Genomic DNA, 44129 nt, shown 5'->3' with positions numbered 1-44129 from the left:
TTTTCGCTTTCGCTCCGGGCCCTTCCGGCTTTTCCGACTCTATCAGACCCTTTCGGTGTCCGATTCCCCGTCAGAAGGGGGTGTCTTCCCGGCCGTTGGGCCGTTCCGACGAGTGAGACTTTAGCGGATTCCCCGCCCCCGATGCGAATCGGGGGTTCGTGTCCGAATGACTCGAACGCGGATTCCTCATTTCGCAAAAGCGCACGGAAAGCAGAACGGCACGACAACGCGGCCGTCAGGCTTCTGTGGTTCTTGCGGAATCGCTGTCCGGGGCCGACCGGAGTCGGTGCTCACGTCGGACAACTCGGAGAACACTATGGTCCGCCAAACCGCGTGTCAACCCCGGTCCGGAGGCGTACGCTGCATCCATGACTACGCATGCGCACACCACCCAGTGGTGGGCCGCCTGACGGCGGCCCGTACTCACGCATGCACACACGGCCGCCGCTCCGGCGGCCGTTCGCGTATCCCCCTCCGGGAGCCGGGCCGTCGGGCCGGCGCTGAACGGAGAAGGAGCGGAACGCGATGGCGAGGATCTTCAGTGGGGTCAAGCCGACCGGGCATCTGACGCTGGGCAACTACCTCGGGGCCGTACGGCGGTGGGTCGAGGTGGACCAGCACCGGGGCGAGGCGCTGTTCAGCGTGGTGGACCTGCACGCGCTGACCGTCGAGCACGACCCGGCGCGGGTGCGGCGGCTGAGCCGGCAGGCGGCGACGCTGCTGCTGGCCGCCGGACTGGACCCCGCGCTGTGCACGCTGTTCGTGCAGAGCCACGTGGACGAGCACGCCCGGCTGTCGTACCTCCTGGAGTGCACGGCGACCGACGGGGAGCTGCGGCGGATGATCCAGTACAAGGAGAAGAGCGTGCAGGCGCGGGAGGCCGGGCAGAGTGTGCGGCTGTCGCTGCTGACGTATCCGGTGCTGATGGCGGCGGACATCCTGGCCTACGGGGCGGACGAGGTGCCGGTGGGTGAGGACCAGACGCAGCACGTGGAGCTGACGCGGGACCTGGCGGTGCGGTTCAACCAGCGGTACGGGCACACGTTCACCGTGCCGAGGGCGACGGCGCCGGCGGTGGCCGCGCGGGTGATGGACCTCCAGGACCCCACGTCGAAAATGGGGAAGTCGCACGAGAACGGGGCCGGGATCGTCTATCTGCTCGACGACGCCGACACCGTACGGCGGAAGGTCATGCGGGCCGTGACCGACAGCGGGCGGGAGGTCGTCTACGACCGGGGGGAGCGGCCGGGGGTCGCGAACCTGCTCGATCTGCTGGCGGCCGCGACCGGCGGGGACCCGGAGGAGCTGGCCGGGGGCTTCGGCTCGTACGGGGCGCTGAAGAAGGAGACGGCGGACGCGGTGGTGGAGCTGCTACGGCCGGTGCGGGAGCGGCACGCCGCGCTGGCGGCGGATCCCGGCTACGTGGACGGGGTGCTGCGGGAGGGGGCCGGGCGGGCCCGGGGGATGGCGCGGCCGCTGGTGGACCGGGCCTACCGGGCGATCGGGCTGCTGCCCGCCGGGTGACGGAAGGCGGCGCGGTAGTCGCGCGGGCTGGTGGCGAGGTGCGCGGCGAAGTGCTGGCGCATGGTGACCTCGCTGCCGAAGCCCGCGCGGCGGGCCACCTCGGGGAGGGGGTGGTCGGTGCGTTCGAGGAGTTTCTGGGCGGCGGCGACGCGCTGGGCGGTGAGCCAGCGGGCGGGGGTGGTGCCGGTCGTGGCGCGGAAGTGGCGGGCGAAGGAGCGGGCCGACATCCCGGCGCGGGCGGCGAGGCTCGCCACGGTGTGGGGGGCGTCGAGGTGGGCGAGGGCGTGGGCGCGGACGGCGGCGAGGGCGTCGCCGTCGCGGTCGGCCCGGGGGGTGGGGCGCTCGATGAACTGGGCCTGGGTGCCGGTGCGGAAGGGGGCGGTGACCATCGAGCGGGCGATGGTGGCGGCGGTCTCGGCGCCGTGGGCCGTACGGACGAGGTGGAGGCAGAGGTCGATGCCCGCGGCGGTTCCGGCGGAGGTCCAGACGCCGGTGTCCTCGATGTGGAGGGCCTCCGGTTCGACGGTGGTCCGGGGGTGGCGGGCGGCCAGGGTAGCGGCGAGGCGCCAGTGGGTGACCGCGCGGCGGCCGTCGAGGAGGCCGGCGCGGGCGAGGACGAAGGCGCCCGCGCAGAGGGCGGCGACGGGGACGCCGTCGGCGTGGGCGCGGCGGAGGGCGTCGAGGACGGGGACGGGCACGTCGGTGTCCGGGTCCTCGATGCCGGGGACGACGACGAGGTCGGCGGGGGTCAGGTCGTGGAGCCACGCGAGCGGGCGGTCGGGGGTGAGGGTGAGGCCGCCGGTCAGGGGGACGGGGACGGCAGGGTCGGCGGCGGCGCGGCGGAGTTCGAAGGGCGGGACGCCCCGGTCGCGGCGGTCGGCGCCCCAGACCTCGGTGGCGACGGAGACGTCGAAGGCGCGGATGCCGGGGAAGACGAGGAGGGCGATGCGCTGCGGGGCCGGGGTGGTGGTCGTGCCCGCCTGGGCTGTCATGGGTGGCAGTAAACCATCGATCGGAGGCTTTTCCGCCTCTGGGGCGAGGGGCTCCGGGGCGGCAGCATCGTGGGCATGGAGATCTACGAGAACACCGCGCTGGTGGTCGTCGACGTGCAGAAGGGCTTCGACGACGAGGGGTTCTGGGGGCGCCGGGACAACCCCGGGGCCGAGGAGAACATCGCGTCCCTGATCGACGTGTGGCAGGAGACCGGGCGGCCGGTGGTCTTCGTGCGGCACGACTCGGTGCAGGAGGGGTCGCCGCTGGCGGCCGGGAGCGCGGGGAACGCGTTCAAGGACTTCGTGGCGGAGCGGCGGGGGAAGGGGTCCGGCCCCGAGCTGCTCGTGACGAAGTCCGTGAACTCCGCCTTCTACGGGGAGCCCGACCTGGACGCCTGGCTCAAGGGGGCCGGGGTCCGGCAGATCGTGGTGGTGGGGATCCAGACGAACATGTGCAACGAGACGACGGCCCGGATGGGCGGGAACCTCGGGTACGAGGTGCTGTTCCCGCTGGACGCCATGCACACCTTCGACCTGGCCGGGCCGTTCGGCTGGACGGCGACGGCGGAGGAGCTGACCCGGGCGACGGCGGTGTCGCTGCACGGCGGGCGCTTCGCCCGGGTCGTGACCGCGCGGGAGGTGGTGGCGGCGGCCCGGTAGGGGTCAGCCGTTGCCGGAGGCGAGTTCGCGGCTGCGGTCGCGGGCCGCTTCGAGGGCGGCGATCAGCGCGGCCCGTACGCCGTGGTTCTCCAGCTCGCGGATGGCGCTGATGGTGGTGCCGGCCGGGGAGGTGACGGCCTCGCGGAGCTTGACGGGGTGCTCGCCGCTGTCGCGGAGCATGACGGCGGCGCCGATCGCGGCCTGGACGATCAGGTCGTGGGCCTGGGCGCGGGGCAGGCCCAGGAGGATGCCGGCGTCGGTCATGGCCTCGACGAGGAAGTAGAAGTACGCCGGGCCGGAGCCGGAGAGGGCGGTGGCGGCGTCCTGCTGGGACTCGGGGACGCGGAGGGTCTTGCCGACGCCGCCGAAGATCTCCTCGGTGTGGGCGAGGTGGGCGGGGGTGGCGTGGCTTCCCCCGGAGATCACGGACATGCCCTCGTCGACGAGGACGGGCGTGTTGGGCATGACGCGGACGACGGGGGTGCCCGGGGTGAGGCGCTCCTCGATGAAGGCGGTGGTGATGCCGGCGGCGGCGCTGATGACGAGGCGGTCGGCGGCGACGTGCGGGCCGAGCTCGTCGAGGAGGCGGCCCATGTCCTGGGGCTTGACGGCCAGGATCAGGGTGTCGGCGCGCTTGGCGGCCTCGGCGTTGGTGACGGCCTCGACGCCGTAGCGGTCGCGGAGCTCCGCGGCGCGGTCGGCGCGGCGGGTGGTGACGAGGAGGTTCGCGGGGCGCCAGCCGGCGCGGATCATGCCGCTGAGGAGCGCTTCACCGATCTTGCCGGTGCCGAGGACTGCGACGGTCTTGGTCATGGCTCTGTTCACCTCGCCGGAGGGGGTACGTGTCGTCATCCTCGCACCGGGGCGGGGGTGGTGCGGCGGGTGTCCGAGGGGCGGTCAGGCGGTGCGGCGGCGGAGGGTGGCGGCGCCGAGGCCGAGGACGAGGAGCGCGCAGCCGGCGACGACGAGGACGTCGCGGACGAAGGCGGGGGTCAGGTCGGGGTGGCGGAGGACCTCGTTCATGCCGTCGACGGCGTACGACATGGGGAGCACGTTCGAGATCGCCTCCAGGGCGGGGGCCATCTGGTCGCGCGGGGTGAACAGGCCGCAGAGGAGCAGCTGGGGGAAGATCACCGCCGGCATGAACTGGACGGCCTGGAACTCGGAGGCGGCGAAGGCCGAGACGAAGAGGCCGAGGGCGGTGCCGAGGAGGGCGTCGAGGAGGGCGACCAGGAGGAGGAGCCAGGCGGAGCCGGTGACGTCGAGGCCGAGGAACCAGAGGGCGAGGCCGGTGGCGAGGAAGGACTGGACGACGGCGACGAGGCCGAAGGCGAGGGCGTAGCCGGCGATGAGGTCGGCCTTGCCGAGGGGGAGGGCGAGGAGCCGTTCGAGGGTGCCCGAGGTCCGTTCGCGGAGCGTGGCGATGGACGTGACCAGGAACATCGTGATGAGCGGGAAGATGCCGAGCAGCGAGGCGCCGATGGTGTCGAAGGTCTGCGGGCTGCCGTCGAAGACGTAGCGGAGCAGGAAGAGCATCGCGCAGGGGACCAGGAGCATCAGCGCGATGGAGCGGGGGTCGTGGCGGAGCTGGCGCAGGACGCGGGCGGCGGTGGCGAGGGTGCGGGCGGCGTTCATCGGCGGGGCTCCTCGGGTGCGGTGCGGGCGGCGGCCGTGTCGACGAGGTGGAGGAAGGCCGCTTCGACGGTGTCCGTGCCGCTGCGCTCGCGCAGGGCGGCGGGGCTGCCCTCGGCGAGGAGTTCGCCCTCGCGCATGAGGAGGAGGCGGTGGCAGCGCTCGGCCTCGTCCATGACGTGGGAGGAGACGAGGAGGGTGGTGCCCCGGTCGGCGGCGAGGCGGTGGAAGAGGTCCCACAGGTCGCGGCGCAGCACGGGGTCGAGGCCGACGGTCGGTTCGTCGAGGACGAGCAGGTCGGGGGTGCCGAGGAGGGCGACGGCGAGGGAGACGCGGCTGCGCTGGCCGCCGGAGAGGCGTCCGGCGAGGGAGTCGGCGTGGCCGGTGAGGTCGACGTCGGTGAGGGCCCGCTCGACGGCGGTGCGGCGGTCGGCGCGGTGGGCGCGGCCGGGGTGGAGGACGGCGGCGAAGTAGTCGAGGTTCTGCCGGACGGTGAGGTCGTCGTAGACGGAGGGGGCCTGGGTGACGTAGCCGACGCGGGGGCGGAGGTCCGGGTGGCCGGCGGGGCGGCCGAGGACGGTGAGGGTGCCGGTGACCTTGGCCTGGGTGCCGACGACGGCGCGCATGAGGGTGGTCTTGCCGCAGCCGGAGGGGCCGAGGAGGCCGGTGACGCGGCCGGCGGGGACGGTGAAGTCNCGTCAGGCTTCTGTGGTTCTTGCGGAATCGCTGTCCGGGGCCGACCGGAGTCGGTGCTCACGTCGGACAACTCGGAGAACACTACGCCTCGGGAAAACCCTGTGTCAAGGGCGGTCTGTGGATCAGGAGGCTTCGAGGAGGGTGCGGAGGCCGGCGGTGTCGATGACGTGGGCTCGGGAGGGGAGGATCCGGCGGATCAGGACGTCGTGGGCTTCGGCGTCCCGGTCGGCGACGCCGTCGGAGAGGACGTAGAGCCGGTAGTCGCGGTCGGCTGCGTCGAGGGTCGTCGACAGGACGACACCGCTGGTGCTGACGCCGGAGAGGACCAGCGTGGTGATGCCGCGTGCGCGCAGCTGCTCGTCGAGGTCGGTGGTGGACATGGCCCCGTAGCGGGTCTTGCGGACGACGATGTCGCCGTCCTGCGGGGCCAGGCGGGGGTGGACGGCCGTGGCCGGGTCCTCGTGGTGGAGGGCGTGGTGGTCGGCCAGGGGTGCGAAGGATTTGTTGGCCGGCGGAATCGCGTCCCAGTCGGTCTCGGTGAAGCCGACGCGTACATGGGCGATGGTGCCGCCTTTCGCGCGTACGTCGGCGATGGCGGATTCCACGTGGGCGAGCAGTTTCTCGCGGGTCTCGTCGTCGGGCAGGCCGGCCAGGATGCCGGGCTGGCAGTCCATGACCAGAAGGGCGGTGTGGGACGGAGTGAGGGGAGAGGAAGAGAAAGGAAAAAGGGTGGGCACGGGAGCCCTCCGGGTCTCTGAGTCTCAGGATCTCTGGGTTCGCGGTGGGTGGGTCAGGGCGTGGTGGGGGCCGGGTGCCGGTGGTCGGGCGGGGTGCGGGTGGGGCGGGGAAGCAGGAGCGGGGTGGCAAGGACGAGGAGTCCCGCGACAGTGAGGGCGGTGCGCGGGGTGGTGACGGTGGCGAGGAGGCCGCCGAGGGCGGTGAGGGTGGCGATGGCCGCCTGCTGGGCGACGGACCACGCCGCCAGGGTGCGGGTGACGAGGTGGTCGGGGGTGTGTTCGAGCCGGTAGGTGGCGAGGACGGGGGTGTAGAGGCTCATGTTGATGATGATCGCCAGCTCTACGGCGATCACCGTGACGAGGCCGATCGCTCCGGGACGCACGAAGGCCAGGCCGATCAGCCAGACGGCGCGGAGGGTGCCGACGGTCCGCAGGACGCGGTGCCGGCCGTGGCGGGCCACGACGCGGGGGGCCAGGCGGGAACCGATGAGGCCGCCGAGGCAAGGGACGGCGAAGGCGAGACCGTACTGCCAGGGCGGGAAATGGAGCTCGTCGAGGAGGAGGACGGCCAGGAGGGGTTCGGTGGCCATGATCAGGCCGGAGACCAGCATGTTGTTGAGGCAGAGCGCGCGCAGGACGGGGTCGCCCGCGATGTGGCGCCGGCCGTCGAGCATCGCCCGGATCCGGGGCCGCTTCCCGTCGGTGGGGCGCGGGGCCTCCTCGCCGCCGCCGATCGCGGTGAGGCCGAGGGCGGAGAGCAGGTGGCTGAGGGCGTCGGCGGTCACCGTGACGACCGGGCCGAGGAGGCCGATCGCCGCCCCGCCGAGCGGGGGGCCGATCGCGATGGAGCTCCAGTTCGTGAACTCGAAGCGGGCCTGGGCCACGAGCAGGTCGTCCGGGCGCACCAGTGCCTTGAGGTAGGCGCCGGAGGCGGCGCCGAAGGTGATCCTGGCGGCGGCGGTCGCGGTGGAGAGGACGAGCAGGTGGGCGAAGCCAAGGTGGCCGAGGGCGTAGGCGGCCGGGACCGTCGCGAGGGCGGCGCACCGGGCCAGGTCCATGGCGATCATGACCGGGCGCTTGCGGCGGAACTCCACCCAGGGGGCGACCGGCACCGCGATCAGCGCGCCCACCGCCGGTCCGACCGCGGAGAGGGCGGCCACCTCGGCGGGGCCCGCGTGCAGCACGAGGACGGCGATCATCGGCAGCGCCCCGAAGCCGAGGCCGGAGCCGTACGCGCTGACGGCGTAGGCCGCCCACAGCCAGCCGAAGCGCCGGCCCAGTCGTCGCCCGTCCGCCATGCCGTTCGCTCCCTCGTGGACAAGTCCTTGTTGGCCAGGGAGAGCTAAACGAGCGGTCCCTTCGCAGGTCAAACAACCGTTTGGGCCGTTCTTCACAACTGTGGGTTGTTCTCTAAGGTGGGCCGGTATGGACCTCGAAGCGGTACGCACCTTCGTCGCCGTGGCGGAGACGGGACAGTTCCGGAGGGCTTCCGTCGATCTGGCGCTCACCCAGCAGGCGGTCTCCAAACGGGTCGCCGTGCTGGAGCGGGAGCTGGGGGTGCGGTTGTTCGTCCGGACGCCGCACGGGGCGGAGCTGACCATCGACGGGCAGGCGTTCCTGCCGCACGCGCGGGAGCTGCTGCGCGCCGCCGAGCGGGCGGTGGCGTCCGTACGGGCCGGGCGGCGCCCGCTGCGGGTCGACGTGCTCAATTCGCGGGGTGCGGCGTCGGGGCTGATGCGCGGTTTCCACCGGGCGCATCCCGAGGTCGAGCTGGACGTGCTGATGATGTTCGACATCGAGGCGGCCGTCGCCGCGATCCGGTCCGGGGCGATCGACGCGTCGTTCCGGGCGGTCGTCGCGCCCGGGCGGCCGCTGCCGGAGGACATCGTGTCCGTACGGGTGCTCGACGAGCCGCTTCAGCTCCTCACCGGGCCCCGGCACGCGCTGGCGCGGGCCCGGTCGGTGTCCGTGGCGGAGCTCGCCGGGCACCGGATCTGGATGCCCGGCATCGTGCCGGGCACGGAGTGGGCCGCCTACTACGACGACCTGGTCGCCGAGTTCGGGCTCGGCATCGAGGCGACGGGGCCCAATTTCGGGTCCGACGCGCTCCTCGACACCATCGCCGACACCCCCGCGCTGGCGACCTTCATGAGTGAGCAGACCCGGCTGGTGTGGCCCGCGGGGCACGGTCTGCGCCGTATTCCGGTGACCGGTCCGACGCCCGTCTATCCGCACTCGCTGCTGTGGCACCGGGACAATCCCCACCCGGCGCTGGTCGCGCTCCGGGCCCATCTCGCCGCGACGGGCACCGGGCACGACGCGGCCGGGACCTGGCGGCCGGGATGGGTGCTCCCCCGCTGAGTCGGAGCGGCGGGGTCAGGCGGCGGGGGCGGCCGGAGGGCGTACGCCGAACCACTGCTCGGCGCCGTACTCCTCGTACCGCTCCCGCTCGGTGAAGCCGAGCTTGCCGGCGAGGCGCAGCGCGCGGGCGTTTGCGGTCTGGGTGGAGAGGACCACCGGTTCGCCGGGGAGCGCGGCGGTGAACCAGTCGAGGACCGCCGCGCACGCCTCGGCGGCGTATCCGCGGCCCCACGCGGTGGGCAGGAACAGGTAGCCGAGTTCGGTCTCCCCCGCCTCCGGGCGGATGTGGCCCGGGCGCTCCGGGGCGCGGGGGTCGAGCGTGACCATGCCGATCATCGTGCCGTCGTGTTCGACGACGAAGCAGCCGGGGCGGCGGCCGGGGACCTCGGGCACGGCACCTTCGAGGTCGGCGCGCGGCCGGTGGCCGCCGATGTGGGTGCCGACCTCCGGCGAGGCGAAGAGGTCGATGAAGGCGGCGCGGTCGCGGGCCTCGGAGACGCGGAGCACGAGCCTCTCGGTGCGTATCGGGGCGGGGGGCCAGGTGTCGGGTCCGAGCGTGGTCATGGCGGCAACCTATCGCACGGTCTCGGGGCCGGTGGACGGGAAATCCCTTGGCCCGGTGGCGGGTTGCAAGTGGATTTCGCGGCCTTGCCAGCGGCGGCGGAGCCATCGGTCGTGGCCGGCGACGACGACCGCGCCGGGGCCGGTGGCCATGGCTTCCTCCAGTTCGTCGCAGAGGGCGGGCGAGAGGTGGTTGGTGGGTTCGTCGAGGAGCAGGAGGTGCGGCGGGTCGGCCAGGAGCAGGGCCAGGGCGAGGCGGCGGCGCTGGCCCACGGAGAGGTGTCCGACCTCCTTGTCCAGGTCGGCGGGGTGCAGGAGGCCGAGCGAGTCCAGGGGGACCGCTTCGGCGCGGGCGGGACCGAGGATCCGGTCGTAGGTGTCGCGGGCCGTGCGGTCAGGGCGGGCGAAGGCGGTGTCCTGGGTCAGGAGGCCGACGGTCGGGCCGGGGCGGCGGTGGAGGCGGCCCTCGGGGGTGAGGTGGCCGGCGAGGACGGCGAGGAGGGTCGACTTGCCCGTGCCGTTGCCGCCGGTGACGAGCAGTCGGTCGGTCGCCGTGACGTCCAGGGTGGTGGGTGCGAGCCGGCCGGGGACGTGGACGTCGCGGAGGGAGAGGAGGGGGAGGGTGGTGTCCTTCGGGGCCGTGGTGTCCTCCGGGGCGGTGGCCCCTTCCGGGGCCGTGGTCCCCTTCGGGCCTGTGGTCTTTGCCGGGTCCGTGGTCTGTTCGGGGGGCGCGGTCAGGGGGCGGAGGGTGAGGCGGAGGAGGCGGGGCGGGGCGGGGGTTCGGGTGCGTTCGAGTTCCGCCAGGCGGCGGGTGGCGTCGCGGACCCGGCGGGAGACCTGGCTCTGGACGCGGCCGGCCCGGTGGCCGTACCCCATCTTCTCGTTGTCGGTGGGGCCCCGGTCGGGGGCCAGGCGGTGCGCGGTGACGCGGGCGGTGACGCGCAGTGCGTCGCGTTCGCGTTCCTCCTGGGCGTGGCGCCGTTCCCAGCGGTCCCGTTCGGCGCGTTTCTGGGCGAGGTAGGCGCTGTAGTTGCCGCCATACCGTACGGGGCCGTCCGGGGACGGGTCGAGGTCGATCAGGTCGGTGCAGACGGCGTCGAGGAAGGCCCGGTCGTGGCCGGCCACGACGGCGGTGCCGGGGAGGAGGCGGAGCTGTTCCTCCAGGAAGGCGGCGGCCTGGTCGTCGAGGTGGTTGGTGGGTTCGTCGAGGAGGAGGGCCGGGGGGCGGCGTGCGAGGAGGGCGGCGAGGGCCAGGCGGCCGCGCTGGCCTCCGGAGAGGGTGTCGAGGGTGCGGTCGGGGGTGAGGGAGCCGAGGCCCAGGCCGTCGAGGACGAGGGCGGCGCGGCGGTCGGCGTCCCAGGATTCCCGGTCCTGGGCCTGTTCGAGCCGGCTGCCGTAGGCGTCGAGGAGGTGGGGGTGGGCGGGATCGTCCTCGGGGGTGCGGGCGAGCACGGTGCCCAGCCGGTCGAGTGCGGCGAGGTCCTCGCGGGCTTCGCGGAGGGCGTCGTCCAGGACGGCGGCGAGGGTGGTCGCGGGGGCGTGGGGCATCTCCTGGTGGAGGAAGCCCAGGCCGTCGGGGCGGGTGACGGTTCCGGCGTCGGGGGTGTCGGTGCCGGCGAGGAGGCGCAGCAGGGTGGACTTCCCGGTGCCGTTCTCGCCGATCAGGCCGATGCGGCGGCCGGGGGCGGCGGTCAGGCTGACGCCGTCGAGGACGCGGCGGCCGCCCAGGACGCGGACGAGGTCGTGGGCGAGGAGCGCGGGTCGGGGCATGGGGGTTCTCCGGAGGGGTCGGGGAGCGGCCCGCCGGGCGTACGGCTCCGGGCGCGGGCGGTGGGACGGGGCCGGGCGCGGCGGGGGGCGGCCTGAGGGGCGGCGCGGTGGGGTGGCCCGAAGGGCGGCGTGCCGGCCGGGTCCGGTCGGCGCGCCGCCCCTGGTGGGTGGCCGCGGGTCAGGCGGTGGGGGCCCCGGTCTCCTTGAGGGTGCCGTCGGCGAGGCGGAGCCAGCGGTCGACGCCGATCTCGGCGAGGAAGCGCTCGTCGTGGCTGATGACGAGGAAGGCGCCCTGGTAGGAGTTGAGGGCGCTCTCCAGCTGGCCGGTGCTGACGAGGTCGAGGTTGTTGGTCGGCTCGTCGAGGATGAGCAGGTGGGGGGCGGGTTCGGCGCACAGGACGCAGGCGAGGGTGGCGCGCAGGCGTTCGCCGCCGGAGAGGACGCGGACGGGGAGGTGGGCGCGGGGGCCGCGGAAGAGGAAGCGGGCGAGGATGTTCATCCGCTCGGCCTCGGGGCGTTCGGGGGCGAAGGCGGCGAAGTTCTCCGCGACGGTGCGGTCGAGGTCGAGGAGGTCGAGGCGCTGGGAGAGGTGGGCGATGCGGCCGTCGTTGCGGGTGGCCGTTCCGCCGTCGGGGGTGAGGTCGCCGGTGATCAGGCGCGTCAGGGTGGTCTTCCCGGCGCCGTTGGGGCCGGTCAGGGCGATGCGTTCGGGGCCCCGGATGCTCAGGTCGATGCCGCCGGGGGCGAACACGTCCTGGTCGCCGAGGCGTACGGTCATGCCTTCGCCGAGGAAGAGGGTGCGGCCGGCGGGGACCTGGGTGTCGGGGAGTTCCAGGGTGAGGCGCTGTTCGTCGCGCAGGGCGCGGCCGGCCTCGTCGAGGCGGGCCTTGGCCTCGCCGACCCGGCCGGCGTGCATCTGGCCGGCGCGGCCGGCGGATTCCTGGGCGCCGCGCTTCATGTTGCCCGCGAAGATGCGGGGCAGTCCGGCGCTCTTGAGGTTCTTGGCGGCGTTGCTCGCGCGGCGCTCGGCGCGTTCGCGGGCCTGCTGGAGTTCGCGCTTCTCGCGCTTGAGGTCCTGTTCGGCGTTGCGGACGTTCTTCTCCGCGACCTCGCGCTCGGCGCGGACGGCTTCCTCGTAGGCGGTGAAGTCGCCCCCGTACAGCCGTAGTTCGTCGCTGCCGAGTTCGGCGATGCGGTCCATGCGGTCGAGGAGGGCGCGGTCGTGGCTGACGAGGAGCAGGCAGCCCTGGAAGTCGGCGAGGACGTCGAAGAGCTGGTGGCGTGCGTCGGCGTCGAGGTTGTTGGTGGGTTCGTCGAGGAGCAGGACGTCGGGGCGCCGGAGGAGTTGGGCGGCGAGGCCGAGGGAGACGATCTGGCCGCCGCTGAGCGTGCTCAGGGAGCGGTCCAGGGCGAGGCCGGCCAGGCCGAGGCGGTCGAGCTGGGCGCGGGTGCGCTCCTCGATGTCCCAGTCGTCGCCGATGGTGGCGAAGTGCTTCTCGTCGACATCGCCGGATTCGACGGCGTCGAGGGCGCGGATGACGTCGGCGACGCCGAGGACCTCGGCGACGGTGAGGTCTCCGGTCAGCGGCAGGCTCTGCGGGAGGTAGCCGAGGGTGCCCTCGACGAGGACCGTGCCGATGGAGGGCTTCAGTTCGCCCGCGATCAGCTTGAGGAGGGTGGACTTGCCGGAGCCGTTGGGGGCGACCAGGCCGGTGCGGCCGGTGGGCACGGTGAAGGAGAGGTCGTGGAAGACGGGGGTGTCGTCGGGCCAGGCGAAGGAGAGGTGGGAGCAGACGACGGCGGCATCGGACATGGCGGGGCCTCGGAGGGTGCTGGGGGCAGGAAAGGAGAGTCCTCTGCCCTGGGCAGACGGGGGAAGGGGGTACGACGAGACGGGCCACGTCGGGCGGCGCTCCTGGGCGCCTGCCGGTGGCCGTCAGGTCCGGGTCTCACCCGGAGATGTCGTCGTCACCCGCCACGTCTGTCTCCTCGTCGAAAGGCGTCTGTCTCTCTCCAACGTACCAGGTGGCCTGGTGCGTCGAGCGGAATTAACGGCCGGTGCGGGGCGGGGCGGCCCGGTTCCTTCGGAAAGGAGCCGGGAGGGCTGGGCCGTTCAGGCGACGGCTCTGATGCGGCGTACCAGCAGGGCGCCGAGCAGGCCGATGCCGGCCGCCGTCAGGTAGAGGGTCCGGTAGCCGCCCAGGTGGTTGACGAGGGGGGCGGCCAGGGCCGGTGCCGCGACCTGCGGGAGGGAGTTGGCGATGTTGATGACGCCGAGGTCCTTGCCCCGGTCGAGGGCGGTCGGCAGGACGTCCGTCATGAGGGCGAAGTCGACCGAGGTGAAGACGCCGAAGCCGATGCCGAGAAGGGCCGCCGCGACGAGGGCTCCGCTCCAGGTCTGCCAGCAGGCCAGCAGGCCCGTCGCCGCCGCCATGAGCACTCCGGACCAGAGCACGAAGGGCTTGCGGCGGCCGGTGCGGTCGGACCAGATGCCGCCCACGACGACGGTGGCGAGCAGGGTCACGCCGTTGATCGCGGTGAGGACGAGGACGCCGGTCTCCGGGTCCTCGTGGTGCAGCCGGTCGCGCAGGTAGTAGAAGAGGTAGAGCAGGACCAGGGAGTTGCCGAGGTTGATGAGGAAGCGGGTGAGCCAGGCCCAGGCGAGGTCGGGGTGGGTGCGCGGGCTCAGGCGGAAGCCGGCGGCGAAGCCGCGCCAGGACCAGGCGGGCCGGTCGGCCGCGGCGAGCCGCAGGTCGGGGTGGCGCAGGACGTACGGGGCGACGCCGAGCAGGGTGAACACGGCGCAGGCCGCGTATCCCGCCGCCACTCCCCCGGCCGCCGTCGCGAGGCCGGTGCCGCCGACCACGCCGAGGATCTGCGCGGCGCCGAGCCAGCCGCCGACCGCGCCCCGCTGGCCGCGCGGCACCCGGTCGGGGACGGCGGCGGTCACGGCGGCGAAGGCGGCGTTGAGGGTGAGCTGCACCAGGCCCCAGCCCAGGAAGAGGATCCAGACCGCGTCCGCGGCGCCGAGGAGCAGCAGGGACAGCGCGCCGCCCGCCGTACCGGCGACGATCCACGGGGTGCGGCGCCCGTACCGTGACGCGGTCCGGTCGGAGACCGCTCCGAACAGCGGGTTCGCGGCCAGCGAGACCACCGCGCCGACGCCGGTCACCCAGGCGAGCAGCGATTCCTTCGACAGGCCCGTGCCGGGCGCGAAGTGCTCGGACTGCCGGGCGAGCAGGATCTGGAGCGGGCCGTACCAGCCCACCCAGATCGCGCCGTTGGCCAGCGACAGCGCGGTCGTCCAGCCGCGCCCGACCCGTTCGACCGGCTCCTCCAGGGCGGCGGCGGTCATGCCCGCTGGGCTCTCAGCGCGTCGCGCAGCCAGCCGTACGACGCCTTCGGGGTGCGCTTCTGGGTGGCGTAGTCGACGTGGACGAGGCCGAAGCGCTTCGTGTAGCCCTCGGCCCACTCGAAGTTGTCCAGGAGCGACCAGACGAAGTAGCCGCGGACGTCGACGCCCGCCGCCATCGCCCGGTGCAGGGCCCGCAGGTGCCCGTCCAGGTAGGCGATGCGCTCCTGGTCGTCGAGTCCTTCGTAGGCGCAGCCGTTCTCGGTGATGACGAGGGGCGGCAGCCGGTCGCCGTAGCGGTCGCGGAAGGCGGTGAGGAGGTCGGCGAACGCGTCGGGGACGACCGGCCAGCCGAAGTCCGTCGTGGGGTAGCCCTCGATGGGCTGGAGGGAGAAGGGCAGGCCGGCGGGGAGGGTGACGCCGGAGAACTCCACGTCGTCGGCGGTGGGCGCGCCCGCCTTCGTCGGCTGGTAGAAGTTGATGCCGTACCAGTCGAGGGTGTCCTCGGAGATCACCTTCAGGTCGGCGGCGACGTCGCCGGGCATGAGGTCGCCGAAGCCGTCCGGGTAGCGGCCCAGCAGCAGGGGGTCGGAGAAGAGGCGGTTGAGGATGAGGTCGTAGAGGTCGGCGGCCTCGGTGTCGGCCGGTCCGTCGGAGGCGGGCCAGGTCGGGCCGTGGGAGTTGGCGATGCCGATGTCGGTGGCGCCGGCCGCGCGCAGCACCCGGGCGGCGAGGCCGTGGGCGAGGAGCTGGTGGTGGGCGGCGGGCAGGGCGTCGAAGAGGAGCTTGTGGCCGGGCGCGTGCTCGCCGAGGGCGTGGCCCAGGAGGGTGTGCTCGGCGGGCTCGTTGAGGGTGATCCACTTCTGGACGCGGTCGCCGAGGCGCGCCGCGACGGTCTCGGTGTGGGCGGCGAAGCGGGAGGCGGTGTCCCGGTCCAGCCAGCCGCCAGCGGCCTCGATCTCGGAGGGCAGGTCCCAGTGGAAGAGGGTCGGCACCGGCCGGATCCCCTGGGCGCACAGCTCGTCGACCAGCCGGTCGTAGAAGTCGAGTCCGCCGGGGGCGAGGACCCGGGGCCAGGAGACGGAGAAGCGGTACGCGTCCACGCCGAGGTCGCGCATGAGCGCCACGTCCTCGCGGTAGCGGGCCACGTGGTCGCAGGCGGTGTCGGCGGTGGAGCCGTCCCTGATCCGGCCGGGTTCGGCGGCGAAGTCGTCCCACACCGAGCGGGCGCGGCCGTCGACGGCGCCTTCGATCTGATGGGCGGAGGTGGAGACGCCCCACAGGAAATCGGGCGGGAAGGACGGGAGCGCTTCAGGAGTGGCCGACATGGACGCGATCCTCTGTACCGGCCGGTAGGAAGTCAACAGTCCTGCGTGGAATGGGTGTTGCCGTCCTCGGAGCGCGTGTGCGGAGGGCGGGCTCCGGGTGTCGTCCGCCACCCCCTTCCGGATACGGAGCGTGGCGGGTTCTCGACAGGGAGGGAGGGATTCCGCATGAGTGGGGCGGGGGTGGGCAGGAAGGCCGGAGACCGTCGTTCCGTCCGGACAGGAGCCACCATGCCCCTTTCCTCCCCCACTCCTCCCCCCGCCGGCGAGCCGGTGTTCACCGCCGACTTCGCCTCTTCCGAACAGTGGGTCGCCGGCCGTTCCTGGGCCTATCCCGGCGGAGGCCCGGTCAACCCGCGCGACAACAAGCTGGACCACCTGGTCGCCGATCCCGCCCACAGCCGCTCGGGGACGTTCCGCGCGACCCGGCGGCGCGACGGCCTGTGGGACACCGGGCTCCTGACGACGGAGGGCAGTGCCGAGGGGTTCCAGGTGCGGACCGGGGACATCCTGGAGGCGCGGGTGCGGCTGCCCGAGGAGACGGGGGCCTGGCCCGCGATCTGGACGTGGCGGGACGGCGGGCAGGAGGTCGACGTCTTCGAGTACCACCCGGACAACCCGGACCTGCTGGAGCTGTCCAACCGGGTGCGGGGCACGTACCGCTACCACCGCTCGCCCGAGATCCGCCCCGGCGGCTGGGTGGACCTGCGCATCTCGTTCGGCACGCGGTCCGTGGTGTGGTGGGTCGACGGCCGGCGGGTCTTCTCCGACGGGCGGGGGGTCGGCCGCTCCTGGCACGCCTATCTGATCGTCAACCTCTCCGTGTGCGCGGGGCGGTATCACCCCGCGCCCGATCCGGAAACCCGCGAGATGTCCTTCGAGGTGTCCGGACTGCGGGTGTTCCGGAACGGGGGGTGAGCGGCGGGCGGGTCGCGGCTCAGATGCCGGGGGTACCGACGGGCAGGGCCGCGAGGTCCTGTTCCGTGGCGCCCCGGGTGCGGAGGTAGGCGGGGAGGGAGCCGTGGTGGCTGCGGATCCAGAGCAGGGCGCGGGCCAGGTGGGCGGCGGTGACCGGGCGGGTGTTGTGGCCGCGCGGGGCCGGGGAGGAGAGCGGGGGTTCGGAGAGTCCCAGGGCGGTGTTGGAGCGCAGGAAGTCCTCGGTCACCGACTCCTCCGGCGCTCCGAAGAGGGTCTGGACGAGGGCGACCACGACGCCGGTGCGGTCCTTCCCCGAGGCGCAGTGGACCAGGACCGGGGCGCCGTCCCCGGCGGCCAGCCGCCTGAGCACCGCCAGGACGGCGCGGCCCGCGTGCTCGGCCATCGCCGGATAGAGGGCCATCTGCTCGTCCGGCCACCGCTGCTCGGCGAAGACCGGGACGTGCAGGTGGGTGAGGGGGATGCCGTGCAGGACGTCCGGGCGGTCGGCGGTCTCGGGGCCGCTGCGCAGGTCCACGACCGTGCGCACCCCGAGGCCGGTCAGCTCCCGCGCGCCGCGCGCCGACAGGGTGTGCAGCGCGCCGGAGCGGTAGAGGACGCCGGACGGCAGTGCCCCGAGGCCGCCGGCGTCCCGGAAGTTCCGCACCCCGTCGACGCCGGTCCCCGCCGGGGTTCCCACCGTGCTTCCCGCCTCGTCGATCTTCATCGGCCCACTGTACGTTCCCGCTGGTCGGCGGGGTGCGGTGGGGCGAGGGGGTGACGGGGACGGGCGGGGCGGGTCAGGAGACGAGGCGGGTCTCCACCTCCCGCAGCCGCACCGTGCACAGGCCCCCGCGCTCGGCCTTCACGTCGGTGACCTCCAGCTGGGTGCCCGGGGTGAGGATGTACTCCTCCTCGCCGGTGAAGGCGGAGAAGTCGCGGATGCCCACCGCGCGGGCCGGCGTCACCTCGAACAGCGTGCGCTTGCCCCGGCTGCCGAGGAAGGAGCGGGCGACGCCCGGCTCGGAGGTGCAGGAGGAGACGCCCCACCAGGTGACCGTCGAGCCGACGGGGTACTGGGTGCGCAGGTCCAGGGCGACGCCGCGCCACAGCGGTTCGGTCCGGACCGGGAGCGAGTCCACCGCCGAGAACAGCAGGCGCAGGTAGGGCAGGTACGGGATCACCCGGTCGCGGTCCGGGGAGCGCAGGACGGCGTTGATGTCCCGGTAGAAGCCGGACTCGCAGGTGTAGAGGTGGAGGGCGGCGATGGCGTCGGCGGAGGGGCCGGGGCCGGTGCGTTCGTCGGCGCGCCGCTTGCCGAACTCCCGGGAGCGGTCGATGTGCCGGCCGAGTCCGGTGAGGACCGCGGTGACCGGGGCGACGGCCTCGTCGAAGGGGAGCAGCGGGCTGTCGAGGACGCCGGTGAGCGGCGGCAGGACCTGCCCCTCGTCGCGGACGCTGGTGAGCCGCTCCAGGTACAGCTGGTGCAGTTCCATCGTGGAGGCGATGAAGGCGCCCATGCGGGAGGAGACGGCGGCGTCCGGGGCGCCCGGCCCGGTGCCGGGGCCCGCCTGGTCCCAGCCCTTGCTCGGGAGCCAGTCGACCGGTTCGGAACCGAGCGAGAGCAGGGCGTCGTTGACGGTGGCGAAGTGGTCGCCCTCGCAGAAGAGGTCGCCCTGGGCGGCCGGGTTGGCGTGGTCGATGTGGCGGACCTCGACGCCGGGGTAGTTCTTCTCCAGGCGCTGCACCGTCTTCTTCAGGCCGCGGGCGTGGGCGCCCCACCAGGCGAAGACGACGCCGCGGTCCTCGGGGTCCTCGGCCTCCTGCTTGGCGCGGAGGATCTCCTCGACGATCCGCTCGGCGACGGGCCGCCAGAAGGCGGTGTGCCGGTCGGTGGCGAGGGCGCCGTCGGCGCTGGCGGTCAGCGCGGTGTTGAGGAGGAGGACGCCCTGGGTGAGCATGGCCTGGAACCACTCGGGCGGCTGGACCGTGTCGCGCTCCTTGAGGAGGGCGCGGACGTCGGCGATGGGGGTCTTCTTGACGATGCCGTACTTCCACATCGCCGCCGCCTTGATGAGGCAGCGGATGCTGACGACCCGTCCGAACTGGCTGTCCTTCCAGTCGTTGAAGGTGTTGTCGAACATGGCGATGCCGGTGGCGCTCTCCGGCCTCGGGTAGGGGTTCTGGCCGAAGGCGACGACCTTCCACTTGTGCGGCGGGTTCGGCTTGAGCGCCTGGAAGGTGAGCTCGCGGACGGGGACGACCTGCGGGCTGCGGCCGGGGCCGATGAACCGGTCGGCCTCCGGGCGGGCCTCGATCACGGGCTTCAGGAGCGGCAGCCACGCCTCGCCGCCGCCGGCGAAGAGCCCGGCGAGGGCGAGCGGGTCGGCCGGGTCGTGCGGGGCGTCGGGGGCGGGCTGCTGCGGGGGCGTGGTGGCGTCGCTCATGGCGGGACTCCCGGTCGTCGTGGCTGCGGGGTGCGAGGGGCCGGCGGGCTGGGGAGCGGCGTCAGGGGCAGGAGCAGTGCCCTGGGGCGGCGTGCCCTCGGCCGGCACCCCCTTTGGCGACGGCTCCTTTGGCAGCGCCCCCTTGGGCAGCGGCTCCTTTGGCAGCGCCCCCTTCGGCAGCGGCTCCTTTGGGCGGCGTGATCCGGACCCGTGTGGTGGGCGGGGTCAGGTCGACGCCGGAGAGCTGGGCGGTGAGGGTGGCACGGAGCACGTCGTCGTCGTCGAACCAGTGGTCGTGGAAGAGGGCGTGGCCGGTCCACATGAGGTTGGCGCACACCCGGGCCGGGACGCGGCCGGTACGGGCGCCCATGCCGACGAGCGCCACCGAGCGGATGCTGCCGGGCGCCTTCCGGTTCTGCCGGTGGACGGCCTGGAAGGCCGCCGCGCAGGCCATGGCGACGTTGAGGGTGTCGCTCACGTCCTGCGAGGAGGCGACCATGGTCGGCGTCGAGATGACGAAGCGGGGGACGGTCGCCCCGGAGGGGACGCACACGGCGCTGCCGACCGGCATGCTCCCGGCGAAGCGGTCGCGGATGGCGCGCTGGACCCGCAGCTGGATCCCGGCCCCCAGGTGGCGCTTGATGGCGGCGTCGACGCCGCCGTCCATCCGGCCGGCGGCGTTCGTCGGCGTGACCCAGGCGTCCACGTCCTCGTCGAGGATCGAGCCCCGGCGGATCTCGATGCCGGGGACGTCGGCGAAGGCGGCGCGCCACGCCTCGACGACTCCCGTGTCGATGTCCGTCAGGACCACGCGGAGCGTGTCGTGCCCACAGTTCTCGGTCATGGTGCGGTGCCCCCCTGGTGTCAGGAACGATCTTTCGCGACGTCTCCGAAACTAGTGGGCACCACTGACAGAGCCTCCGCGGCCGGGGGCTGCGGAGGCTCTGTCAGTGGGGTGGGTCAGCGGCTCGCGCCGGTGCCGGGGGCGGAGCCCGTACCGCCGGCGCGGGGGCGGCGGGAGCGGCGGCGGTCGGGGGTGGCCGACGCGGTCTTCTTGGCCGCGGGCGCGCCCGCCGCGCGACGGGCGCCGGACCGGGTGCCGGTCTCGGGCGCGTCGCCCGCGGGGGCCGTACCGGGCGCGGGCCGGCGGCCGGTCCGCCTCGGGGCGCCGGTGGCCTTCTTCGCTTCGGTGCCCTCGCCGCCCCGGCGACGGCGGCCCTGGCCCTGGCCGTCGGACGCGGCGGAGGGCTTCCGGGCGCGGCGGGGGGCGGCGGGTGCGGCCTGCTGGGGGATCTCGATGACGACGGGGACCCCAGAGGGTTCGCGGGCGCCGGTGAGGTCGGCCAGCTGGGGGTCGCTGGAGGTGAGGCGGGTGGTGCGGGGGCGGATGCCGGCGACCGTCATGAGGTGGCTGACGTCCTGCTTCTGGGCGGGCAGGACGAGGGTGACCACGCGGCCGGAGTCGCCCGCCCGGGCGGTGCGGCCGCCCCGGTGGAGGTAGTCCTTGTGGTCGGTGGGGGGATCGACGTTGACGACGAGGTCGAGGTCGTCGATGTGCAGGCCGCGGGCGGCGACGTTGGTCGCGACCAGTGCGGTGACCTGGCCGTTCTTGAACTGTTCCAGGGTGCGGTTGCGCTGCGGCTGGGAGCGGCCGCCGTGCAGGGCCGCCGCGCGGACGCCGACGGAGAGGAGCTTCTTGGCGAGCCGGTCGGCCGACCTCTTGGTGTCGAGGAAGAGGATGACGCGGCCGTCGCGGGCGGCGATCCGCGTGGCGACGGCCTTCTTGTCGGTCTCGTCCAGGAGGTGGAGCACGTGGTGCTCCATGGTGGCGACCGCTCCGGCGGAGGGGTCCACGGAGTGGACGACCGGGTCGGCGAGGAAGCCGCGCACCAGCTTGTCGATGTTCCGGTCCAGGGTGGCGGAGAAGAGGAGGCGCTGGCCGTCGGGGCGGACCTGGCGGATCAGCCGGGTGATCTGCGGCAGGAATCCCATGTCGGTCATCTGGTCGGCTTCGTCGAGGACCGTGACGCGCACGTCGCCGAGGACGCAGTCGCCGGTGTCGACGAGGTCGTTGAGGCGGCCGGGGGTGGCCACGACCACTTCGGCGCCGCGCTTGAGGGTCTGCGCCTGCCGGTTCGCGGAGAGGCCGCCGACGACGGTGGCGAGCCGGAGGTTGACGGCGGTCGCGTAGGGGGTCAGGGCGTCGGTGACCTGCTGCGCGAGTTCGCGGGTGGGGACCAGGACGAGGGCGAGGGGCGCCTTGGGCTGCGCGCGCAGGCCGGCCGTGCGGGCGAGCAGGGCGAGGCCGAAGGCGAGGGTCTTGCCGGAGCCGGTGCGGCCCCGCGCGAGTACGTCACGTCCGGCGAGGGCGTCGGGGAGGGTGGCGCCCTGGATCGGGAAGGGTGCCTCGACGCCTTGCGCGGTGAGGGTCTTCAGCAGTGCCGCGGGCATGTCCAGGTCGGCGAAGGACTCGGCGGCGGGAAGGCCGGGAGTGGTGTTCTCCGGCAGCCGGAATTCGTGGGACGCCGGATTCGGCGCGGACTGTCGTGCCGGGGACGACGAGGCGCGCCTGTTCGCCTTCTGGGGCCTGCGGGCCATGTTTCTCTCTCTGCCTTTCCTCGAACAAGCCAAACCGGGGTCCGCACCATGACGGTGCGGACCCCGGCAGCGACGGATACGCGTCCGGCGATCAGGCGGGGACGATGTTCTCCGCCTGCGGGCCCTTCTGGCCCTGCGTGACGTCGAAGCTCACGCGCTGCCCCTCCTGGAGCTCACGGAAGCCGCGGGTCGCGATGTTCGAGTAGTGGGCGAAGACGTCCGGGCCGCCGCCGTCCTGCTCGATGAAGCCGAAGCCCTTTTCCGAGTTGAACCACTTCACGGTTCCCTGTGCCATGATTTTCTCCTTCTGTAGGCAGAGGCCCCATCCGGAGATGCCGGAAAACAAATAATGCGCCTGCGGAGAATCATTCCGGTCAGGCGCACATAGGTTCATGGGTACCACAACTGCAACAATCAAACCGTAGCACGGTCCGGCGTTCCGCGGGGGCGCTTCGGGTGCGCGCGGCGTGTCGCGTCCGGTCCGCGGGGCGCGGCGGAGCGGCGGACGGGTCGCCGGGAGGGGCGCGGGGCTCCTCCCGGCGGTCCGGGGTCAGTGGCGCTCGGGCAGGTCCCGCTCGGCCGGGAGGACGGTGGCGCCGCGGGCCGGGGCGGCGGTGCGGGCGGACGGGGCCGCCGCCGGGGCCTTGCCGCAGAAGGCGGCTTCGAGGGTGCCGCCGAGGACAGTGTTGACGACGCCGCGGTTGGAGGTGTTGGCGACCGCGGAGAGGCTGCGGCGGCCGTCGCGGGTCGAGAAGGTGTACGTGTAGAAGCCCTGGACGGTGCCGGTGTGGCCGAAGACCTGGGTGCCGCAGGAGAGGTCGTAGCGGCGCAGGCCGAGTCCGTAGAAGCGGGTGTTGGTGGCGTCCGTCGGGGTGACGGTCGTCATCGCGTCCATCATCGCCGGGGAGAGCAGCCGGCCGCGCATGAGGGCGCTGGTGAAGGTGTTCAGGTCGGCGGGGGTGGAGATGACGGCTCCGGCGGACTGGGCCCAGGAGACGGTCTGCTCGGTGGAGTCGACCAGCGGGTCGCCGGCCGCGTCCGGGTGCAGGTAGCCGCGGGCGTGCAGGCCGGCGATGCGGGTGTCGGGGTGGACGTAGGAGGTGCCGCGCAGCCTCAGCGGCTTGAAGATCCGCTTCTGGTAGGCGTTGGCGACCGGGCGGCCGGTGAGCTTCTCGATGAGCATGCCGACGACGACGAAGTTGGTGTTCGAGTAGCGGTAGGAGACGCCGGGCTCGGTGGTGCGGGGCTCGGCGAGGGAGAGGCCGACGAGCTCCTGGTAGGTGAAGACGCGGTTCCGCACGGCTTCGAAGCCGGGGACCGTGTCGGCGAACATCGCGTTGGTGTAGTCCGAGAGGCCGCTGCGGTGGGTGAGGAGGTGGCGGACCGTGATGCGGTCGTCGGGCAGCAGGCCGGGCAGGTAGCGGTTGACGGGCTGGTCGAGCTCCAGCCGGCCCTCCTGGACCAGCTGGAGGAGGACGACGGTGGAGAACGTCTTGCTGACGCTGCCGACCCGGAAGCGGGCGTGGATGTCCATGGGGGCGCCCGTCTCGCGGTCCCGGACGCCGGCGGTACGGCTCCGCACCCCGTCGGGGCCGGTGAAGCGGGCCATGGCGCCGGGCGCGCCGTTGGCCATCGCCGCGTCGAGGGCGGCGGCGACGCCGTCCATGTCGGGGGCGGGGGTCGCGGCGGCGGGGGCGGTGGTGGGCGCGGGCCGGGCGGCGGGCTCGGCGGCGAGGGCGGTCGTGGCGGGGACGAGTCCCGCGGCGAGTGCGGTGACCAGGGTGGCGGCGCTCAGGGTCAGGCGGCGTCGGTGCGACGTCAGGGGCACGGTGGGGTTCCTCGGCTTCTCGCGCTTCGTTCGGCGCGGCGCACGGGGTTCGTGGCCGCGGGGCGGGGCGCGTCCGCCGGCGGCGTACCGCGCCCAATGATCATGAGTGGGTTCGGCGGGAAAAAGTTCCAGGCCCCGGGGGCGGTTTCCGGACGGTTCCGGCGAGGACGTCCGTACGGCCCCGGGGCGCGGGCCCCGGGGCCGTACGGACGGGCGGCGCACCCGAAGGTGCACGGCAGGGGATGAAGACCCCGGGGCCGTACGGCCCTGCGGGCGGGTGCCGGGCCCGGGGTGGGGCGGCCCCGGGGTGGTGGGGGTCAGGCGTGGTGGGGGTCAGGCGTGGGTGAGGTGGCGGGTGAAGAAGGCCAGGCTGCTGTCCGGCTCGTGCGGTCGGAGCGCGTCGTGTCCGCCGGGGTGGGCGTGGAGGGTCTTCTCGGCCGAGCCCAGGGCGTCGAAGAGGGCGAGGCCCTGGTCGCGGGGCACCCGTTCGTCGTCCCACTGGAGCAGGAACGTGACCGGAACGGTGATCCCGGCGGCCTCCCCCGCCGAGGCGAGGGCGCCGCCCAGGCCGAGGACCGCGGCGCGGACGCGGGGTTCGGCGGCGACGAAGGGGACGCCGAGGCCGCAGCCGAGCGAGACGCCCCAGTAGCCGACCGGGCCGGGGCCGACGTGGTCGAGCCGCTGGAGGGCGTCCAGGACGGCCCGCCACTCGGGCACGGTCCGGGCGGAGACGAGGGCCTGGAAGCGGGCGATGAGCGGGGCGAGTTCCTCGCCGGCCGCCACGCGGGCCCGGTTCTCGGCCACGAGGCGGTCGTAGGCGGGGACTTTCGGCCGGTCCCCGTGGGCCGGCACGTCGACGGCGGCGACGGCGAAGCCGCCGTCGGCCGCGAAGCGGTGGGCGCGGGCCAGGATCTCGGGGTCCTTCTTGTGCCGGCCGCCGCCGTGGCCCATCAGGATCAGGGGGCGGGGGCCGGTGGAGCCGTCCGGGGTCCACAGGACGCCGGGGACGTCGCCGAGGGTGAAGAGCTGTTCGCGGACGCCGTCGGTGGACGTCTCAGAGGTGATGCGCATGCCGGGGGAAGCCTTCCGGGGTGCCTTGTCCGGGCACTCCCCGGGCCATGCGGGGGAGGGAGGCCCGATCCGTCACAGGGTCGATCGGTCTCACCTCCTCGTCTCGCGGTGCGCACGGCGGCGGGAAACGTATCACGCGGGTCGGGGCGGGTTCCCGGGCGGAGGGGCAGGAGCGTTTCTCCGCCCGGGACCTGAGGGTGACTCAGAAGCCCTTGGGGAGGGCGTGGGGCACCGAGGGCGGCAGCCTGAGGCTGGTCACCGGCTGCCCCGGGGCGGTGCGGCAGGTGGTGTCCGCGGCGGGGAGCCGGCCGGTGGTGAGGTAGTCGGTCGCGGTCCGGTCGGCGCAGCTCCCGGTGCCGTAGACGCCGTGGCCCTCGCCGCCGAGGACGGTGAGCATCCGGGCGCCCTTCATGGTCCGGCGCAGGCCCTGGCCGCTGACCAGGGGCGTCTGGGAGTCCCATTCGTTCTGGAGGATGAGCGCGCGGACGGTGTTGTCGACCGTGGTCGCGGGCTCGCTGCCGGTGCCCCAGAAGGCGCACGGCTTGATGTGGGACGCGAAGTCGCCGTAGAGCGGGTAGGCCGCCTTGTCGCGGATCGCGTCGCGGCGGTAGCGCTCCGGGTCGCGGGGCCAGGCGCGGGTGTCGGCGCAGACGACGGACCAGAAGGCCGCATCGCCGTTGTCCTCGGGGACGGCCCGGGTGAAGGACGGCGGGAGGGTGCGGGGCGGGGCGGACCGGCGGAGCGGGGCCGGGGTGCCGCCGTCGGCGGCCCGCTTGATCCGGGCGACGGCGTCGGCGGCGTACTCGGGTTCGAAGAACAGCGGGCGGAGGGTGCGGATGTCGTCGCCGCTCAGGGGGGTGCCGTCGAGGACGACGGGGTCGCGGTCGGCGCGGGCGACGAGGTCCCAGAAGGCGGCGCGGACCTCGGCGGGGGTGTCGCCGAGCCCGTAGGCGGCGTCGCGGGCCGCGGTCCATTCGGTCCAGCGGGTGAAGGCGGGTTCGGCGCCCTCGGCCCACACCTGGATCATGCCCCGCCAGATGCGTGCCGGGTCGACGGCGCTGTCGAGGACGAACCGGTCGGCGCGGCGCGGGAAGAGCTGGGTGTAGACGGCGCCGAGGTAGGTGCCGTAGGAGAAGCCCAGGTAGGAGATCTTCTTCTCGCCGAGGACGGCGCGGACGACGTCCATGTCCCGGGCGGTGTTGCGGGTGTTGAGGTGGGGCAGGACGCCTCGGCCGGCCTTGCGGCACTTCTCGGCCACGGTCCGCGCCCAGGCGACGTCCTTGGTCCAGGTGGCGGCCTTGTAGGAGCGCTGCCAGTTCGTCTCCTCGGGTGTCAGGCCGCAACCGACGGGTGAGCTCTGCCCGACGCCGCGCGGGTCGAAACCGATGAGGTCGTACTGCCGCTTGACGGCGTCCGGCAGTTCGGCGCCGAGGTAGAGGGGCATGTCGAGGCCCTGGCCGCCGGGGCCGCCGGGGTTGATGAGGAGGACGCCGCGCCGCTCCCGGGGGCTGGTGGCCTTGATCCGGGAGATCGCGAGGTCGAGGGTCCGGCCCCCGGGGCGGGCGTAGTCGAGGGGGACCTTGACGGTGGCGCACTCGAACTCGGCCGGGGTCTGGGCGTCGCAGCGGGCCCAGCGCGGCTTCTGCCGGGTGTACGGGGCCGGGACGGCGAGGGTGTCGGCCGCCGCGGTGGCCGTGGCGGCGGGCGGGGCGGCGGTCGTGGGCGCGGGGGGCGGGGCGGCGGTGGCGGCGGGTGTCAGGACGGGCAGGAGCGTCGCGGCGACGGCGAGCGCCACGACGGGCACGGTGCGGTTTCGCAAGGGTGGTCGGTTCCTCACGGGTGCGGGTCGGGTGTGCGTTCGACAGCACCCTTCCTGGTAACTCCCGGGTAGGGAAGGCACCTTGAGGCCGTATCGGCGTACGACTCCAGGAGGAGGCGGCGGGTGGGGATCGTCCCGGAGGCGGCGAACCCGGCGGGGTGTTCTCGCGTCGGGGTCCGTTTCCGTGGACGCCGGGCGCGGGGCGGGGGTTGCCCGCCGGGGATCACCCGATGGGGGGAAGCACGGGGCGACTTGTGGACCTTCGGCACGTGCCTCCGTAGCGTTCCTGGCCTGTCGGGGCCCGTCGGTGGGACGGGGCCCAGGTGGTCGGTGAGGGGGGCCATGAACGGGAGTTGGATGTCGTCCGGGCTGTGTCGGACGGCGGGCGCGGACGAACTGTTCGTCGAGGGAACGGCCCAGAACCGGGCCAAGACGCTGTGCACGGGCTGCCCGGTGCGGGCCGAGTGCCTGGCGTACGCGCTGGACGGGCGGATCGAGCACGGGGTGTGGGGCGGGATGACCGAGCGCGAGCGCCGGGCCCTGCTGAAACGCCGGTCCACGGTCCGGTCGTGGTCACGCCTCCTGGAGGCGGCCCGCCGGGAGCACGAGAGCGGCGGCGCGGTGGTGGCGGAGCGGCGCACGGCGTGAGGCGCCGAGGGGGCGCGCGATCCCGGGGCGGCGGCCCCGACCCGTCGGCCGGCCGGTTCGGTGCCGGTCGGATGGCCGGAGGTCGCGTCGTGGGTCCGTACCCGGTCCGGCGTGCTTCGCGCCTCTGCCCGGCGCCTTCCGTTTCCCCGTTTCCCCGTTTGCCTATGCCTCACTCTTCTGCGCCTAATAGGTGTAGGCAAAAGTGGTGAGGGCGTAGGAAGGGGTGGCGCGTGGCGGCACGGGTGGGGCTCACGGTGGAGCGGCTGGTGCGGGCGGGGGCCGATCTCGCGGACGAGGTCGGCTTCGACCGGGTCACCGTCGCCCTCCTCGCCCGGCACTTCGGCGTCCGGTCCGCGAGTCTGTACGCGCACGTCAAGGGCTCGGACGACCTGCGGACCCGGATCGCGCTCCTCTCCCTGGAGGAGATGGCCGACCTGGGGGCCGCGGCCCTGGCCGGGCGGGCCGGGAAGGACGCGCTCGCCGCCTTCGCCGAGGTCTACCGGGGGTACGCGGAGCGGCACCCCGGCCGGTACGCCGCCGCCCAGCTGCCGCTGAGCCCCGAGGACGCCGCCGCGAGCGCCGGGCCCCGGCACGCGGCCATGACCCGGGCGATCCTGCGCGGCTACGACCTGCCGGAACCGGACCGGACCCATGCCGTGCGGCTCCTGGGCAGCGTCTTCCACGGGTACGCCGACCTGGAGCTCAAGGGCGCCTTCCGCCACAGCGCGCCCGACAGCCGGGAGAGCTGGGCCCGCATCGTGGACGCCCTCGACGTCCTCCTCCGCGCCTGGCCCGCCTCCCCCGCGCCCACCCCGGCACCGATCACGAGAGAGCCGTCATGAGCACCACCCCCCTGACCTCCGTCCCCCTCGACCCGCGCCTGATCCGCGGCGCGCTGGAGCTGGAGCGGACCGCGCGCGGTCTGCTGCCGCACCGGCTGCCCGCGCGGGCCCGGCGGCAGAACACCGACCCGCAGCTGGCGATGGCCGAGGCCCAGCCGGCCGGTGTCCGGCTCGTGTTCCGGACCCGGGCGACCGCCGTCGAGCTGGACGTGCTGCCCACCAAGCGGGTCTATCCCGGGATGCCGCCGCGCCCCGACGGCGTCTACGAGCTGTACGCGGACGGGCGGCGGGTCGCGTCCGCCACCGCGTCCGGCGGCGACGTGGACACCGTCGACCTGGCCACCGGGCGCACGGTCACCACCCCCGGCCCGGTGGCGACGCTGCGCTTCGACGGACTGGCCGGGGCGGAGAAGGAGGTGGTGCTGTGGCTGCCGCACAACGAGCGGACCGAACTCGTCGCGCTGCGCGCCGACGCCCCCGTCGCCCCGGCGCCCGAGGGGGTCCGCCGGACCTGGCTGCACCACGGGAGCTCGATCAGCCACGGCTCCGACGCGGCCGGGCCCGCCGCCACCTGGCCCGCGCTCGCCTCCCGGCGGGGCGGGGTCGAGCTGGTCAACCTCGGCTTCGGCGGCGGCGCGCTGCTCGACCCGTTCACCGCACGGGCGCTGCGGGACACCCCCGCCGACCTGATCAGCGTCAAGATCGGCATCAATCTGGTCAACACCGACCTGCTGCGGCTGCGCGCCTTCGGGCCCGCCGTCCACGGCTTCCTCGACACCGTCCGCGAGGGCCATCCGACGGCCCCGCTGCTCGTCGTCTCCCCCATCCGGTGCCCGATCCACGAGGCCGTGCCGGGGCCCAGCCTGCCCGATCCGGCGGCGCTCGCCGAGGGGCGGCTCGCCTTCCGGGCGGCCGGGGACCCGGCGGAGACCGCCGCCGGGAAGCTCACCCTGGGCGTCGTCCGCGCCGAACTGGCCCGGATCGTCGCCGAGCGCGCCGGGGAGGACCCGCACCTCTTCCACCTCGACGGCACGGAGCTGTACGGCTCCGGGGACGCGGCCGAGCTGCCGCTGCCGGACGGGCTGCACCCGGACGCCGCCGCCCACCGGCGGATGGGCGAGCGGTTCGCCCGCCACGCCTTCGGAGCCGGGGGCCCCTTCGCGCCGTGAGCGGGGCGGGGCCGGGCCGGAGCCGGACGGGAACGGGGCGGATCGGAGCCGTACGGAAAACGGATGTCCTGGGGGCGAGCGGCTCCTTATCCTCGCCGCATGGACAACGATCCCCCCGTGCTCCTGAACGTCGTGGACGTCGAGGCCACCTGCTGGGAGGGGCAGCCGCCGCCGGGCGCCGTGAGCGAGATCATCGAGATCGGGCTCACCGTCGTCGACCTGACCGCCCGCCGCCGGGTCTCCCGGCACGGCGTCCTGGTCCGGCCCGCCCGCTCCGAGGTCAGCCCCTTCTGCACGGAGCTCACCGGCCTCACCCCCGAGCGGGTGGCGGGCGGCGTCTCCTTCGCCGAGGCGTGCCGGATCCTCACCGACGCGCACGACGCGCGGCTGCGGCCGTGGGCGAGCTGGGGCGACTACGACCGCCGCCAGTTCGACCGGCAGTGCCGGGCCACCGGCACCGCCTTCCCCTTCGGCCGGCCCGCCGAGCGCGGGCACACCAACGCCAAGGCCGTCTTCACCGAGGCGTACGGGCTGGGCCGGCGGCCCGGCATGGCGGACGCGCTGCGGATCGCGGGCCGCCCGCTGGAGGGCCGCCACCACCGGGGCGAGGACGACGCCTGGAACATCGCCGGGCTCGTCCTCGACCTGGCCGGGCGCGGCGCCTGGCCGGCCGCCGGGGCGGAGGGGCGGGCATGAGCGAGCTGCGCGGCGCCCTGGTCGTCCTGCGTCCCGCCGGTCCCGGGGACGTGCCCGCCCTGGCCGCCATCCGGGACACGCCCGAGGTGCGGGCGCGGTGGCGCGGCGGGGACGACCTCGCCGCGGAGGTCGCCGCCGATCTGGCGGACCCCGGCACCCACTGCCTGACGGTCCGCGCCCTCGACCGGCCCGACCGGGTCCTCGGCATGATCCAGTGGCACGCCGAGGAGGACCCCGAGTACCGGCACGCCGGGATCGACCTGTTCCTCGACCCGTCGGCGCACGGCCGGGGCCTGGGCACCGACGCCGTGCGGACCCTGGCCCGGCACCTGGTGGACGACCGGGGCCACCACCGGCTGGTCATCGACCCGGCGGCCGACAATGCGGTGGCGATCCGCTGCTACGAGAAGGTGGGCTTCCGGCCCGTCGGCGTGATGCGGCGGTACGAGCGGGGCGCGGACGGCACCTGGCACGACGGTCTGCTGATGGACCTGCTGGCGGCGGAACTGGTGCGCTGAGCCCCGCTCCCCCACCGCGCCCGGCCGGGGTTCAGGCGCGGCCGAGGATGCCCCGGTCGTAGCCGGCGGCGACGGCGGCCGCGCGGTCCTTGACGGCGAGCTTGCCGTAGAGGTGGGTGAGGTGGGTCTTCACCGTGGCCTCGCTGATGAAGAGTTCGGCGGCGATCTCCCGGTTGGAGGTGCCCCGGGCGACCAGGGCGAGGATCTCGCGCTCGCGGGCCGAGAGGGTGGCGTCGGCGGGTCCCGCGGGGCGGCGCACGGCGGTGACCAGGCGGGTGGCGACGGCCGGGGAGAGGACGGTGCGGCCCTCGGCGGCGGCCCGCACGGCGGCGAAGAGCTCGTCGCGGGGCGCGTCTTTGAGGAGGTAGCCGGTCGCCCCGGCCTCGATGGCGGGGAGGGTGTCGGTGTCCGTGTCGTACGTGGTGAGGACGAGGACCCGGCAGCGGGCGCCGTGCCGGGCGAGGGCGGCGATGGCGTCGACGCCGCCGCCCGCGGGCATCCGCAGGTCCATGAGGACGACGTCCGGGTCGAGGGCCAGGGCCAGTTCGACGCCCTCGGTGCCGCCCGCCGCCTCGCCGAGGACGCGGAAGCCGGGCTGGGTGTCGAACATGCCGCGCAGGCCGTCCCGGACGACGGGGTGGTCGTCGACGATGAGCAGGGTGATCTCAGTCATGGGGCGCCAACGGTACGCGAACGGAGACGGCCGTGCCCTCGCCCGCCGCGGACTCCACGGCGACGGCCCCGGCGAGGCGTTCGGCGCGGACGCGCATGCCGCGCAGCCCGAACCCGCCGCCGGGGCCGCCCGCTGGGAGCGCGTCCGGGTCGAAGCCCCGGCCGTCGTCGCGGACGTCGAGGACGACCTCGTCGTCCATGTAGGAGAGGGTGACGCCGGCCCGGGTGGCGGCGGAGTGCCGCTCGGTGTTGGCCAGGGCCTCCTCGGCGATGCGGAGGAGGGTGGCACAGACCTCGTCGTGCAGGGGGCGTTCGGTGCCGGTGGCGGTGAAGCGGGCGGGGATGCCGGTGCGTTCGGCCCAGCCGCCGACGGTCTTCTCCAGGGCCTCGGGCAGGGTGGCGTGTTCGAGGGCGACGGGGCTGAGGTCCTGCACGGAGCGGCGGGCCTCGCCGAGGCCGTGCCGGGCGAGGGCGGCGGCGCGCCGGAGGTGGACGCCGTGCCGCTCGGGGTCGGTGGTGCCGGTGGCGGCCTGGAGCTGGGCGATGATGCCGGTGAGGCTCTGGGCGAGGGTGTCGTGGATCTCGGCGGCGAGGCGGCGGCGCTCGTCGGCGACGCCGGCCTCGCGGGCCTGGAGGACGAGCTGGGCCTGGAGGGCGGCGTTCTCGGCGAGGGCCTGTTCCAGGCGGGCGTTGGCGCGGGCGAGGGCGGTGATGGTCGCGGTGCGCTCGGCGGCCTTCTCGGCCTCCTTGGCGCCGAGGTGGGCGAGGCCGACGGAGAGGCTCGCGTTGAGGGCGAACAGTCCGGCGAACGCGATCCACTGGAGCGTGCCGCGCGGCGGCAGGCCGCCGGACTGGGAGCCGGCCATGGTGACGGCGACGGCGAGGAGGGCGGTCCGGACGACCGCCGGCCGGGACGACAGGAGCGGGACGGCGTCGAAGTAGCCGACGCAGGCGTAGACGGCGAAGAAGGGGTTGAGCCAGGTGAGGGCGAAGGCCAGGGCGGTCCGCAGGACGTAGTAGGCGACGGAGGCGGGGCCGGGGGCGCCGGGGATCAGGACCGGGCCGTCCGTGTCGGGCGGGGGCGGGGCGGTGGGGCGGCGGGCGTGCCAGCAGAGCTGGAGGAGGAGCGCGGCGGCGGTCAGGGCCGCGGCCGCGGCCTGCTCGGTGCCGGTCATCAGCGGGCCCGCGGTGGCCCCGGCGAGCACGGTGGCGACGCCGAGGAGCCCGTACGGCCCCCAGCGGTGGAACTGGCGCCAGCGTTCCTCGACCGTCGCCGCCATCCCCATACCCCTCTCGCCGTCGCCGTGCGGTGGCCCGCCGGTCACTCCCAGCGGAAGCGCCGGATCGCCGTGCCGGTCAGGACGACCGCCCACAGGGCCATCACCCCGAGGGCGAGGAGGCTCGGCCAGCCGCCCCGGGCCGTCTCGTCGAGGGCGCGCGAAGCGGCCCCGAAGGGCGTGAACTCGACGATCCGGCGCAGCGTACCGGGCATCGCCTGGACCGGTACCCAGACCCCCGCCGTGAACATCGTGGGGAAGAAGACGGCGGTGCCGACGGCGGTGGCGGCCTTCTGGGTGCGGGCGACCGCGCAGACCGCGGCGCCGAGGGCGAGGGCGCCCGCGACGGCGAGGAGGAGGGCCAGGAGGTGGCCGGGGAGGTTGCCGGGCAGGGCGACGCCGAAGGCGGTCCGGCCGACGGCGATCACCAGCAGGGAGGAGACCAGCGCGGCGGCGGCGTGCAGGACGAGCTGGGCGGTGAGCAGGGTGGCGGGACGGACCGGGGTGGCCGACATGCGGCGCAGGATGCCGCGTTCGCGGTAGCCGGAGAGGACCGGCGGCATGGCGTTGAGCCCGGCCATGATCAGGGCGAAGAGGACGGCGACGGGGACGTACAGGTCGATGACGCGGCGGCCGGCGAGGTCGGCGGAGGGCTCCCGGAAGGAGGGGATGAGGCCCAGGACGACGAGGAGCAGGGTCGGGGAGACCATCACCCAGAAGAGGGCGGCCGGTTCGCGGGCGAAGAGGCGGGCCTCGGTCGTGAGGACGGTGCGGGTGGCGGAGGCCGGTGGGGCGGTGCTGGCCATGGTGCTGCTCCTGTCGGGAGGGGCGCTGGCGGGAGGGGGCCGGGAGCGGGGTCAGGAGGTGAGGTCGAGGTAGGCGTCGTCGAGGGTGGTGTCGGTGATGCGCAGGCCCCGGGCGGTGACGGCGCGGCGGGCGAGCAGGCGGACGAAGGCGTCGACGGTGGCGTCGGTGCCGGTGACGACCGTGCGGCCGTCGCGGGCGGTGACGGCCGTGGTGCCGGGCAGGGCGTCGAGGTCGGCCCGGTCGAGCGGGGTGTCGGCGGCGAAGGAGATCGTCCGGGCCGTGGTGGTGCGGTCGATGAGCCCGGCGGGCGTGTCGAGGGCGGTGACCCGGCCCCGGTCGATGACGGCGATCCGGTCGCAGAGGCGCTGGGCCTCCTCCATCACGTGGGTGACGAGGAGGACGGTGACGCCGCTCGCCCGGACGTCCTCGACGAGGGTCCAGGTGTCGCGGCGGGCCCGGGGGTCGAGTCCGGTGGTGAGCTCGTCGAGGATCACGGCGCGCGGGTCGCCGATGAGGGCGAGGGCGATGAAGAGGCGCTGCTTCTGCCCGCCGGAGAGCTTCGCGAACTGGACGTCCAGGTGGGCGTCGAGGCCGAGCCGTCCGGCGAGGGCGCGGTGGTCGGCGGGGTGCTCGTAGAAGGAGGCGTAGAGGTCGAGCGCCTCGCGCACGGTGAGGCGGGCCTGGAGTTCGCTCCGCTGGAGCTGGACGCCGAGGAGGCGGGTGACCCGGTCGTGGTCGGCGACCGGGTCGAGGCCCGCCACCCGGATCCGTCCGGTGTCGGGGGCGCGGAGTCCGGCGACGCACTCGACGGTGGTGGTCTTGCCCGCGCCGTTGGGTCCGAGGATCCCGAAGATCTCGCCCTCCTCCACGGAGAAGGTGACGCCGTCGACGGCCCGGCGCGCGCCGTACGCCTTCCGCAGGTCCTGCACTTCGATCATGGGCATGACCCAAGGGTCGGCCCCGCACCGGCCCGCCGGGCATCCGCCGTCGCGCTCGATCCCCCATCGTCCGATCGGCTGACGGGGGTACGACCTCCGGGCGTGCGGGTCCGTCCCGTCGGGTCCGGCGGGTGGCCGTCCGGGCGGCCACCCGCCGGACTCCCGCCCCGGGCCCGCACTGGTCTCCCCGGGGCGGGGGCGGGGGTCAGCCGGTGGTCGGGGGCTCCGTGCGGTGGCGGGTGAGTTCGGCGAGGACGCGTGTGCGCAGGAGCGTGTACTCGTCGTGGAGCCTGCGCCACTCGGCGAACGGCGGGCGGGGGATCACCTCGCCGCCGACGACCTTCTCCTCGGGGCCGAACTGCTCACGGGTGAGGTCGATCTCGACGCCCTCGCCGAGCCGGTTCCACCAGTGGTAGTCGACCCGCTCGCCGTCGACGTGGACCTCTCCCCTGATCAGTTCGCCGCCCAGCAGGTCGTTGAGGACCATGGCGGTCACCCCGCACTGGTCGCGGGCCGGATTGTCCCCGGTCCAGCGGGAGCGGTACTCGGGCGTGCGGGTCTCGGCGCTCCAGGAGGCGCGCACGGCGTGTTCGATGTCGGAGAGCAGCAGGGTCGTCATGGCGGCGATGATCGCAGCCGGCACTGACAGCGGCGGTTCCGCTCAGCCGGGCTCCGGCAGGTGGGCCACGGCGGCGGGGCCGTCGGGGAACAGCGAGGCCAGGTGGCGTTCCTGGGCGCGGGCGCCGTACGCCTCCCGCCGTGCGCGGCCGCCGGGGAGCGCGCCGAGGAGGCGGTGGCGGACGGTGTTGGCGGCGAGGGAGAGCGGCAGGGCCCACGGGAGCCGGGGGCGCAGGCCCAGTTCGCGCATGCCGGTGGGGCCCATGAAGACGGTGAGCAGGCTGAGCTGCCGGGCGCGTTCGTAGCGCTGGTGGAGCCGTTCGACAGTGGGGTCGGCGTGGCCGAAGCGGCGCTGGGCCTGGGCGTCGACGGTGAGGCGGGCGAGGTCGCGGCCGGCCTGGGTCTGTCCGGCGGCGGCGAGCAGGATGTGGTGGTTCAGGCGGTGCCGGACCCGCTCGGCGTCGGTGAGCCATTCCGGGTCGACGCCCATGAGCAGGCCGACGTACCGCCAGAGGTGCATGAGGTCGTCGCGGTCGCGGCGGGTGAGGGGCGCGCCGAGGACGCGGCTGCCGAGGATGAGGGTGGCGTCGAAGAGGCCGAGGGTGGCGGCCTGGTCGGCCTGGTTGATGGGCAGGCCCCAGCGGGCGGTGTCCCAGCCGGGGGCGAAGCGGGCGTTGACGAGGGCGTGCATGGCGCGGACGTGGACGGTGAGGCGCCAGCCCTCGGCGCCGGGGAGGAGGCCGCCGGGGCGGGTGACGGCGTGTGCCCAGGCGCTCGTCTCGCCGAGGCGGCGCAGGGTGGTGTCGCCGGTGAGGCCGCCGGTGCGGACCAGCAGGTCGGCCGGGCCGCCGAAGCGGTAGCCGCCGACGAGGGAGAGGAGGGTGAGGACGTCGGCGCTGGTGCGGCCCAGGCGGCGGTAGGCGGCCGCGCCGCGTTCGATCCGGTCCCGGTCGACCCAGCCGGGGACGGCCGTGGCGTGTTCGAGGAAGGCCCGGAGGGCGGGCGGCAGGTCCGGCGGGAGGCCGGGGGCGGCGCGCAGGGCCGTGCCGATCCGGGCGCGGGTGACCCGGTGGGGGTCGCCGGCGGGCAGGAGCGTCGCGGCGGCGAGGGCGGCGCCGAGCGCGTCGCCCCGGCGGCGGGCGGCGCCGAGGCGGGCCATGAGGGCCTCGTCGACGTCGCCGCCGAGGCCGGTGAGGAGGAGCAGCGGGCGGGCGATCCGGCGGCCCCGCGCCTCGGCCTCGCGGAAGGAACTCGGGTACGGCGGGGGCGGGTTCTCGTCGGTTCCGGGGGTGGTGGCCTCTCTGTTTCGCGTCATGCGAACCGTTCTAATGCGAATGATTATTCGCATACAATTCGCGTATGCGGAGGACGCCCCGTCAGGAGCGGTCGCGGGAGATGGTCGAGCGGATCGTGGACGCGGGGCGCGCGGTCCTGGCCCGGGACGGGTACGCGCGGTTCGCGACGACCCGGGTGGCGACGGCCGCAGGCATCAGCCCCGGCTCCCTCTACCAGTACTTCCGCGACAAGGACGAGCTGCTCGGCGTGCTGATGGAGCGGTTCTGGGCGGAGGCCGGGGACCGGGTGGCGGCCTCGCTGGCCGACCGGCTGGCCGAGCCGCCGGAGGAGCTGGTCCCCCATGTCGCCGAGGCGCTGCTGTCGGCGCTGGAGCAGGACTCGCGACTGCTTCGCGTCGTGGTCGAGGAGGTGCCGCCGAGTTTCCACGAGGGCCACGCGCACCACCTGCGGCGGCGCGTCCAGGACCTGGTCGCCGCGTACCTGGCGGGGCGGGCGCCGCGGGGCGCGGACGCGGCCACCCGGGCGTGGGTGCTGGTCTCGGTGATGGAGGCGCTCAGCGTGCGGTGGATCCTGGACCGGCCCGCCGTCCCGCGCGAGCGCCTGATCGAGGAAGTGGGCCTGCTGGTCGCCCCGTACGCCTTCCGCGCGGGACGGGACTGACCCCGTACGGCTCCGGGTGGGGGCCGGGGCCGTGCGGGACCGGGTGGGGAGGGGTCGACGGAGGGGCCCCTCCCCGCCCTCCGGGGGCCGGCGGCCGCCCGCACGGGCGCCGGTCCCGGTCAGGGGGTCAGCTCGGGCAGACGCCGAGGTCCTCCCAGACGCCCCACTCGCCGGTGGTGCCGGGCTTGTCGCCGCTCACCCACCACTTGGCCCGCCAGTTGTGGCCGTTGTAGGAGGCGGTGTCGCCGCCGTTGTAGACGCGGGTCGGGTCCCAGGCGGCCGCGGTGCAGCCGCCGGGCTGCTGGCCTCCTCCGCCGCCGCCCGTGCCGCCGATGTTGACGTCGATGCAGGAGTAGAAGGCGTTGCCGGTGTCGGAGACGTTCCAGACGGCCAGGACCTTCTGGCGGCCGGTGAGTCCGCCGAAGTCGACCGTCTGGCTGACGTCGGCGGGCGGCTGGGCGCCCTTGCCGTCGAACTGGGCGATCAGGCGGTCGCCGACGAAGTACTGCCAGGAGGAGGTGGCGTGGCGGGCCGTGTGGTGCCAGTTGAAGGTGTACGTGGAGCCGACGGGGGTGGCGACCCAGGGCTTGCTGTCGTCGTCGAGCTCCGCGAACGCGGCGTTGCCGCCGCTACAGCTGCGCAGGCCCTTGGGGCCCTCGACGCTCTGGGGCTCGTACTTGACCTGGCCGCAGGAGACCGTGCCCGAGGCGCACTGGTCCTGTCGGCTGGCCGGGGAGGTGACCCATCCGTGCGCGCTGGCCGTGGTGGCCGGCAGGGTGAGGGCCAGGACGGGGGCGGCCAGGGCCCCGACGACGACGGCCGTTCGCTTCTTCATGCTCATGACATAGCTCCCTGTGGGGGTCGTCCGTCGGTCCGCCGGGATGTCGTCCCTCCACCCCGGCGGCCGCGATGACGGAAGGGGATCGACGCCGTGGCGACGCCGGACCGCTCACGCGGCAGAGGTGCCCCGACTCCGCGAACGGGCACCGTTGCCCACGCGCCTGCCGGACCCGGCCGGCGAACCGGCCGGGCACCACACCCTCTTAGGTCTAGACCTTAGCGACCCGCCGGATCCGGTCAAGGGGTTGGACAACGCCACCTGGCAAACCGCTCGCACACCGGGCCCACCCTCGCGCCTCCACCCACCAACTTCCCATGGTTCAGACCAATATGGCGAAAATCCGGCCACGTGGATTGACAGGGCCACGCCCCCTGCCCTGTCCTGACGGGCAGTCCGGGGCGAAGTCCGGCGACAGGCTGCGGGAGGCGGAAGCCTCCGCCGGGAGGGTCCATGAGCGATTCAGCACGGTCCGGGGAACCCTGGGCGGAGTTCGGGCGCGGACTGCGCTCCTGGCGCAGGCGGTCCGGGCTCACCCAGAGCCAGCTCGGCGTGATCGTCGGGTACCACCACAGCCAGATCAGCCGGCTGGAGGCGGGGCTGCGCGAGCCCTCCCCCGGGCTCGTCCAGCAGCTCGACACGGCGCTCGGCACCGCCGGCGAACTGACCGCGCTCGCCGCCGCGCCGCGCGGGCCGGTCCACGAGACGCGCCGGATTCCGGCCGAACCCGGCCTGTTCAGCGTGCCGCCCGGCGAGGCCGCCGCCGAGGACGCCCACGCCGACTGGGACGGCATGCCGTGGCCCGCCGCGCTGCCCGCCGAGGGACTGGTCTGCCCGCTGCACGGCAGCGCGGGCTGCGCCACCCCCGACCCGGCGGCGGCGCCCGCCCTGCTGGCGGGGCTCACCGCCCCATCCCCCCGCTTCGACGAACTGACCGCCGCGGAACCGGAGGTGCTGCACGCGCTCACCGCCTTCCTGGCCTGCGTGATCCGGGGCTCGCTGCACCTGACCGCCCTGGACGGCACGGCCACCACCGAACGGCTGCTGCGCGGGGTGGTCCGCTGGGCCGACGCCGTGCACGCCGCCGGACGCCCGCCCTACGGGCAGCTGCGGATCGCCGCGCAGTACGCCCAGGTCGCGGGGCGGCTGCGGATGCGGCGCGGCCAGAGCAGCGTCGGCATGGCGTGGTTCGGCCACGGGCTGCGCTGGGCGGACGCCGTCCACGACGTGCCCGCCCGCGCCACCCTCCTCAGCGACATCTGCGCCCTGGTCCGGCTCGACGACGACGCCGGCTCGACGCTCGGGTACGCGGAGGCCATCGGCGCGGTGGACACCCGGCGGCGCTGGATCACCACCCTCTCCCACCTCTACCAGGCCCGGGGGCACGCGCTGCGGCACGACGCGGCCGAGTGCCGGCGGCACATCTCCGCCGCCCGGCGCGTCTTCGCCCGGCTGGGCCGCGACGACGGCCTGGAGGCCCCCTGGCTGACCGGCGCCGAGGGCGAGATGCGGGTGGAATCGGCCATCGGCGGGGCGCTGCGCGACCTCGCGGCGGCGACCGGGGACCGTACGACGGCACGGCGGGCGATCGAGGCCGTCGCCCGCTCCCGGGCACAGCTCTCGCCGCTCATGCGCGACACCCACCTGCTGCTCACCCTGCGGCTCGCGGACGGCTGGGCCTGCGCCGGGGCCCCCGAGGCGGCGGTCACGCTGGCCGCCCCGGTGCTCCGCGAGGCGGCGGCCACCGACGAGCTGCTGGTCCGCGCCGAGCTGGACGGGCTGCACGCCCGGCTGGCCCGCGACTGGGGCAAGGTCCCCGAAGTCGCCGACTACCGCTCCCGGTTGCTCGATCTGGGCGTCCGGAGCACGGTGCGCGGCTTGCCGGAATTTGCCAGCCGGGCCCGGGGCGTCCGGACGCGTTGACCCCGGCACGGGCGGATGTGAGGGTGCGGGCGGCCCGGCGACAGGATCACGTCGGGCGTACCGGTGGTTCCCCGAAGGAGCCACTCGTACGCGAACCGCTGATTGTCATAGCCACGACAGCGATCGGGCCGCTTCATCACCTCTCACAAGGAGCCATGATGCTGAGAAAGATGGCGGTGGCCGGGGTCTCCCTGGCCGTGACGCTCGGAGTGGTGGTGCCGCTCACGGCCGCCACGGCCGCGCCGGTCACCGCACCCCCCACCAGCACCCCGCAGCCCTCCGCCGCGAAGGCGGTCGCCGCCGCCGACCTGGCGGCCCTGAACGGCCTCGACGCCCTCGCCAAGGGCCCCGACGAGCAGTACGACCGCCACCAGGTCATCCCCTGGGCCGGCGGCCTGTACTCGGTCGCGTACGAGCGCACCTACCGCGGCCTGCCCGTCGTGGGCGGCGACGCGGTCGTCCTCGCCGACGGCCAGGGCCGGGTCCGCTCGGTCCACTCCGCCTCCGAGACCCCGGTCTCCGTCGCCACCACCGCCAAGGTCCCGGCCGACCGTGCCGTCCGGACCAGCCGCGGGCGGCTGGCGAAGGTGCAGAAGAACGACCCGGCCCGTCTCGTCGTCCGCGTCAAGGACGAGCAGGCGACCCTCGCCTGGGAGACCGTGCTGACCGGCACCACCTCCGCCGGCGCCCCCAGCAAGCTGCACGTCTTCGTCGACGCGGTCACCGGGAAGGTCGTCGACTCGTACGACGACGTCCGCGCCGGCACCGGCCGCAGCGAGTGGAACGGGCCCAGCCCGCTCACCATCGACACCTCGCGCTCGGGCAGCCAGTACGTGCTCCGCGACACCACCCGCCCCGGCCTCCAGTGCTCCGACTACAACGGCGGCCTGTTCACCAAGGCCACCGACGACTGGGGCACCGGCAACGCCACCAGCCGCGAGACCGGCTGCGTCGACGTCATGTACGCCGCGCAGAAGCAGTCGGACATGCTGAAGAACTGGCTCGGCCGCAACGGGCACAACGGCAACGGCGGCAGCTGGCCGACCCGCGTGGGCCTCAACGAGCTCAACGCCTACTGGGACGGCTCCACCGTCACCATCGGCCGCAACACCGCGAACAAGTGGATCGCGGGCATGGACGTCGTCGCCCACGAGTACGGCCACGGCCTGGACTCCAACACGCCGGGCGGCGCCAACCACGAGAGCGGTCTCGGCGAGGCCACCGGCGACATCATGGGCGCCCTCACCGAGGCGTACGCCGACCAGCCCGCGCCGTTCGACACTCCCGACTACACCGTCGGCGAGATGATCAACCTCCAGGGCCGCGGCCCGATCCGCAACATGTACAACCCGGCCGCCCTCGGCGACCCGGCCTGCTACTCGGCCTCGATACCGAACACCGAGGAGCACGCCGCCGCCGGCCCGCTCAACCACTGGTTCTACCTGCTGGCGGAGGGCTCCAACCCGGGCGGCGGCAAGCCGTCCAGCTCCACCTGCAACAACTCCACCGTCACCGGCGTCGGCATCCAGAACGCCGGCAAGATCTTCTACGGCGGCATGCTGCTGAAGACCAGCGGCATGACCTACAAGCGGTACCGGACCGCCACCCTGACCTCGGCGAAGAACCTCGACCCGAGCTGTGGCCTCTTCGCCGCCACGAAGGCCGCCTGGGACGCCATCAGCGTGCCTGCGCAGACCGGCGACCCGAGCTGTTCCTCGCAGCCGGCCGACTTCTCCCTGGCGCTCGCCCCCGTTTCCGGTGACGTCCAGGCGGGCTCCTCCGCCACCGCCACGGTCAACACCACGACCGTCGCGGGCGGTTCCCAGCAGGTGGCGCTGACCGCCTCCGGCGCCCCCGCCGGTGCGACCGTCTCCTTCAGCCCGGCCACCGTCACGTCCGGCTCCGCCGCCACGATGACCGTCGCCACCACCTCCGGCACCGCGGCGGGCACCTACCCGATCACCGTCACCGGCCGGAGCGGCGCCGTCAGCCACACCGCGCAGTACACCCTGCGGGTCGGCGGCGGCGGCACCCCGACCACGCCGCCCAACGTCGACGTGGCCGCCGTCCAGGCGCACCTGTCCCAGCTCTCCACCATCGCCGCGCAGAACGGCGGCAACCGCCGCTCGACCTCGGCCGGCTACCGCGCCTCGGTCGCCTACGTGAAGGGCAAGCTCCAGGCCGCCGGCTTCACCGTCACCGAGCAGACCTGCACCTCCGGCTGCACCGCCGGCGCGGGCAACAACCTGATCGCCGAGTGGCCCAAGGGCGACGCGGCCAGCGTCTACATGTTCGGCGCGCACCTCGACGGCGTCTCCGCCGGCGCGGGCATCAACGACAACGGCTCCGGCTCCGCCGCGCTCCTGGAGGCCGCGCTCACCCTCGCGAAGACCGACCCGACCATGAAGAACCGGGTCCGCTTCGCCTGGTGGACCGACGAGGAGCAGGGCCTCAACGGCTCCGACTTCTACGCCCGTTCCCTCCCCTCCACCGAGCGGGCGCGGATCAAGGCGTACTACAACTTCGACATGGTCGGCTCCGTCAACGGCGGCTACTTCATCAACAACCTCAACTCGTCCGCCTCCGCTCCCATGAAGGCGTACTGGGACTCGCTCGGCCTCGCCCCGCAGGAGAACGTCGAGGGCCAGGGCCGCTCGGACGACTACTCCTTCCAGCAGGTCGGCATCCCCACCTCGGGCTACGCCACCGGCGCCTCGGCGGTCAAGTCCTCCTCCGAGGCCGCCAAGTGGGGCGGCACGGCCGGCCGGGCGTACGACCCCTGCTACCACTCCGCCTGCGACACGACGGCCAACATCAACGCCACGGCCCTCGACCGCAGCGCGGACGGCATCGCGTACACGATCTGGAAGACCGCGGTCGGCGAGACCTCGACGCCGGGCAACGACTTCTCGATCAACGCCTCGCCGTCGGCCGGCACCGTCGCCCCCGGCTCGTCCGCCACGGTCACCGTGACGACGGCCACCACCAGCGGCAACGCCCAGGGCCTCCAGCTCTCCGCCACCGGCCAGCCGTCCGGTGTGACCGTCTCCTTCAGCCCCTCCTCGGTCACCTCCGGCCAGTCCTCGACCGCCACGGTCCAGGTCGCCGCGGGCACCGCCCCGGGGACGTACACCCTCACCCTGGCCGCTGCGGGTGAGGTCAGCCACCAGACCACCTACACCCTCACCGTCCCGGGCGACGGCGGCGGCGAGACCACCTGGCGGCTCGGCGGCACCTACGCCGCCGGTGACGTGGTGACCTACGACGGGGTGCGCTACCGGTGCATCCAGGGCCACACCGCCTACCCGGGCTGGGAGCCCCCGAACGTCCCCGCCCTCTGGCAGCGCCTCTGACCACCGCGCTCCGGAACGAACCGCCTGACCCTCCGGGGTGAGGCGGCGTCCCACCCGGCCGGCGTCCGTGACCTCCACGGACGCCGGCCGGTCCGCGTCCGGGGCCGTCCCCGGGCGCGGTCGCGCGCGGGGACGATTCCCGCCGATAACCCGATCCGGCCCACTTTCCCGTCCCCCAGTCGGTAGCGTCTGCGATCAGCACCCCGGCATATGCGCGGAGCGGGCCGGGACCGTCACAGAGCAAGGGAGCACGTGCAGATGGCGAGTGTCGAGACGTCGCTGAAAGAGGCGATGACCTCCATCGAGGGGACCGTGGGCGCCGCCCTGGTCGACTACACGAGCGGCATGGCGCTCGGAACGCTGGGCGGGGGCAAGGACCTCGACCTGACCGTCGCCGCGGCCGGCAACACCGACGTGGTCCGGGCGAAGATCCGGACCATGGAGATGCTGGGCATCAACGACGAGATCGAGGACGTGCTGATCACCCTCGGCGGCCAGTACCACCTCATCCGGCTGATCAGGGGGCGGGGCGGCAACGGCCTCTTCCTGTACATAGTCCTGGACAAGGGCCGGGCCAACCTGGCCATGGCCCGGCACCAGTTGAAGCGCATCGAGTCGGAACTGGAGATGTGACCCCTTCCTTCCGGAACGGGGCCCCGCACGTCCATGAGTTGAAGAAGTCTTCAACTCGTCACATCTGAAAGTGATCACCTCCGGGCCGGCGGGGTCCGGCAGCCGGGACAATGGCCGTGCGGGGGCCGGCGGTCCGGCGGGTCCGGCCCCGACGCGCGATCCGGGTGGGAGTGTTGTCGCATGCAGGTGCCGCTGTACCAGGCCAAGGCGGAGTTCTTCCGCATGCTCGGGCATCCCGTCCGGATCCGGGTCCTGGAACTCCTCCAGCACGGGCCCGTCCCGGTGCGCGACCTGCTCGACGACATCGCGATCGAGCCGTCCAGCCTCTCCCAGCAGCTCGCCGTGCTGCGCCGGTCGGGCATCGTCGTCTCCCTCCGCGAGGGTTCCACCGTCCGGTACGCCCTCGCGGGCGGCGACGTGGCGGACCTCCTGCGGGCGGCCCGGCGCATCCTCACCGAACTGCTCGCCGGCCAGAGCGAACTGCTCGCGGAACTGCGGCAGGCCGACGCGTCGGCGGAGGGGCGGGTGGCGGGGCAGGCGTCGCGGCCCGTCGAGGATCGGGCAGCGGGTCCGGCGGGGGGTCCGGGGGCCGCCGCCGTCGTCGCCGGGGAGCCCGCGCCGGAGGCCGCCGCACGGCCCTGAGACCGGGAACGGCACAGGGGTGGTGCGCACCCCGGTGCGCACCACCCCTGTGCTCCTGCGCCCCGGAAGCGGGCCGCCCGGGATCAGGCGGTGCCCTCCGGGCCGTCCTGGTCCAGGCCCCCGACATCGATCCGGCTCTCGTCGAACCCCTCGCCGAACTCCTCGCCGAAGCCCTCCTCGAAGCCCTCGCCGAAGCCCTCCTGCTCCGCCATGGAGCCCATGAAGAAGCCCATGAGCTCCTCCACGTCGATCTCCGTGGCTCCCGCCGGGGCCGTGGCCGCGGTCCCGCCGCCCAGCTTCAGCGAGACGCC

The 44129-nt window shown here is 74.3% G+C and carries 40 protein-coding genes and 1 pseudogene (1 of these 41 running past the window's edge); 14 read left to right on the top strand and 27 right to left on the bottom strand.

Going from position 1 to position 44129, the window contains the following annotated elements; translation table 11 throughout:
- Nucleotides 1-525: 525 nt before the first annotated feature.
- Nucleotides 526-1524, top strand: a complete 999-nt coding sequence (trpS, locus tag IE219_RS19480) for a tryptophan--tRNA ligase (protein ID WP_189979114.1) — start codon at nucleotides 526-528, stop codon at nucleotides 1522-1524.
- Here trpS and IE219_RS19475 read toward each other — a convergent pair.
- Entirely contained in the window at nucleotides 1491-2516 is a 1026-nt protein-coding gene (locus IE219_RS19475; RefSeq protein WP_189979112.1) for a GlxA family transcriptional regulator, read from the bottom strand. The two genes, trpS and IE219_RS19475, sit on opposite strands and share 34 nt — an antisense overlap.
- Nucleotides 2517-2591: 75 nt before the next feature.
- Between IE219_RS19475 and IE219_RS19470 the strand changes: the two genes are divergently transcribed.
- Nucleotides 2592-3176 (top strand): cysteine hydrolase family protein, encoded by a 585-nt coding sequence (locus IE219_RS19470; RefSeq protein ID WP_189979110.1) that lies wholly within the window; start codon nucleotides 2592-2594, stop codon nucleotides 3174-3176.
- A 3-nt stretch (nucleotides 3177-3179) separates the two neighbouring features.
- On the opposite strand, the gene proC is transcribed toward IE219_RS19470, so the two are convergent.
- From proC to IE219_RS19445, 5 genes and pseudogenes are all read right to left on the bottom strand, one after another.
- Nucleotides 3180-3989 carry a pyrroline-5-carboxylate reductase gene (gene proC, locus IE219_RS19465; RefSeq protein WP_189979107.1) on the bottom strand — a complete coding sequence of 270 codons (810 nt, stop codon included), beginning with the start codon at nucleotides 3987-3989 and terminating at the stop codon, nucleotides 3180-3182.
- A gap of 84 nt (nucleotides 3990-4073) precedes the next feature.
- Nucleotides 4074-4811, bottom strand: a complete 738-nt coding sequence (locus IE219_RS19460; protein WP_189979105.1) for an ABC transporter permease — start codon at nucleotides 4809-4811, stop codon at nucleotides 4074-4076.
- Nucleotides 4808-5503: pseudogene (locus IE219_RS19455) on the bottom strand (ABC transporter ATP-binding protein); the annotation flags it as partial. The gene IE219_RS19460 and the pseudogene IE219_RS19455, both read right to left, overlap by 4 nt.
- A gap of 123 nt (nucleotides 5504-5626) precedes the next feature.
- A complete protein-coding gene (locus tag IE219_RS19450; RefSeq protein WP_268256853.1) occupies nucleotides 5627-6241 on the bottom strand; it encodes a cysteine hydrolase family protein in 615 nt (204 codons plus the stop codon).
- A gap of 53 nt (nucleotides 6242-6294) precedes the next feature.
- Nucleotides 6295-7539: an MFS transporter gene (locus IE219_RS19445; RefSeq protein ID WP_189979101.1), complete on the bottom strand. Its 1245-nt coding sequence runs from the start codon at nucleotides 7537-7539 to the stop codon at nucleotides 6295-6297.
- Between the two features lie 127 nt (nucleotides 7540-7666).
- Between IE219_RS19445 and IE219_RS19440 the strand changes: the two genes are divergently transcribed.
- The gene (locus IE219_RS19440; RefSeq protein ID WP_189979099.1) at nucleotides 7667-8602 is read left to right on the top strand and encodes a LysR family transcriptional regulator; all 936 of its coding nucleotides are present in this window, start codon (nucleotides 7667-7669) and stop codon (nucleotides 8600-8602) included.
- Between the two features lie 15 nt (nucleotides 8603-8617).
- On the opposite strand, the gene IE219_RS19435 is transcribed toward IE219_RS19440, so the two are convergent.
- The 5 genes from IE219_RS19435 to IE219_RS19415 form a co-directional block, all read right to left on the bottom strand.
- Nucleotides 8618-9166, bottom strand: coding sequence for a GNAT family N-acetyltransferase (locus IE219_RS19435; protein ID WP_189979096.1), 549 nt, complete (start codon nucleotides 9164-9166; stop codon nucleotides 8618-8620).
- A 9-nt stretch (nucleotides 9167-9175) separates the two neighbouring features.
- On the bottom strand, nucleotides 9176-10933 hold the full coding sequence (locus IE219_RS19430) for an ATP-binding cassette domain-containing protein (protein WP_189979094.1): 1758 nt from the start codon (nucleotides 10931-10933) through the stop codon (nucleotides 9176-9178).
- A 178-nt stretch (nucleotides 10934-11111) separates the two neighbouring features.
- Nucleotides 11112-12746: an ABC-F family ATP-binding cassette domain-containing protein gene (locus tag IE219_RS19425; protein WP_189979093.1), complete on the bottom strand. Its 1635-nt coding sequence runs from the start codon at nucleotides 12744-12746 to the stop codon at nucleotides 11112-11114.
- A gap of 300 nt (nucleotides 12747-13046) precedes the next feature.
- Complete coding sequence (locus tag IE219_RS19420; protein ID WP_189979091.1) at nucleotides 13047-14288, bottom strand: MFS transporter; 1242 nt, start codon at nucleotides 14286-14288, stop codon at nucleotides 13047-13049.
- Entirely contained in the window at nucleotides 14285-15613 is a 1329-nt protein-coding gene (locus IE219_RS19415) for a GH1 family beta-glucosidase (protein ID WP_189979088.1), read from the bottom strand. Before IE219_RS19415 ends, IE219_RS19420 begins: the two co-directional genes overlap by 4 nt.
- A 228-nt stretch (nucleotides 15614-15841) precedes the next feature.
- On the opposite strand from IE219_RS19415, the gene IE219_RS19410 reads away from it, so the two are divergent.
- Nucleotides 15842-16528 carry a LamG domain-containing protein gene (locus tag IE219_RS19410; protein ID WP_189979087.1) on the top strand — a complete coding sequence of 229 codons (687 nt, stop codon included), beginning with the start codon at nucleotides 15842-15844 and terminating at the stop codon, nucleotides 16526-16528.
- Nucleotides 16529-16547: 19 nt separating this feature from the next.
- On the opposite strand, the gene IE219_RS19405 is transcribed toward IE219_RS19410, so the two are convergent.
- The 8 genes from IE219_RS19405 to IE219_RS19370 all read right to left on the bottom strand — a co-directional run bounded on the left by IE219_RS19405 (nucleotide 16548) and on the right by IE219_RS19370 (nucleotide 26288).
- Nucleotides 16548-17252, bottom strand: a complete 705-nt coding sequence (locus IE219_RS19405; protein WP_189979085.1) for a tyrosine-protein phosphatase — start codon at nucleotides 17250-17252, stop codon at nucleotides 16548-16550.
- A 73-nt stretch (nucleotides 17253-17325) separates the two neighbouring features.
- Nucleotides 17326-18972 (bottom strand): ADP-ribosyltransferase domain-containing protein, encoded by a 1647-nt coding sequence (locus IE219_RS19400; protein ID WP_189979083.1) that lies wholly within the window; start codon nucleotides 18970-18972, stop codon nucleotides 17326-17328.
- Between the two features lie 61 nt (nucleotides 18973-19033).
- Nucleotides 19034-19816 carry a macro domain-containing protein gene (locus IE219_RS19395; RefSeq protein WP_189979081.1) on the bottom strand — a complete coding sequence of 261 codons (783 nt, stop codon included), beginning with the start codon at nucleotides 19814-19816 and terminating at the stop codon, nucleotides 19034-19036.
- A gap of 116 nt (nucleotides 19817-19932) precedes the next feature.
- On the bottom strand, nucleotides 19933-21570 hold the full coding sequence (locus tag IE219_RS19390; protein WP_189979079.1) for a DEAD/DEAH box helicase: 1638 nt from the start codon (nucleotides 21568-21570) through the stop codon (nucleotides 19933-19935).
- A 91-nt stretch (nucleotides 21571-21661) separates the two neighbouring features.
- The gene (locus tag IE219_RS19385) at nucleotides 21662-21865 is read right to left on the bottom strand and encodes a cold-shock protein (RefSeq protein ID WP_189979077.1); all 204 of its coding nucleotides are present in this window, start codon (nucleotides 21863-21865) and stop codon (nucleotides 21662-21664) included.
- A gap of 255 nt (nucleotides 21866-22120) precedes the next feature.
- A complete protein-coding gene (locus IE219_RS19380; protein WP_189979075.1) occupies nucleotides 22121-23398 on the bottom strand; it encodes a serine hydrolase domain-containing protein in 1278 nt (425 codons plus the stop codon).
- Nucleotides 23399-23731: 333 nt separating this feature from the next.
- Nucleotides 23732-24469: a dienelactone hydrolase family protein gene (locus IE219_RS19375; protein WP_189979073.1), complete on the bottom strand. Its 738-nt coding sequence runs from the start codon at nucleotides 24467-24469 to the stop codon at nucleotides 23732-23734.
- Between the two features lie 202 nt (nucleotides 24470-24671).
- Complete coding sequence (locus tag IE219_RS19370; protein WP_189979071.1) at nucleotides 24672-26288, bottom strand: alpha/beta hydrolase; 1617 nt, start codon at nucleotides 26286-26288, stop codon at nucleotides 24672-24674.
- Between the two features lie 342 nt (nucleotides 26289-26630).
- Between IE219_RS19370 and IE219_RS19365 the strand changes: the two genes are divergently transcribed.
- The 5 genes from IE219_RS19365 (at nucleotide 26631) to IE219_RS19345 (ending at nucleotide 30161) form a co-directional block, all read left to right on the top strand.
- The gene (locus tag IE219_RS19365) at nucleotides 26631-26936 is read left to right on the top strand and encodes a WhiB family transcriptional regulator (RefSeq protein WP_189979069.1); all 306 of its coding nucleotides are present in this window, start codon (nucleotides 26631-26633) and stop codon (nucleotides 26934-26936) included.
- A gap of 230 nt (nucleotides 26937-27166) precedes the next feature.
- Nucleotides 27167-27778: a TetR/AcrR family transcriptional regulator gene (locus IE219_RS19360; RefSeq protein WP_189979068.1), complete on the top strand. Its 612-nt coding sequence runs from the start codon at nucleotides 27167-27169 to the stop codon at nucleotides 27776-27778.
- On the top strand, nucleotides 27775-28947 hold the full coding sequence (locus IE219_RS19355; RefSeq protein WP_189979066.1) for a GDSL-type esterase/lipase family protein: 1173 nt from the start codon (nucleotides 27775-27777) through the stop codon (nucleotides 28945-28947). Before IE219_RS19360 ends, IE219_RS19355 begins: the two co-directional genes overlap by 4 nt.
- Before the next feature lie 99 nt (nucleotides 28948-29046).
- Nucleotides 29047-29643 (top strand): 3'-5' exonuclease, encoded by a 597-nt coding sequence (locus IE219_RS19350; protein ID WP_229849866.1) that lies wholly within the window; start codon nucleotides 29047-29049, stop codon nucleotides 29641-29643.
- Nucleotides 29640-30161 (top strand): GNAT family N-acetyltransferase, encoded by a 522-nt coding sequence (locus IE219_RS19345; RefSeq protein ID WP_189979064.1) that lies wholly within the window; start codon nucleotides 29640-29642, stop codon nucleotides 30159-30161. The genes IE219_RS19350 and IE219_RS19345 overlap by 4 nt, the downstream gene beginning before the upstream one ends.
- 31 nt (nucleotides 30162-30192) lie before the next feature.
- Here IE219_RS19345 and IE219_RS19340 read toward each other — a convergent pair whose 3' ends face one another.
- The 6 genes from IE219_RS19340 to IE219_RS19315 all read right to left on the bottom strand — a co-directional run bounded on the left by IE219_RS19340 (nucleotide 30193) and on the right by IE219_RS19315 (nucleotide 35788).
- Nucleotides 30193-30834, bottom strand: coding sequence for a response regulator (locus IE219_RS19340; RefSeq protein WP_189979063.1), 642 nt, complete (start codon nucleotides 30832-30834; stop codon nucleotides 30193-30195).
- Nucleotides 30827-32113: a sensor histidine kinase gene (locus IE219_RS19335; protein ID WP_189979062.1), complete on the bottom strand. Its 1287-nt coding sequence runs from the start codon at nucleotides 32111-32113 to the stop codon at nucleotides 30827-30829. Before IE219_RS19335 ends, IE219_RS19340 begins: the two co-directional genes overlap by 8 nt.
- Before the next feature lie 41 nt (nucleotides 32114-32154).
- On the bottom strand, nucleotides 32155-32916 hold the full coding sequence (locus tag IE219_RS19330) for an ABC transporter permease (protein WP_189979061.1): 762 nt from the start codon (nucleotides 32914-32916) through the stop codon (nucleotides 32155-32157).
- Between the two features lie 51 nt (nucleotides 32917-32967).
- Nucleotides 32968-33861 (bottom strand): ABC transporter ATP-binding protein, encoded by an 894-nt coding sequence (locus tag IE219_RS19325; protein ID WP_189979060.1) that lies wholly within the window; start codon nucleotides 33859-33861, stop codon nucleotides 32968-32970.
- 199 nt (nucleotides 33862-34060) lie between these two features.
- Nucleotides 34061-34474: a YunG family protein gene (locus IE219_RS19320; RefSeq protein ID WP_189979058.1), complete on the bottom strand. Its 414-nt coding sequence runs from the start codon at nucleotides 34472-34474 to the stop codon at nucleotides 34061-34063.
- 42 nt (nucleotides 34475-34516) lie between these two features.
- Nucleotides 34517-35788 (bottom strand): oxygenase MpaB family protein, encoded by a 1272-nt coding sequence (locus IE219_RS19315; protein ID WP_189979056.1) that lies wholly within the window; start codon nucleotides 35786-35788, stop codon nucleotides 34517-34519.
- Between the two features lie 44 nt (nucleotides 35789-35832).
- Here IE219_RS19315 and IE219_RS19310 point away from each other — a divergent pair, with 44 nt between their 5' ends.
- The gene (locus tag IE219_RS19310) at nucleotides 35833-36429 is read left to right on the top strand and encodes a TetR/AcrR family transcriptional regulator (protein WP_229849865.1); all 597 of its coding nucleotides are present in this window, start codon (nucleotides 35833-35835) and stop codon (nucleotides 36427-36429) included.
- Between the two features lie 127 nt (nucleotides 36430-36556).
- On the opposite strand, the gene IE219_RS19305 is transcribed toward IE219_RS19310, so the two are convergent.
- The gene (locus IE219_RS19305; RefSeq protein ID WP_189979054.1) at nucleotides 36557-37270 is read right to left on the bottom strand and encodes a lytic polysaccharide monooxygenase; all 714 of its coding nucleotides are present in this window, start codon (nucleotides 37268-37270) and stop codon (nucleotides 36557-36559) included.
- Between the two features lie 450 nt (nucleotides 37271-37720).
- Here IE219_RS19305 and IE219_RS19300 point away from each other — a divergent pair, with 450 nt between their 5' ends.
- The 4 genes from IE219_RS19300 to IE219_RS19285 all read left to right on the top strand — a co-directional run bounded on the left by IE219_RS19300 (nucleotide 37721) and on the right by IE219_RS19285 (nucleotide 43818).
- Complete coding sequence (locus IE219_RS19300; protein ID WP_189979052.1) at nucleotides 37721-39190, top strand: helix-turn-helix domain-containing protein; 1470 nt, start codon at nucleotides 37721-37723, stop codon at nucleotides 39188-39190.
- A 158-nt stretch (nucleotides 39191-39348) separates the two neighbouring features.
- Nucleotides 39349-42543 (top strand): M28 family peptidase, encoded by a 3195-nt coding sequence (locus IE219_RS19295; RefSeq protein WP_189979160.1) that lies wholly within the window; start codon nucleotides 39349-39351, stop codon nucleotides 42541-42543.
- Nucleotides 42544-42801: 258 nt separating this feature from the next.
- The gene (locus IE219_RS19290) at nucleotides 42802-43176 is read left to right on the top strand and encodes a hypothetical protein (RefSeq protein WP_189979050.1); all 375 of its coding nucleotides are present in this window, start codon (nucleotides 42802-42804) and stop codon (nucleotides 43174-43176) included.
- 180 nt (nucleotides 43177-43356) lie between these two features.
- Complete coding sequence (locus IE219_RS19285) at nucleotides 43357-43818, top strand: ArsR/SmtB family transcription factor (protein WP_229849864.1); 462 nt, start codon at nucleotides 43357-43359, stop codon at nucleotides 43816-43818.
- A gap of 83 nt (nucleotides 43819-43901) precedes the next feature.
- Here IE219_RS19285 and IE219_RS19280 read toward each other — a convergent pair whose 3' ends face one another.
- Nucleotides 43902-44129 carry the end of a hypothetical protein gene (locus IE219_RS19280; RefSeq protein WP_189979048.1) on the bottom strand. It continues 912 nt past the right edge of the window, so the window shows 228 of its 1140 coding nt (coding positions 913-1140); its start codon lies off the right edge, out of view; it ends in the stop codon at nucleotides 43902-43904.

Source organism: Streptomyces termitum (assembly GCF_014650175.1).
Classification (GTDB): Bacteria; Actinomycetota; Actinomycetes; order Streptomycetales; family Streptomycetaceae; genus Streptomyces; species Streptomyces termitum.
The sequence above is the reverse complement of the archived record's forward strand: the minus strand, read 5'-3'. Positions and strand labels throughout refer to the sequence as shown.

Coding starts and splice junctions, on each gene's coding strand:
- IE219_RS19315 (WP_189979056.1), bottom strand. CDS start 35,788: ATGACGCGAAACAGAGAGGCCACCACCCCCGGAACCGACGAGAACCCG.
- IE219_RS19340 (WP_189979063.1), bottom strand. CDS start 30,834: ATGACTGAGATCACCCTGCTCATCGTCGACGACCACCCCGTCGTCCGG.
- IE219_RS19470 (WP_189979110.1), top strand. CDS start 2,592: ATGGAGATCTACGAGAACACCGCGCTGGTGGTCGTCGACGTGCAGAAG.
- IE219_RS19425 (WP_189979093.1), bottom strand. CDS start 12,746: ATGTCCGATGCCGCCGTCGTCTGCTCCCACCTCTCCTTCGCCTGGCCC.
- IE219_RS19410 (WP_189979087.1), top strand. CDS start 15,842: ATGCCCCTTTCCTCCCCCACTCCTCCCCCCGCCGGCGAGCCGGTGTTC.
- IE219_RS19310 (WP_229849865.1), top strand. CDS start 35,833: ATGCGGAGGACGCCCCGTCAGGAGCGGTCGCGGGAGATGGTCGAGCGG.
- IE219_RS19290 (WP_189979050.1), top strand. CDS start 42,802: ATGGCGAGTGTCGAGACGTCGCTGAAAGAGGCGATGACCTCCATCGAG.
- IE219_RS19320 (WP_189979058.1), bottom strand. CDS start 34,474: ATGACGACCCTGCTGCTCTCCGACATCGAACACGCCGTGCGCGCCTCC.
- IE219_RS19390 (WP_189979079.1), bottom strand. CDS start 21,570: ATGGCCCGCAGGCCCCAGAAGGCGAACAGGCGCGCCTCGTCGTCCCCG.
- IE219_RS19440 (WP_189979099.1), top strand. CDS start 7,667: ATGGACCTCGAAGCGGTACGCACCTTCGTCGCCGTGGCGGAGACGGGA.
- IE219_RS19400 (WP_189979083.1), bottom strand. CDS start 18,972: ATGAGCGACGCCACCACGCCCCCGCAGCAGCCCGCCCCCGACGCCCCG.
- IE219_RS19285 (WP_229849864.1), top strand. CDS start 43,357: ATGCAGGTGCCGCTGTACCAGGCCAAGGCGGAGTTCTTCCGCATGCTC.
- IE219_RS19420 (WP_189979091.1), bottom strand. CDS start 14,288: ATGACCGCCGCCGCCCTGGAGGAGCCGGTCGAACGGGTCGGGCGCGGC.
- IE219_RS19345 (WP_189979064.1), top strand. CDS start 29,640: ATGAGCGAGCTGCGCGGCGCCCTGGTCGTCCTGCGTCCCGCCGGTCCC.
- IE219_RS19435 (WP_189979096.1), bottom strand. CDS start 9,166: ATGACCACGCTCGGACCCGACACCTGGCCCCCCGCCCCGATACGCACC.
- IE219_RS19395 (WP_189979081.1), bottom strand. CDS start 19,816: ATGACCGAGAACTGTGGGCACGACACGCTCCGCGTGGTCCTGACGGAC.
- IE219_RS19415 (WP_189979088.1), bottom strand. CDS start 15,613: ATGTCGGCCACTCCTGAAGCGCTCCCGTCCTTCCCGCCCGATTTCCTG.
- IE219_RS19385 (WP_189979077.1), bottom strand. CDS start 21,865: ATGGCACAGGGAACCGTGAAGTGGTTCAACTCGGAAAAGGGCTTCGGC.
- IE219_RS19300 (WP_189979052.1), top strand. CDS start 37,721: ATGAGCGATTCAGCACGGTCCGGGGAACCCTGGGCGGAGTTCGGGCGC.
- IE219_RS19295 (WP_189979160.1), top strand. CDS start 39,349: ATGCTGAGAAAGATGGCGGTGGCCGGGGTCTCCCTGGCCGTGACGCTC.
- IE219_RS19475 (WP_189979112.1), bottom strand. CDS start 2,516: ATGACAGCCCAGGCGGGCACGACCACCACCCCGGCCCCGCAGCGCATC.
- IE219_RS19430 (WP_189979094.1), bottom strand. CDS start 10,933: ATGCCCCGACCCGCGCTCCTCGCCCACGACCTCGTCCGCGTCCTGGGC.
- IE219_RS19460 (WP_189979105.1), bottom strand. CDS start 4,811: ATGAACGCCGCCCGCACCCTCGCCACCGCCGCCCGCGTCCTGCGCCAG.
- proC (WP_189979107.1), bottom strand. CDS start 3,989: ATGACCAAGACCGTCGCAGTCCTCGGCACCGGCAAGATCGGTGAAGCG.
- IE219_RS19325 (WP_189979060.1), bottom strand. CDS start 33,861: ATGCCCATGATCGAAGTGCAGGACCTGCGGAAGGCGTACGGCGCGCGC.
- IE219_RS19375 (WP_189979073.1), bottom strand. CDS start 24,469: ATGCGCATCACCTCTGAGACGTCCACCGACGGCGTCCGCGAACAGCTC.
- trpS (WP_189979114.1), top strand. CDS start 526: ATGGCGAGGATCTTCAGTGGGGTCAAGCCGACCGGGCATCTGACGCTG.
- IE219_RS19365 (WP_189979069.1), top strand. CDS start 26,631: ATGAACGGGAGTTGGATGTCGTCCGGGCTGTGTCGGACGGCGGGCGCG.
- IE219_RS19405 (WP_189979085.1), bottom strand. CDS start 17,252: ATGAAGATCGACGAGGCGGGAAGCACGGTGGGAACCCCGGCGGGGACC.
- IE219_RS19355 (WP_189979066.1), top strand. CDS start 27,775: ATGAGCACCACCCCCCTGACCTCCGTCCCCCTCGACCCGCGCCTGATC.
- IE219_RS19305 (WP_189979054.1), bottom strand. CDS start 37,270: ATGAGCATGAAGAAGCGAACGGCCGTCGTCGTCGGGGCCCTGGCCGCC.
- IE219_RS19445 (WP_189979101.1), bottom strand. CDS start 7,539: ATGGCGGACGGGCGACGACTGGGCCGGCGCTTCGGCTGGCTGTGGGCG.
- IE219_RS19350 (WP_229849866.1), top strand. CDS start 29,047: ATGGACAACGATCCCCCCGTGCTCCTGAACGTCGTGGACGTCGAGGCC.
- IE219_RS19335 (WP_189979062.1), bottom strand. CDS start 32,113: ATGGCGGCGACGGTCGAGGAACGCTGGCGCCAGTTCCACCGCTGGGGG.
- IE219_RS19330 (WP_189979061.1), bottom strand. CDS start 32,916: ATGGCCAGCACCGCCCCACCGGCCTCCGCCACCCGCACCGTCCTCACG.